The following is a 57,671-nucleotide window of genomic DNA, read 5'->3' as shown; positions in this document are numbered from 1 at the left end:
ATCAGGAACATGAAGGTCGCCACCATGGCGAAGGCAAGGAAAGTCAGCATGGGGATAACTCCGGGTCGGCGCGGGGGATTCAGCAGCGGCTGTGGATAAGCACGCGCGGTGCGGACGGAGTCGGGGCGGGTAGGGACAGGAAGCGGGGCATGGGCAATCACCGATTGTTGTTTTTGTACGCTGCGCGAACGCAGGTCCGGCCGGGAGGACCGAGGCGGCGATGCTAGGGGGTCAAGCTTTCAGCAGGCTTTCGTGGACGATGACCGCTGATCGGAGCGATTTCTGTCGGAGCGTGCCCTGCCCGCGACAGCCTGGCAGCGAATCTTCCCCGCGCTGATTCAGCGGCGCTGGAAAGCTTTGGCCGGCGGCTGCCAATCCATCAGCTCGTTCTCCCGCGCCTCGGCGTTGGCCTTGAGCCAGGCGCTCATGCTCTCGCCAATCGCCTTGCCGTAGAGCCTGTGGGAGTAGATCACCCCCGTGCCCACGCCGTTCTCCAGCCGGAGGCGGGTGAAGACCGCTTCGATGAAGCTCGGTTGCGGGAACACGGCGGCAATGAAATAGACCGCGGGCTGACTGCCCCGGGCGGGGCTGGCGTCGACCTTGAGGATCATCGCGCCCTGCTGCTTGTAGTTGTCCAGCACAGCGTTGGCCACGGCCGCCATCTGCTCGGCATTCGTGGCCGCCGTGTAGCGGTGCAGGGTGAGCATGTCCTGCCATTTCGCCAGGTCCGTCTGGCCTTGCGGTGTGAACTCGTGCTGATCCTCCCGCGACCAGCGATGGAAATAGTCAGTGCCGGCGAAGGTGAAGTCCTTCGCCGCATCCGTCGCCCAGCACAGAGGAGCGACCAGAGCCAGCAGAGTCAGCCAGTTGCGCACGGAGTTGCCTCGTTACGAGAGAGAAGCCGAGATCAGCTCAGCCCGATCACACCAGGATCGCCTGCAGCCATTGTGGATCACTGTATTGGCGATAGGCAGCGTCAGCGGATCAGCCGAGTGACTGGATCAGACCCATCACCACCAGCAGACTCGCGCCGGCCAGCAATGTCTGCAGGGTAATGATCCCGGCCATCAGCCCGCTTTCGCCACCCAGTTGGCGAGTCAGCACATAGGCGGTCGGGGCTGTGGGCAAGGCGAAGAACAGCACCAGCAGCGCGCTTTCCAGCGGCGGCAGGGCCAGCAGTCGGGCGATGGCGAAGGCCAGCAGCGGCATGGCCAGCAGGCGGATCGCGCAGTTCCAGCCTAGCGCCGAGACTTCCGCGCGCAGTTCCTGCGGCTGCAGCGCGGCGCCGACGCAGAGCAGGCCCAGCGGCAGGCTGGCCACGGCGAGCAGGTTGAACAGCCGGTCGGTGCCGCCAGGCAGGCCGATACCCGTGACATTGAGCAGAGCGCCGGCCACGCAGGCGAGGATCAGCGGGTTCTTCACGATCGGTAGCAGCAGCGAGCGCAGGCTGATGCCGCGCTCGGCGGTCAGCGCCCACACCGACATCACGTTCACCGTCGGCACCATCAGCGCCAGCATCAGCGCGGCCAGGGTCAGCCCCGGCTTGCCGTACAGGCTGCCGACAGCGGCAAGTCCCAGGTAGGTGTTGAAGCGCAAAACGCCCTGGGCTATGGCGCCGAAACGTGCGGCGTTCCAGCCGCGCAGGCGCTTGACGACCAGCAGGGCGACCCAGGCGATGCCCAGGCCCAGCACCACCGCCAGCGCCTGGCGGGCGAGGCCGGGGTCGTTCAGCGGTGCACTGGCCAGGCTGCTGGCGAGCAGCGCGGGGAACAGGATGAAGTAGTTGAGCCGCTCCGCTGCCGGCCAGAAGGCGTCGCCGGGGAAACCTTTGCGGCGCAGCACGAAGCCGCCGACGATCAGCGCGAACAACGGCCAGAGGGCCTGGAACAGAGCGGTCACGGCAACCCCGCGATGGTGGTGGGAGCGGGCATCTTGCCGAGGGCGTGCGGGAAAGGGCAAGGCGTGTGGATAAGTTTCTCACCTTGCCCGGAGCGGTTTTCCACAGTCATCAGCGCTGTGGAAAACCTTGTCCACAGGCTCAGCGGCGGAAGCCGCCTCCACCGAAATGGCCCCCGCCGAAATGCCCGCCACCGAAGCCGCCACCGCCCCACTGCCGCTGGGTCTGGTTGAAGCGCTGCTGGCCGATCTGCCGCGACTGGTATTGCTGGTCCAGCTGGCTGCGGACGTTGGCCTGGTTCTGCTGCACCGGTTGCCAGCCGTTGCTGGTGTGCTGCTGCCAGCCGCTGTCGGTGTGCTGGTAGACGTTGCCGTCGTGGCCGGCGTAGACGTCGCCGTTCTTCCAGGCCACGGCGTTGCCGGTGCGCCGGTTGTAGCTGATGCCCTGGTTCTGCTTGTCGTAGCTGCCGCGTCCGTCGTCCACGTCGCCGGAGACGCCCCGCTCGGCGATGGTGGTGCGGCCGGTCTGGGCGTTGTGGGTAGCGACCTGGCGTCCTGCGACGAAGTCACCGCTGTCGGTATGCGCCGCCACACCGCTGCGGCCGGCGCCGGAGATGCCGGTGGATGCGTTGGAGAAGGAGCCGCGCCGGCCTGCTGCGGCGTCATCGCTGTACGGGTTGAAGGCAGCCCCGCGGGCGCCTTCGTAGTGCGTCCCGGTGCGCGGGTTGTAGCCCACCGCCGAGCTGCCCTGCCACTGGGTGCCGGTCCAGCCGTTGTAGCCATAGGCGTGGGTGACCGTGCCCTGGCCCCAGCGGCCGTAGAAGTTCGCCTGGTTCACGTTGGCGTAGCTCCAGCCGCCGTGCGGATAGGGGCCCCAGTACGGGCCCCAGTAGGGTTCCGGAGAGCCCCAGTAGGCGCCCGCCGCGTAACCGAAGGCGAAGCCGGTCAGCGCGCCCACGGCAAAGCCTGCGCCGTAGCCGTAGGTCGGCGGATAGCCGTAGTAGACGGTCTGGCTGACGTAGGCCGGGTAGGTGTAGCCGGTGCCGTAGACCACCGTGCCGTCGCTGTTCACCACCACGCCCAGGTAGCCGGGGGTGTAGCCCACCACCACGGTCTGCGGGGTGACCGAGTAGATGTGCACGTAGGTCACGTAGTACACCGGCGAGCTGGGCGGGATGCCGTAGATCGCCGCCGGCACCTCGGTTGCCACCTGCCAGGGCCCCGTGGGACTGGGGGCAACGAACCAGACGCCGTTGGTGACGGCGAAGAACTGGTTGGCGGCGACCTCGATCACCGGCGTCGGCGTGTTCACCGCGTACTGCAGGCTGGTCCCGCTGATGGGCTGGAAGCTGGGCGCGCCGTCGTAGCTGACCTTCATGGTCGCCTTGCTGCGCGAGACCGAGGCCGTCTGCGGGATGCTCGCAGCGATGGCCGCTTCCTTCGCCTGCGGGGTGCCGGGCACCGATACCAGTACGTTGGCCTTCGGGTCCCTGGGCGAGATTTTCGCGAAGTCGGCGGGCAGGTCCTTGCCCTCGACGAACTGCCACGGCCCCTGCTCGCCGGGGCCGCTGAACCAGCGGCCGGAGAGCAGCACGTACCAGGTGTTGTGGGTCGGATCGACGAACACCGCGTGGTCGGCATTCTTCATCGTCAGCAGGCTGACGCCGTCCACCGGCTGCATCTGTGCGGTACCGTCGCTGACGATCAGCTCGGTGGGGCGGGTCGCCACCAGGATCGCCGGCGCCTTGCCCGGCACCTTGCCGTCCTTGGGCAGCAGGGCGTCCACCGGGCCGGCTTTCTCCGCCACCTGCTGCGCATTGAGCAGCGCCTTGGGTGGCTGGCTCAGCACCAGCCAGCTGCCATCCAGTGCCTGGGCCGTGTACCAGTTGCCGGCGGCATTGAGGTAGTGGTTGCCCTGGGCGTCGCGCAGGACCAGTACGCGGCTGTTGAGTACGCGCTGGAAGTCGCTGCTCGGCAGTGCCTGCCAGTTCGGCTGGCCATCGATCATCACCAGCACCGTCGGGGTCGCGGCGAAGACGATCTGCGGCGCGTCGTTCTTCACCTGCACATGGCGCAGCTGGTCGAGCTGCTGGTTCACCGCGTAGCTGGCCTGCAGCTCATCGAGGGAGACGGTCAGGCCGTCCCTGGGCAGGCGCGCCACCAGCGCGTCGCGCACCTTGCCGGCGCTGTCCGGGGCGGTGGGTACTTCCACCTTGTCGATGCGCAGGTCGGTGAGCTGCACCAGCCCCGTGGCCTTGTCGATGGCGGCGGCCGCGGAGAACTGCGCCACGCCGTAGGTCGGTGCGCCGTTGGCGGGGCCGATGGCGATGGCCGCGCGGCCACTCATGCGGGTGCCGTCCCAGCCCTCGATCTGCGGCTGGAAGATCTGCACGTGCTGCTCGCCCAGGGCGAAATCCCGCGGCCATTTCAGCTCGGTGACGGCGGGGGCCTGGGGATCGGCGGCGACGGAAAGAGCGGGGTGCAGCGACAGCCCGATGGCGAGCGCCAGGGCCGACAGAACGGGACGTAAAGCCATGTTGGAAACCTTCCTTGAGGAGAGCTGCGTTCAACCTTAGTGCAGCGCGAAACAACCCGCGCGTGTCGGAGTTCTCCCCTGCGCCATGCTGGTGCAATTTCGCCGGCAAGGCAGCTTTTTCTTATGGCGCAACGACATATTTAATAATTTTCCGAGCCTCCCGCTTCGGCGACCATCGGTCTGTCAGACATGTCGCGAGACAAAGCCTTCAGACGCTGAGCCATAGAGCTCGATGCCGCGCATGTCCCGGTTTTACCGGCCTTCTGGCCACTGCCGCAGTAAATCAACAAAAAAGCCAAACGGCTGTGGGAGTGCTTCATGATCAAGTCCTTGCTCGTGCGTTCCATCGCGTGTTCCGCCCTGGCTCTCGCCGCCGTTTCTGGCGCGCAGGCCGGCACCCTGTCCATCGGCCACACCACCTGGGTCGGCTACGGCACCCTGTACCTCGCCCGCGACCTGGGCTACTTCAAGGAACAGGGCCTGGACCTGCAGCTGACCACCATCGAGGAAGCCTCGATGTACATGGCGGCCCAGGCTTCCGGCCAACTGTCCGGCTCCGCCTCCACCATCGACGAAATTCTCAAGTACCGGCCCAAGTTCTGCTTCAAGGCCGTGGCCGCACTGGACGACAGCCATGGCGGCGACGGCGTGCTGGTGGGCAAGGACGTCACCTCGCTGGCCCAGCTCAAGGGCCAGGAGGTGGCGGTCAACGAAGGCTCCGTCTCGCAATTCTGGCTGGCCTACCTGCTCAAGCACGCCGGCATGAACATGAGTGACATCAAGGTGCAGAACATGACCGCCGATGACGCCGCCAGCGCCTTCATCGCCGGCCGCGTGCCCGCCGCCGTGACCTGGGAGCCGCATCTCTCGCTGGTGCGCGAGAAGCAGCAGGGCAAGGTGCTGGTGGACAGCTCCACCACTCCCGGCGTGATCGTCGACGTGGTCGCCCTCAACTGCGACGTCATCGAGAAGCAGCCCGAGGACGTGAAGGCCCTGGTGAAAGGCCTTTACAAGGCCGTGCAATACACCAAGGAGCACCCGGACGAGGCCTACGCGATCATGGCCAAGGGCGTCGGCGGCTACCTCTCCGATCCCAAGGCCCTGGCCGATGCCGCCAAGGGCGTGCGCTTCTACGACAAGGCGATGAGCGAGCAGCTCATTGGCACCCCCGGCAAGCCCGGTGACATCAAGGGTTTGATCCGTCTCGCCAACGAGACCTGGAGCGGCCTGCAGGGCAAGCGCCTGGAAGTCAGCTACGACGACCTGGTCGACCCGCGTTTCGTCTCCGAGTAACCGTCTCACTCTCTGTCCCCGCGGGCGGCCCGGCGCCGCTCGCCTGGAGGAATCCGCGATGCCTCGTCGTTCGCAATCCTGGCTCAGCCGTTGCCTGACGCCCAAGGTCGACCTGCCATTGAAGCTGGTCTGGTCCGCCGGCACGCTGTGCTGGCTGCTCGTGTTCGGCCTGTGGGCCGGGCTTTCCTACGGTGGCGTGGTGCCGGCGATGTTCCTGCCGACCCCGGACGCGGTACTCGCGGCCGGCGTACGCCTGGCCAGCGACGGCACCCTTGCCACCCACGTGATGGCCAGCGTCAAGGTGGTGATGATCGGCTTCATCATCTCCTCGCTGGTGGCGGTGCCGCTGGGGCTGCTGATGGGCAGCTTCCGCATCGTCCAGGCCTTCCTCGAACCGCTGGTGAACTTCATCCGCTACCTGCCGGTGACCTCCTTCGTACCGCTGTTCATCCTGTGGATCGGCATCGGCCTGGAGCAGCGCGTCACCGTGATCATCTTCGGCGTGTTCTTCCAGCAGCTGGTGATGATCGCCGACGTCTCCCGCGGCGTCGCCAAGGACCTGGTGAACGCCTCCTACACCCTGGGCTGCAACCGCCGCGACGTGGTCCTCCATGTGCTCGGCCCGGCCTCGCTGCCCGGCGTGCTCGACACCCTGCGCGTGACCATGGGCTGGGCCTGGACCTACCTGGTGGTCGCCGAACTGGTCGCCGCCTCCAGCGGCCTGGGCTACATCAGCCTCAAGGCCATGCGCGGCTTCCAGGTCGACGTGATCTTCCTGGCAATTGCCATCATCGGCCTGCTGGGCCTGATCACCGACCAACTCTTCCGATTCATCCGACTGAAGGTGGCGTCATGGGCGCAGTAGCGATCAAGCAGGAAGAACAGGCCGTGACCGGTCAGCAACCTGCCAATCCGGCCCGCCTTCGGGTCGAAAACGTCAGCCTGCGCTACCGCACGCCGGACGGCGGCACCTTCAGCGCGCTGGAAAACGTCTCCTTCGAGGTGCCGGACCAGCAGTTCGCGGTGATAGTCGGGCCATCGGGCTGCGGCAAGTCGAGCCTGCTCTACCTCACCGCCGGCCTGTCCGAGCCCACCGAGGGCGATATCTACGTCGGCGGCCAACTGGTCGACGGCCCCGGCGCCGACCGCGGCATGGTGTTCCAGAGCTACACCCTGTTCCCCTGGCTCACCGTGCGCCAGAACGTCGAGTTCGGCCTCAAGCGCCGCGGCATGCCGGCGGCCGAGCGCCGCGAGATCGTCGACTACTACCTCGACGAAGTCGGCCTGCGCCGCTTCGAGAACAACTACCCCAAGCAGCTTTCCGGCGGAATGATGCAGCGCGTGGCGATTGCCCGCGCGCTGGCCAACGACCCGCAGATCCTGCTGATGGACGAGCCCTTCGGCGCGCTCGACAGCCAGACCCGCATGCAGATGCAGCAACTGCTGCTGCGCGTGTGGGACCACAGCAAGAAGACCGTGGTGTTCGTCACCCATGACATCGACGAGGCCATCCTGCTGGGCGACCGCGTCTACGTCATGGGCGCCCGCCCCGGCCGCATCAAGCAGGTCCTCGACGTGCCCATCGAGCGACCGCGCTCGCTGGACATGGTCATGGACCGCCAGTTCATCGAGATGAAGCGCGAAATCCTCGGGCTGCTGCACGACGACCTGGAAGAAGCGCACTGACCTGCCGCCGGCTGGCGCCTCCTGCAGGGTGCCGGCCGATGCGGTGATCCGCTGCAGCACCGTTCGGCCCCCTCTTCCTCCGGGAGAGGGTTGGGGTGAGGGGTTCTGCGATTCACGCAAGACTCACGGGGAGCCCCCATGTCCTTCACCCAAGATTCCACCTACGACTACCTCATCGTCGGCGCCGGCTCCGCCGGCTGCGTGCTGGCCAACCGCCTGAGCGCCGACCCATCGGTGAGCGTCTGCCTGCTGGAAGCCGGCGGCAGCGACGCCAGCCCGCGCGTGCAGACCCCGGCCGGCACCATCACCCTGTACAAGAGCAAGGTGTTCAGCTGGAACTTCTATTCCGCGCCGCAGAAGCGCCTGAACAACCGATCACTGCACTGCCCGCGCGGCAAGGCGCTGGGCGGCTCCAGCTCGATGAACAGCATGATCTACATCCGCGGCCACGCTTCCGACTACGACCGCTGGGAGGCCGAAGGCTGCCCCGGCTGGGGCTGGAAGGATGTGCTGCCGTTCTTCAAGAAATCCGAGCGCAACCTGCTCGGCCAGGACCCGGCGCTGCACGGCACCCTGGGCGAACTGGTGGTGGACAAGCCGCGCGACCCCAACCCGCTGTCGCACCTGTTCATCAAGGCCGCCGCGCACCTGGGCCTGCGCCGCAACGATGACTTCAACGGCCGCGAGTTCGAAGGCGTTGGCATCTACAACGTGACCCAGAAGGACGCCAAGCGCCTGAGCAGCTACCGCGCCTTCGTCGCGCCGCTGCAACGCCCGAACCTCACCGTGCTGACCGAGCGCCAGGTGGGCCGCCTGCTGCTCGAAGGCGAGCGCGTCACCGGCATCGAACTGCGCAGCGGCGAACGTCTGCAGGCGCGTCGCGAGGTAATCCTCACCGCCGGCGCCCTCGGCTCGCCGCAGATCCTGCTGGCCTCCGGCATCGGCCCGGCGGCCGAGCTGAAAGCCGCCGGCATCCCGGTGAAACACGACCTGCCGGGCGTGGGCAAGAACCTCCAGGACCACCTCGACGGCCTGGTCACCGTGCGCTCGCCGAGCCCGCTGAGCCTGGGCTTCTCCCTCGGCTCGCTGCCGCAGATCCTGCTTTCGCCGTTCAAGTACCTGCTGGCGAAGAAGGGCTGGCTGACCACCAACTACGTCGAGGCCGGCGGATTCGCCCGTACCCCTCTGGCGGATGGTCTGGCCGACGTGCAGTTCCACTTCGTGCCCGGCTACCGCAGCCATCGGGGCCGCCTGTTCGAATGGGGCCATGGCTACGCCGTGCACACCTGCGTGCTGCGGCCGAAAAGCATTGGCGAGTTGCGCGTGAAGCCCGGTGGCGACATCGAGATCGACTACAACTTCCTCGCCAACGAGGAAGACGGCCGCGTGCTGGTGGAAGGCGTGAAGCTGGCGCGCAAGATCCTCGCCCAGCCGGAGTTCGACAGCATCCGTGGCGCCGAGATGCTCCCCGGCCCGCAGGTGCAGACCGATGAGCAACTGATGGAACACCTGCGCGAATACGCCGCCACCGTGTTCCACCCGGTGGGCACCTGCAAGATGGGCGAAGACCCGCAGGCGGTGGTCGACCTGCGCCTGCGCGTTCACGGCCTGAAGGGCCTGCGCGTGGTGGACGCGTCGATCATGCCGACACTCATCAGCGGCAACACCAACGCACCCTGCATCATGCTCGGCGAGCGCGCGGCGGCGATGATCCTGGAAGAGAGCAGCGCGACGTCGGCCGCTCCCGCCCAGGCAGTCCCGGCCTGATAGCGCAGTGGTAGGGGGAATAACCTGGAACAGGTTATCCGCCGTTTTCTGCGCCCTACGACGGCATCCCCATTGGCTCTGCCGTCACCGGGAAGCTCATTCGTAGGATGGGTGGAGCTTGCGATACCCATCGTCGAGTTTGCCGGTGATCGATGGGTATCGCTTCGCTCCACGCCATCCTACGCGGTGCCCCGGTCAATCTTGTGGATAACGGAGCTAGAGCCCCAGATCGCTGAGCGACGGATGATCGTCCGGCCGGCGGCCCTGCGGCCAGCGGAACAGGCGCTCGTCCTCGCTGATCGGCAGGTCGTTGATACTGGCGTGACGCTCGAACATCAGGCCGTGCTCGTCGAAGGCCCAGTTCTCGTTGCCGTAGGAACGGAACCAGTTGCCCGAGTCGTCGTGCCACTCGTAGGCGAAGCGCACGGCGATGCGGTTGTCGGTGAAGGCCCAGAGTTCCTTGATCAGCCGATACTGCTGTTCGCGCACCCACTTGGCAGTGAGGAACTGGACGATCTGCTCGCGGCCCTGGACGAAGGTCGCGCGGTTGCGCCAGCGGCTGTCCGGCGTGTAAGCCAGCGACACGCGATGCGGATCGCGGCTGTTCCAGCCGTCCTCGGCGAGGCGGACTTTCTGGATGGCGGTTTCGCGGGTGAAGGGCGGCAGAGGGGGACGGGCTTCGCTCATGGTGGTCTCCAAAGGCAGTGAGGGTTTGAACCTGATCTGCATACTCCGCCCGGCCCCGAATGGGGTAAATGACGGTAATCCCACAGATATTGCCAACTTGCTTTTCGTAGCAGCGGAACTCCAGAAACGTAGGGCGCATAACCCGGAACGGGTTATCTGCCATGGCGGATAACGCCGTAGGCGTTATGCGCCCTACAGGTTTCAGGCTTTGGCAGCGACCTTGCGCAACCCCACCCGGTCCTGGCTCGGGCACACCCCGAACTTCGCCCGGTAGCTGCGCGACAGGTACGAGGGCGTCTCGAAGCCGCAGGCCACGCCGATCTCCAGCACGCTCATGTCGGTCTGGCGCAGCAGCTGGCGTGCCTTGTCCAGGCGCAGGCCGAGGTAGAAGTTCGATGGCGTGTCGTTGAGGTGCAGGCGGAACAGGCGCTCGAGCTGGCGCCGGGTCACCTGGATGCGTTCGGCCAGCTCCAGCGTCGACAGCGGCGGCTCGGTGTGACGCTCCATCTCGCCGATCACCTGCACCAGCTTGCGGTTGTTCACCCCGTAGCGGCTGGCGACCTGCAGGCGCTGGTGGTCCTGGCGGGTGCGGATGCGCCCGACCACGAACTGCTCCGAGACCTGCACCGCCAGCTCCGGCCCGTGGGCCTGGGCGATCAGGTCGAGCATCAGGTCGATGGATGCGGTGCCGCCGGCTGAGGTGATGCGCGGCCCGTCGATCTCGAACAGCTCCTGGGTCGCCTGCACCTGTGGATAAGTCTCCCGGAAGGCGTCCAGCGCCTCCCAGTGCACCGTGCAGCGCTGGCGCTGCAGCAGCCCGGCCTCGGCCAGCACGAAGCTGCCGGTGTCGATGCCGCCCAGGGTCACGCCGTCGCGGTCCAGGCGCTTGAGCCAGTGCAGCAGCGCCGGGGTGCAGGCGCGCAGCGGCTCGAAGCCGGCCACCACCAGCAGGGTGTCGCCCGCGCGCAGCGCTTCCAGGCCACTGTCGGCGTTCATCGACATGCCGTTGCTGGCCAGCACCGGCCCACCGTCCAGGCTCATCAGGTGCCAGCGATACAGCTCGCCGCGAAAACGGTTGGCCACCCGCAGCGGCTCCACGGCGGAGACGAAACCCATCACCGAAAAACCGGGCAACAGCAGGAACCAGAAGTCTTGGGACATGGCGGGTACCGTGCAATTGGGGGCAGCGTAGTGGCCGCTGAGCCCATGCTTATGAACCAAGGACGTCGCCCTGGCAATCGGGGAGGTCGCTGCTGTGCAAGAGCTGGTCGCCGCAGTGCGATCCACCACCCCTGCAGCTGCGTAACTTGATCACCACAGCCCCCCGTGAGGGGCCGCATGACACACAACAACGATAACCAATGCCGCAAAGGCCTTGAGGGAGAAGTCATGAAGCTATCGATCCAAGCGCTCGGCTGTGCCGCGCTCATGCTCGCCGCCAGCACCAGCTGGGCCGCAGAGCCCGCCCAGTGCCAGAACGTGCGCATGGGCACGGTGAACTGGACCGACGTGGTGGCCAGCAGCGCCGTGGCCGAGGCCGTGCTCGACGGCCTGGGCTACAAGGTCAAGCAGACCAGTGCCTCGCAGCAGATCATCCTGGCCGGCATGGCCGACAAGCAGCTCGACGTCTTCCTCGGCTACTGGCAACCGACCATGCAGCCGGTGGCCAAACCCTACCTCGACAAGCAGCAGATCGACGTGATCACCCCGCCGACCCTGCCCGACGCGCAGTCCACCTACGCCGTGCCCAGCTATGTCTACGACGGCGGACTGAAGACCTTCGCCGACATCGCCAAGTTCAAGGACAAGCTGAGCAACAAGATCTACCTGATCGAGCCCGGCAGCGGCTCCAACCGCATCACCGCGAAGATGATCGCCGACGACAAGTTCGGCCTGAAGGGCTTCCAGATCGTCGAGTCCAGCGAGGCCGGCATGCTCACCGCGGTCAAGCGCGCCATCAAGCGCAAGCAGTGGGTGGTGTTCTTCGGCTGGAAGCCGCACCCGATGAACCTGCAGATCGACATGAAATACCTCACCGGCAGCGACGACGTATTCGGCCCCGACGAAGGCTCCGCCACCGTCTCGATCATGACTGCGGGCGGCTACCAGGCGCAGTGCGGCAACGTCGCCAAGCTGCTGCACAACCTCAAGTTCAGCAGCGAGCAGGTGAGCCAGGTGATGGTGCCGATCCTCGACCGCAGCCAGCCGGTGGACGCCGCCAAGGCCTGGCTGAAGCAGAACCCCGAGCCGCTCAAGGCCTGGCTCGACGGCGTGACCACCTATGACGGCAAGGACGGCCTCGCCGCCGTCCAGGCCTCGCTGAAATAGCGCCCGGACAAACACCTCCCACCAGCAACTCCCTGCGCGCCGCCCGGCGCGCAGTGGGTTCGTTCGACCCGAAGAAGGACAGCCACCGTGAACCATGAAGTGATAGTCACCTGCGCGGTGACCGGCGCCGGCGATACCGTCGGCAAGCACCCGGCCATTCCCGTCACCCCCAAGGAAATCGCCGCCGCCGCCATCGAGGCCGCCAAGGCCGGCGCCACCGTCGCCCACTGCCACGTCCGCGACCCGCAGACCGGCAAGCCCAGCCGCGACGTGAACCTCTACCGCGAAGTGGTCGAACGCATCCGCGAGAGTGACACCGACATCATCATCAACCTCACCGCCGGCATGGGCGGCGACCTGCAGATCGGCCAGGGCGAGCAGCCGCTGGAGTTCGGCGCCGGCACCGACCTGGTCGGCCCGCTGGAGCGCCTCAAGCACGTCGAGGAGCTGCTGCCGGAAATCTGCACCCTGGACTGCGGCACCCTGAACTTCGGCGACGGCGACTTCATCTACGTCTCCACCCCGGCCCAGCTGCGCGCCGGCGCCAAGCGCATCACCGAACTGGGGGTGAAGGCCGAGCTGGAAATCTTCGACACCGGCCACCTCTGGTTCGCCAGGCAGATGCTCAAGGAAGGCCTGCTGGAAGACCCGTTGATCCAGATCTGCCTCGGTATCCCGTGGGGCGCACCGGCCGACACCACCACCATGAAGGCCATGGCCGACAACATCCCCGACGGCCTGACCTGGGCCGGCTTCGGCATCGGCCGCTCGCAGATGCCGATGGTCGCCCAGGCCATGCTGCTGGGCGGCAACGTGCGGGTCGGCCTGGAGGACAACATCTGGCTGGACCGCGGCGTGCACGCCAGCAACGGCCAACTGGTCGAGCGCGCCATCGAGATCATCGAGCGCCTCGGCGGCCGCGCCCTGAGCCCGGCCGAGGGGCGCAGGAAGATGAACCTCAAACCCCGTTGATTGCGAACCGTAGGGCGAGTAACCCGGAACGGGTTATCCGCCGCCGAACTGGATCGGCGGATAACGCTGCGCGTTATGCGCCCTACGAAGAACCCGACGCCCCGCCCACTTTCCGGAGCCACCCATGTCCTTCATCACCCAAATCAAGACCTTCGCCGCCCTCGGCAGCGGCGTCATCGGCAGCGGCTGGGTCGCCCGCGCCCTGGCCCATGGCCTCGACGTCATCGCCTGGGACCCGGCTCCCGGCGCCGAAGCCGTGCTGCGTGCGCGAATCGCCAACGCCTGGCCGGCCCTGGAAAAGGCCGGCCTCGCCCCCGGCGCCTCGCCCGATCGCCTGCGCTTCGTCGCCACCATCGAAGAATGCGTGCGCGATGCCGACTTCATCCAGGAAAGCGCCCCCGAACGCCTCGACCTGAAATGCGAGCTGCACGCCAAGATCAGCGCCGCCGCCAAGCCCAATGCCCTGATCGGCTCCAGCACCTCGGGCCTGCTGCCCAGCGAGTTCTATGCCGACGCCACGCACCCCGAGCGCTGCGTGGTCGGCCACCCGTTCAACCCGGTCTACCTGCTGCCGCTGGTGGAAGTGGTGGGCGGCGCGAAGACCGCGCCGGAAGCGGTGCAGGCCGCCATCCAGGTCTACCAGTCCCTCGGCATGCGCCCGCTGCACGTGCGCAAGGAAGTCCCCGGCTTCATCGCCGACCGCCTGCTCGAAGCCCTCTGGCGCGAAGCGCTGCACCTGGTCAACGACGGCGTTGCCAGCACTGGCGAGATCGACGACGCCATCCGCTTCGGCGCCGGCCTGCGCTGGTCCTTCATGGGCACCTTCCTCACCTACACCCTGGCCGGCGGCAACGCCGGGATGCGCCACTTCATGGCCCAGTTCGGCCCGGCGCTGCAGCTGCCCTGGACCTACCTGCCCGCCCCGGAGCTGACCGACACCCTGATCGACCGCGTGGTCGAAGGCACCGCCGAGCAGCAGGGCAGCCGCAGCATCGCCGAACTGGAGCGCTACCGCGACGACTGCCTGCTGGCGGTGCTCGGCGCCATCAAGGAGACCAAGACCAAACACGGCTTCGCCTTCGCCGACTAACCTCTCATTTCACCGCCCGCTCCGGACGGCCCCCTCTCTCTTCAGGGGGGGGCGCCTAGTTAGAGGGGTGGGGAGAGGGGACCTGAATAGAGAGCCGAAAATGCACGCCCTGAAAACCTACGAAACCCCCATCCTCGCCGAGTGGACCGACTACAACGGCCACCTGCGCGACGCCTTCTACCTGCTGCTGTTCAGCTACGCCACCGACGCCCTGATGGACCACCTCGGCCTCGACGCCGACCACCGCGCGGCGACCAACGATTCACTGTTCACCCTCGAGGTGCACCTCAACTACCTGCACGAGGTGAAGGAGGGTGAGAGGGTCGAAGTGCGCACCCAGCTGATCGCCCACGACCGCAAGCGCCTGCAGGTTTTCCACAGCCTGCACCGCGCTGGAGAAGACCTCGCCCTGGCCGCCAGCGAACAGATGCTGCTGCACGTGAACCTCGAAGGTGGCGCGCGCTCGGCGCCCTTCGAAGGCGTCGTGCTCGAGCGCGTGCTGGCGCTGGCCGAGGCCCATCGCCCATTGCCGCGCCCGGATTACGTGGGCCGCGTCATCGGCCTGCCGGGCTGATTCGCCGTGAGCCGGCGCTATCCGCTGTCCGATGCCATGCAGGCCTTCGTCGCCGAGACGGAGGCCCACCCACTGGAAGGCCCCACGCTCGCCGCCCAGCGGGAAAACTACGAGCGCATGGCCGCCGCCTTTGCGCCACCGGTTCCGCCGGGCCTGCTGGTCCGCGACGTACAGCCTGACGGCCTGGTCGAGCTGCGCCTCTACCGGCCCGAAGGCGCGCCACCGGCGAATGGCTGGCCGACAATTTTCTACATCCACGGCGGCGGCTGGGTGCTGGGCAACGCCCGCACCCACGACATGATCTGCATTCCCCTGGCCGCCGAACTGGGCGCGCTGGTGGTCGCCATCAGCTACCGGCTGGCGCCCGAGCACCCTTATCCCGCGGCCCTCAACGACTGCCTCGACACCTGGCGGCGGATTCACCGGGACGGCCTCGGCGAGCCTGTGGATAAAACCCGTATCGCGGTCGCCGGCGACAGCGGCGGCGCCAACCTCGCCGCCGCGCTGTGCCTGGCCCTGCGCGGTAGTGGTGAAGCGCTGCCGCTGGCCCAGGCGCTGATCTACCCCGCGCTGGGCAACCTCGACACACCCTCGCGCACCACCTGCGCCGACGCACCGCTGATGACCAGTGCGGCGGTGGACGACTACCTCGCCGCCTACCTCTCGCGCCCCGCCGACCGGCGCGATCCGCTGGCGCTGCCACTGCTCGCCGAAAACCTCGGCGGCCTGCCACCGGCCTTCGTCGCCGTCGCCCAGTTCGACCCGCTGCGCGACGACGGCGCGCTGTACCGCGACCGCCTGCGTGAGGCCGGCGTGGCGGTGGATTACTTCCCCGGTGCCGGACTCGTCCACGGCTGCCTGCGCGCCCGGCGCGTGGCGGAAGTGGATGCCCTGCGCGGCGCCCTGATCGCGGCCCTGCGCCGAAGCCTGAGCTGACAAGGAGAAGAGCATGGAAACGACGCTGGAACGTCCCACCATCGCCGACTGGCGCACTTATCCACAGACCGCTGCGCTGACCTCGTTGCGCCCGCAGACCAACCGCCTCGACCTGGTATGGGACGACGGCCGCGTCAGTCCCTTCCATCACCAGTGGCTGCGCGACAACTGCCCGTGCGGCGAATGCGTCTACGCGGTCACCCGTGAGCAGGTGCTGGAGATCATCGACGTGCCCGCCGATCTTGCGCCCGAACGGGCCGCCATCGAACTGGGCTATCTGTGTGTGCACTGGAGCGATGGCCACCGCAGTCAGTACGACCCGGGCTGGCTGCGCGCCCACGCCTACGACGATGAGTCCCGCGCCGAACGCCTCGCTGCGCACCAGACCACCCGCGTCTGGCGCCGCGACTTCGAGGTGCCGGAATTCCAGCACGACCAGTTGATGGATGACGACTCGGCACTGCTGGAATGGATGCTCGCCCTGCGCGACCTCGGCCTCAGCCGCGTGGATGGCGTGCCCACCGCGCCCGGCTCCCTGCACCGCATCGCCCAGCGCATCGCCTTCATCCGCGAGACCAATTTCGGTGTGCTGTTCGATGTGAAGTCCAAGGCCGCGGCCGCCGACAGCAACGCCTACACCGCATTCAACCTGCCGCTGCACACCGACCTGCCGACCCGCGAACTGCAACCGGGGCTGCAATTCCTGCATTGCCTGGTGAACAACGCCGACGGCGGCGACAGCGTCTTCGTCGACGGCTTCGCCATCGCCCAGGCACTGCGCGACGAAGCGCCGGAAGACTTCCGCACGCTCTGCGAGATGCCCATCGAATTCCGCAACAAGGACCGCCGCAGCGACTACCGCTGCCTGGCGCCGGTGATCGCCCTGGACGCGCGGGGCGAGATCAGCGAGATCCGCATCGCCAACTTCCTGCGCGGCCCCTTCGACGCCCCGGCCGAGCGCATGGATGCGCTGTATCACGCCTGGCGGGCCTTCCTCACGCTCACCCGTGACCCGCGCTTCCGTCTGCAACAGAAGCTGCGCGCCGGGCAGATGTGGTGCTTCGACAACCGCCGCACCCTGCACGCCCGCACCGCCTTCGACCCGGCCAGCGGCGAACGGCACCTGCAGGGCTGCTACATCGACCGCGGCGAACTGCTGTCACGCATCCTGGTGCTGCAGCGCGAGCGGTGAAGCGGCGCAAGCCGGACAAAAAAATCCCCTGCGGCGCCCGACGCGCGGCAGGGGACAAATCGAGCCGGTTCGGGCTCTCAGTGTGCGAGGCCCCGCAGCTGGCGCCGGTGCCGGCTGCGGGGTATGGAAGCCAGTCTGCGCGTCGCGTCGCCGCCTCGGTTAGCCGAAAACGACCTGCGCTTGCCCGCCGCGGACATTCCGTCGGACAGATGCTTGCCGCGCCCCGCCGGGCTTACCAGAATCGATGCAGACCCCTGCCGCTCCCAAGGAGACCCGCGATGATGCACGCCGACCTGATCGACCAGGACGATTTCCGCGAACGCCTGCAAGCGCTGGGTTTCGCCGTGCCGCCGGGCATCACCGCCGAGCAGGCCTGCGAATACGCCGTGCGCGGCCTGACCCCGGAGCGCTCGCTGGCGCTGCGCCGCCTGGTGGAGGAAATGCTCGCGGGGAATGCGACCCTGCTGCCCGCCGTGCGCGAGGCGATCTCCCGGCAATTGCTGCCGGCGCTGGTACCCAAAGTGTGACAATCAGGCGCACAGGCAAGCTTCGTTTGTGCGCGGCATCTCCCAGAAAATGGGAAATGGCTTACAGTTCGTCGGGGTAATGGCCTAAGGGCATCATGTATCAAATATGATCCAATTCGTCTTTTTTGATGAGCTGGCCGCCTGGCCAGAAGACAGGGATCGTAAGGATGCATGCTCTCTACCGTGGCTGGATGCCCGTCCTGGCATTCTGCTGTGCCTCGGCAAGCTTTGCCGCGCCACTCCCCTCACCGGGTGACAACGACCTTCAGCGCCAGCGCCAGAAACAATTGCTGCGCGAACAGCAGAAGCGCCTGGAAGAGCTCAAGCAGCTCCCCGGCAAGGCACCGACCGAGGCGCCGCCGACCACCGCGCCGGACACCCGTTGCTTCACTGTCCGCAGCATCAGCCTCGAAGGCGCCGAGCACCTCGACGCGCGTTCGCGCGAAGCGCTGCTGGCGCCGTACCAGGGTCAATGCCTGGGCGTGAACCAGCTCAACGAGCTGCTCAAGGGCATCACCGACCACTACCTCTCGCGCGGCTTCGTCACCACCCGCGCCTACCTGCCGCAGCAGGACCTCTCCAGTGGCGAGCTGAAGATCATCGTGGTCGAGGGCCGCCTCGAGGGCTTCGACCAGTCCGAGCTGGCCAGCGAACGCGAGCTGGCCATGACCTTCCCCGGCACCACCGGCGAAGTCCTCAACCTGCGTGACCTGGAACAGCTGGTCGACCAGATCAACCGCCTGCCCTCGCGCCAGGCGCAGATGGAACTGGTGCCGGGCAAGGAAGTGGGCGGCAGCCGCGTGCAGCTCAAGGGTGAGCGCAGCAAACCCTGGCGCGTCTCCGCCAGCCGCGACAACAACGGCGACGCGACCTCCGGCGAACAGCAGGCCGGCGTCGGCCTCGACTGGGACAGCCCGCTGGGCCTGGCCGACCAGTTCGGCCTGCGCTACGGCGAGGACGTGGTCAGCGACCACTGGAAGCACTCCGACAACCAGAGCCTGTGGTACAGCGTTCCCTACGGCTGGTGGACCTTCAACTACAGCTACAGCCGCAACTACTACCGCACCCGCAACGAAGACGCCGGCTTCGCCTTCAAGTACGACGGCGACAACGAGACCCACCAGCTGGGCGCCGAGCGCGTGCTGCACCGCGACGACGTGAGCAAGACCGGGGTGAACTTCGGCCTCAGCCACCAGCGCACGCGCAACTACATCGACGACACCCTGCTCGACGTCTCCAGCACCCACCTCAGCGAATTCAACCTGGGCTTCAACCATGGCCGGCGCATCGGCAGCGCCTTCGTCAACGCCGACATCGGCTGGCAGCGCGGCATCGGTGCCTTCGGCGCGCAGGATGACGAGCATGGCGCCCCGCACGGCAGCCCCACTGCCCGCTACAACAAATACAGCCTGACCCTGAGCTACCTGCAGCCGTTCACGCTGTGGGAGCAAGCCTTCAGCTTCGAAAGCCTCGCCACCGGCCAGCACAGCGAAGACGTGCTCTACAGCCCGCAGCGCATCAGCCTGGGCGGCCTCAGCTCGATCCGCGGCTTCAAGGACCAGACCCTCTCCGGCGACTCCGGCTACTACTGGCGCAACCAGCTGCGCTGGCGCCGCGCCGTGACCTGGGAGCCGCTGCTGCCCTGGGTGCAGGAGTACGGCGTGGCCTACGCCTACGACTTCGGCGCCATCGAGCACGGCCAATACAACCCGGGCCTCTCCGGACGCATGAGCGGCCACGGCCTGGAGTTCAGTGCGCGCGGGCAGTACGCCGCCGCCTCCGTGACCCTGGCGCGCTCCCTGGAGCGCCCGGACATCATCGAGCGACGCGAGCACCCGGTGTATTTCCGCGTCGACCTCTTCTTCTGAACCGATTCGCTCTTTAGCTAGTAGCTGGCATCTGCCGGCACTTGGGAGATTCCCACATGGACGTACGCCACCCGTTGTACCAGGCCATTGCCAGCGTGCTTGCCGGCATCCTGATCCTCAACCCCATCGTCGCGGCAGCGGCCGAGCTGGCGGTGGACGCGGCAGCCGGTGGCAATACGCACCTGGGCGCGGCGGGCAATGGCGTGCCCGTGGTGAACATCGCCACGCCCAACGGCGCGGGGCTCTCCCACAACAAGTTCAGCGACTACAACGTCGGGCAGAACGGCCTGATCCTCAACAACGCCACCGGCAAGACCCAGTCCACCCAGCTGGGCGGGATCATCGTCGGCAACCCGAACCTCAAGGGCGGCGCGGCCAACAAGATCCTCAACGAAGTCACCGGGGCCAACCCCTCGCAACTGCGCGGCTATACCGAAGTGGCCGGGCAGGCCGCCCACGTCATCGTCGCCAACCCCCACGGAATCACGTGCAACGGTTGCGGTTTCATCAATACCCCGCGCGCCACCCTGACCACCGGCAAGCCGCTGATGGATGGCGAGCGCCTGCGTGGCTACGACGTCGACGGCGGCGAGATCAGCGTCGAAGGCGCCGGCCTGAATGCCAGCAACCTCGACCAGTTCGAGCTGATCACCCGCAGCGCCAAGCTCAACGCCGACCTCTACGCGCAGCAACTCGCCGTGGTGACCGGCCGCAACCAGGTGGACGCCGAGACCCTCGCCGCCACCGCCAAGGCCGACGACGGCAGCGCCAAGCCGCAACTGGCCATCGACAGCTCCGCGCTGGGCGGCATGTACGCCGGCGCCATCCGCCTGGTGGGCACCGAGCAGGGCGTGGGCGTAAAACTCGCCGGCAACATGGCCGCCAGCGGCGGCGACATTCAGATCGACGCCAACGGCCAGCTGACCCTGGCCCGCACCAGCGCCGCCGGCAACCTGCGCGCCAAGGCCAGCGACATTGCCGTCACCGGCCCGGCCTACGCCAGCGGCGTCGCCGAGCTGAACGCCAGCGGCCAGTTGAGCAACAGCCAGAGCCTCGCGGCCGGCCAGCGTGTCGCGCTCACCGCCGCACAGGTCAGCAACAGCGGCGTCGTCGAAGCCGGCGTCAACCCGGATAACAGCCGCAACGCCCAGGGCGACGTGGCGATCACCGCGCAGACCCTGCGCAACAGCGGCAGCGTGGTTGCCAGCCGCAACCTGGACGCCAACGCCAGCGGCACCCTGGACAACCAGGGCGGCGCGTTCAAGGGCGCCACCACCCGCGTCAGCGCTGCCAGCCTGGACAACCGCCAGGGCCGCCTGCTCGCCAGCGATCAACTGACGCTCAACGCCGCGCGCCTGGACAACCGCAACGGCCAGGCCGTCGCCAACCGCCTGCAAGTCAGCGGCGGCGCGCTGGACAACCGCCTCGGCCTGTTCTCCGCCGAGCAATCGCTGGACTTCACCCTCGACAGCCTCGACAACAGCGGCAAGGGCACTCTGGTCAGCAACGGCACTCTGCAGGCCCGCGTCCAGCACAAGCTCGACAACCAGGCCGATGGCCTGCTCTCGGCCAAGGGCGCGCTCGGTGTGCAGGCCGGCAACCTCGACAACCGTGGCGGGCTGGTGGTCGGCGATGCCGGTGTGACCCTTTCCGGGGCCAGCCTGAACAACAGCGCACTGGGCGTGATCAGCAGCCTGGGCGACCTGAAGCTCGACGTCGGCCAGCTGGACAACAGCCAGGGCGGCGCCCTCGACAGCGGCGCGGCACTGCGCCTGACGGCCAGCCAGGTGAACAACGCCCAGGGCAGCGTGAATGCCAAGGGCGACCTGCAGGCCAAGGCCGACAGCTTCAGCCAGCAGGGCGGCGAACTGCTCGCCCAGGGCGCGCTGAACCTCGACGCCGGGCTGCTCGACAACCGCAACGGCGGCCTCATCGCCGCCAACAACGGCGTCAGCGTCAAAGGCACCGACCTGCTCAACCAGGGCGGCGAAATCTCCAGCCGCGCCAAGGTCGCTGTGCAGGCTGCCAGTCTGGACAACGGCGCCGGCAAGGTCATCGGCGACGCCGGCCTCGACCTGCAGGTGCAGCGCATCGCCAACCGCGCCGGCACCCTGGCCGGCCGCGACGGCCTGAGCATCACCGGGCAGAGCCTGGACAACAGCCAGGGCGGCCGGGTGAACAGCCAGAACAGCCTCTGGCTGCAACTGGCCGGCGCGCTCGACAACAGTGGTAACGGCGCCCTGCTCAGCCAGGGCAGCCTGACCCTCAACGCCGGCAGCCTCGACAACCGTGGGGGCGCGGTCTCCAGTGCCGGCCTGCTGTTCTCTCGCCTGGCCGGTGCGCTCGACAACCGCGGCGGCAAGCTGCTCAGCGACGGCAGCATCGACCTCGCCGGCGCCGACCTGAACAACGCCGGCGGCATCCTCAGCGCTGCCGGCGATATCCGCCTGCAAGGCGCAAAGCTCGACAACAGCCAGCAGGGCCGCATCGTCACCGACGCCGCCATCCACCTCGCCACCGCCCAGCTGGACAACAGCCAGGGCGGCAGCCTCTCCGCGCGCGGCGTCATCGACGGCCGCATCGCTGGCCTCGACCAGCACGGCGGCGGCCAGCTGATCGGCCAGGGCGGCGTCGACCTCGACCTCCAGGGCGGCGCCCTGAACAACGCCGGCGGCCTGCTCGGCAGCCCCGGCCAGTTGGCGCTGCGCAACGTCGCCAGCCTCGACAACCGGGGCGGCGAAATCTCCAGCGACCGCGCCTTTGTCCTCACCACCGGGGCCTTGCTCAACCAGGGCGGCAAGATTCTCTCCGGCGACCGCCTGACCCTCACCAGCGGCGCACTGAACAACAGCAACGCCGGGGTGCTCTCCGGCAGCAACGGCCTCAGCGTCAACGCCGCCAGCCTCGACAACAGCCAGGGCGGCACCCTCGCCAGCCGCAGTGACATGCTCGTTCGCAGCCAGGGCGCGCTGGACAACCACGGCGACGGCGCACTGGTCGCCAGCGGCAAGCTCGATGTTGGCAGCGCCAGCCTGAACAACCAGGGCGGCCTGCTGTCCGCCACCGGCGATCTGCTGCTGGCCACCGGCACCACCGACAACCGCGACGGCCGCCTGCTCGCCCAGGGCCGTCTCGACGCCAGCACCGCCGACCTCGACAACCGCGATGGCGTAATCAGCGGTGCGCAGGGCCTCGACCTCGGCGCCGGCAACGTCCTCAACGGCGCCAGCGCTGCCGGCAAACCCGGTGGCCTGATCACCAGCCAGGGCGCGCTGACCCTGCGCGGCGGCAAGCTCGAATCCACCGGTGGCGGGGAAATCTCCGCCAAGGGCGACCTGCACCTGATCGTCGCCCAGCTGATCCAGCGCCAGGCCGCGCTGATCGGCGAAGGCAAGGTCACCCTCGACCTGGGCAACGGCGCCCTGCGCGGCGACTTCGACAACCGTGGCGGCCTGCTCAGCGCCACCGGCGCCCTGCAGATCAACGGCCTGCGCAACCTCGACAACCGTGGCGGGGAAATCTCCGCCAGCCAGGGCTTCGCGCTCACGGCCAGCGGCCAGCTCGACAACGGCGACAGCGGCCGGATCATCAGCGCCGGCCAGCTCGAACTGAACGCCGGCGCCCTGCGCAACGTAAGCCAAGGCCTGCTCTCCGGCTGGCAAGGCCTGGTGGTCAACGCCGCCAGCCTGGACAACAGCAGCAGCGGCACGCTCTCCAGCCGCGATGGCGCGCTGACGCTGACGGTCAGCGGCGCGCTTGATAACCACGGCGCCGGCGCGCTGGTCAGCAAGGGCAACCTCGGCCTTGGCGCCGGCAGCCTGAACAACGCCGGCGGCATCGTTTCCACCCAGGGCGGGCTCGGCCTGACCGTGGGTGGCGACGTGGACAACAGCAACGGCGGCCTGCTCAGCGCCCAGGGCAGCCTGACCGGTAGTGCCAAGGCTGTGGATAACCGCGCCGGGCAGATCAGCGCCGCCCGTGTCGACTACGACGCCAGCAGCCTGAACAACAGCGGCGGCAGCCTGGTCAGCCAGGGCGCGCTGCGCCTGGGCCTGCTCGGCGCCCTGCTGAACAACGGCGCCGGCTCGAAAATCGCCAGCGGCGGCCCGCTCAACCTGAGCGTCGGCAGCCTGGAAAACCGTGGCGGCCAGCTCGCCAGCCAGGGCCTGCTCAAGGTCCTCGCCGGGCGCTTCGACAACAGCGCTGGCGGCACCGTGGCCGCGCAGGACGACCTGACCCTGCAACTCACCGCCGAACTGCTCAACGGCCAGGATGGCCTGGTCTTCAGCAAGGCCGGCCAGCTCAACCTCAGCGCCGCCAGCATCGCCAACGGCGGCGGCACCCTGCAGGGCCAGGGTGATACCACCCTCAAGGCCACCGGCGCCCTCGGCAACCAGAACGGCCGCATCATCAGCCAGACCGGCCAGCTCGACCTGGGCAGCGCCAGCCTCGAAAACAGCGGCGGCGGCGTCATCAATGCCGCCAACGGCAACCTCAAGCTGGTCACCGGCACCTTCAGCAACAACGCCGGCACCACCCAGGCCAAGGGCCTCGACATCACCGCCACGGGCGGCATCGACAACCGCGCCGGCCACCTCTCGGCGGTCAGCGGCGACAACCGCATCAGCACCACCGACCTGAACAACCAGGGCGGCGGCCTCTACGCCGGCAGCCTGCTCTACCTGCGCGGCAACCAGTTGCTCAACGACGGTGCAGCACTTGGCCAAGGCGGCAAGATCGGCGCCGGCAACCTCGACGCCAGCCTCGGCGGCGCGCTGAATAACCAGTTCGGCCTGATCGAAAGCAGCGGCAACCTGACCCTCGGCGCGGCCAGCATCAACAACGTGGTGGGCGCCATTCGCGCTCTCGGCCAGACGCCCGTCAGCCTGCTGCGCGCAGCCAGCCCCAGCCAGATGAAGATCGTCAGCGGCGGCCTGCTCAACAACAACCTCGGCCGCATCGAAGGCGCCACCCAGGACCTGATCCTGCAGACCGGCGCCCTGCAGAACGGCGGCGGCAACGTGCTGCACGTCGGCACCGGCACCTTTGGCGTCGACCTCGCCCAGGCCGGCCAGGCCGGCGGCAACTTCACCTCCAACGGCAGCCTCACCTACCAGGCCGCCAGCTGGACCAACAACGCCATCATCCAGGCGCGCAACCTGAACCTGGACATCGGCCAGCTCGACCAGGGGCAGTACGGCCAGCTGCTGGCCGCGCAGAGCCTCATCGGCCGCGGCGGCAACTGGGCCAACGCCGGCCTGATCGCCAGCGATGGCAGCCTCGACATCCAGCTGGGCGGCACCTACAGCGGTGCGGGGCGCACCACCAGCGTCGGCAGCTTCAACCTCGGCGCCGACGTGATCGACCTGACCGGCAGCCTTGCCGGCGGCCAGGGCGTCACCCTGAACGCCAATACCCTGAACAACCGTGGCCGCATCACCGCCGGTGGCAACCTCAGCGCCAGCGCCGGCACCCTCAACAACTACGGCACCCTCGGCGGCGCCGGCGACGTGCGCCTCAGCGCCTGGAACCTGCGCAACGACGGCGAGCCAAACGGCGCGCTGATCTTCAGCGGCGGCGATATGCAGCTGCGCGCGCAGAACTTCACCAACCGCTACGCCAACGTCTACAGCCTAGGCAGCCTCGACTTCGCCGCCGACGACAACGGCGGCCGCGCCGCCAGCCTGGACAACCTCTCCGCCACCCTCGAAAGCCAGGGCGACATGCGCTTGAATGTCGGCGCGCTGAACAACGAGCGTGTGGTGCTGGTGGTCAACAACTCCGGCAAGTACACCGCGCAGATCATCGAAGTCAGCTGCTACAAGTACTTCAACGACGGCAACGCCGACTGCAGCGGCGGCAAGGAAAACCAGGTCTGGGAAGTCACCGAGCGCGACAAGCTCGAAGTGCTCCAGGCCAGCGCCGCGTCTTCCATCAGCGCCGGCGGCAACTTGAACCTGCTGGGCGACTCGATCAACAACGCCAGCAGCGTCATCAGCGCCGGGCAGAACCTCTACGCCAATGTCGCCAGCCTGAGCAACGAAGGTGTCGTCACCGGCGAGACCGAAACCCTGCGCGTGCTGCGCTCCGAACGTACCCGCGACCACGCCAGCCGCAGCAACGAAGCCAAGGCCTTCACCGACCAGTACTGGGTCGACAGCCCCAACTACGTCAACGACCCGGCCGCCATGGCTACCGCCTTGAGCCACTTCATCGCCCGTACCGAAAAGGAATACCCGCAGTACGGCTCGACCACCCAGCTCAACAGCGGCGACCAGAGCTACGCCGGCATCATCCAGGCCGCCGGCAACGTCAGCATCACCGCCACCAGCGAGATCAACAACAGCGTCATCCGCAACAACTACACCTTCGTCAATCCGGGTCAGAAGACCGGCGACACCGCCATCGGCGCCAGCCCGGTCGCCACCGTGGTGCCGATCAACTCGCAATTGCCGCCCGACCTTGCCCAGCAGCAGGTCAACCCCATCACCCTGCCGGGCTTCAGCCTGCCCACCGGCAGCAACGGCCTGTTCCGCCTGAGCGGCGAGCAGGGCAGCGGCGGCGCGGCCGGTAGCGTGCAGGGCGGCGGTGAGCTCGCCTTCAACGGCCAGAACCTCGGCACCGGCCAGCGCGAACAGGCGCTGGGCGGCGCTGTCGGCGGGGCCGACAACGTCGCCCTGGGTGGCGGCGCGTCTACCGCCAATGCCACCTCCGGCAACGGATTCGACATCCCCCGCGTGCAGGGCCTGCCCAGCAGCGCTACCCCGAGCAACAGCCACAAGTACCTGATCGAGACCAACCCCGAACTGACCAGCCTGAAGAGCTTCCTCAGCTCCGACTACCTGCTCGGCCAGCTCGGCTACGACCCGGACAAGTCGCAGAAGCGCCTCGGCGACGGCCTCTACGAACAGCGTCTGATCCAGCAGGCGGTGGCCGCCCGCACCGGCCAGCGCTTCATCGACGGCATGGCCAGCGACGAAGCCCTGTTCCGCTACCTGATGGACAACGCCATCGCCTACAAGGACAGCCTGCAGCTCTCCGTCGGCGTCGGCCTCTCCGCCGAACAGGTCGCGGCCCTGACCCACGACATCGTCTGGCTCGAAGAAGCCGAGGTGAATGGAGAGAAGGTCCTCGTCCCGGTGCTCTACCTCGCCCAGGCGGAAAACCGCCTCGGCCCCACCGGCGCGCTGATCCAGGGCCAGGACGTCAGCCTCATCAGCGGCGGCGAGCTCAACAACGCCGGCACCCTGCGCGCCAGCAACAACCTCAGCGCCAGTGCCAGCAACCTGAGCAACAGCGGGCTGATCCAGGCCGGCAACCGCCTCGACCTGCTCGCCGACGACAGCATCCGCAACGCCGCCGGCGGCATCATCGCCGGGCGCGATGTCAGCCTCACCGCACTGACCGGCGATGTGATCAACGAACGCAGCGTCACCCGCATCGACAGCGCGCAGAGCGCCAACCGCACCTGGACCACCAGCTTCGCCGACAGCGCCGCCCGCATCGAGGCCGCCAACAGCCTCGACATCAGCGCCGGCCGTGACGTCAGCAACCTCGGTGGCGTGCTGCAGAGCCGTGGCGACCTGTTCATCGGCGCCGACCGCGACGTCAACATCGCCTCGGTGGAAGTCACCAACGGCCAGCTCAACGGCCGCCGCTACTACAGCGAAAACACCACCCAGCTGGGCGCTGAAGCCAGCGCCGGGCGCGACCTCGACATCAGCGCCGGGCGCGACCTCAACGCCGTCGCCAGCCGCCTCGACGCAGCACGCGACGCGGCCCTGAGCGCCGGCCGCGACGTCACCCTCGCCTCGGCGGCGGATGAGAGCCATAGCTATAGCAACACGCGCAAGATCAGCAGCCAGAAGGACCACGTCGAACAGCAGGGTACCGAGCTGACCGCCGGCGGCGACGTCAGCATTGCCGCCGGGCAGGACCTGGCGCTCAAGGCCAGCAGCGTCAGCGCCTCGGGCGAGGCTTACCTCTATGCCTCTCGCGATGTCAGCCTGGTCTCCGAGCAGGACAGCGACTACAGCTACTACCGCAAGACCAAGACCAGCAGCTCCGGGCTTTCCAGCAGCACCAAGACCCGCGTCGACAGCAGCAGTAGCACCACCCAGGCCGGCTCCCTGGTCAGTGCCGACAAGATCGCCATCCGCGCCGGCCAGGACATCGCCGTGCAAGGCAGCGACGTCGCCTCCACCAACGGCACCAGCCTGTTGGCCGGGCGCAACGTGCTCATCGATGGCGCTACCGAAAGCTTCGAGACCAGCCACGCCGAGTCGAAGAAGAAATCCGGCCTCATGAGCAGCGGCGGGATCGGTGTGACCCTCGGCTCCAGCAGCCTGAAGACCACCCAGGACGACCACACCGAACAGACCCGCGGCAGCACCATCGGCAGCGTGCTCGGCAACGTCGATATCCAGGCCGGCAAGGACCTCACCATCCGTGGCTCCGACCTCGTCGCCGGCAAGGACATCAACCTCATCGGGCAGAACGTCAGCATCCTCGAGGCGCAGAACCGCAACCGCAGCGAGGAAACCCGCGAGCAGAAGAAAAGCGGCCTGACCCTGGCCCTGTCCGGCAGTGTCGGCAGCGCGGTCAATACCGCCTACCAGTCGTCCAAGGAAGCACGCCATGAAGACGACAGCCGTCTCGCTGCGCTCAAGGGCATCCAGGCTGGCCTGACTGGTTACCAGGCCTGGCAGGCGGCGGAGCAGGGTGGCATGACCACCGACAATGCCGGCAACTTCGTCGGCATCGCCATCTCCCTCGGTTCGCAGCAATCCAAATCGAAAACCGTTCAAGAGCAGAGCATCGGCCAGGGCAGCACCCTGACCGCCGGCAACAACCTCAACATCCTCGCCACCGGCGCGGGCAAGGTCGGTGAAGACGGCGACATCCGCATCCAGGGCAGCCAGCTCAAGGCCGGCCAGGACGTCATGCTGGCCGCCAACCGTGACCTCATTCTCGAGGCCGCCTCCAACACCCAGAAACTCGACGGCAAGAACAGCAGCAGCGGCGGCAACGTCGGCGTCAGCATCGGCTTCGGCAGCGGAGGCGGTGGGCTGAGTGTCTTCGCCAACGGCAACAAGGGCACCGGCTTCGAACACGGCAACGGCACCACCTGGACCGAAACCACCGTCGATGCCGGCCGCCAGGTCACCCTCGTCAGCGGCCGCGATACCAGCCTCATCGGTGCCCAGGTCAGTGGCGAGCAGATCACCGCCAAGGTCGGCCGCGACCTCACCCTGCGCAGCCTGCAGGACACTGACGAGTACAAGTCCGAGCAGAAGAATGTCAGCGGCGGCGTCAGTGTCGCCATCATCGGCTCCGGCGGCAGCGCCAGCCTCTCGGTCGACAAGAGCAAGATCCACTCCAACTACGACAGCGTGCAGGAGCAGACCGGGCTCTACGCCGGCAAGGGTGGCTACGACATTGACGTGGGCAAACACACCCAGCTCGACGGTGCCGTCATCTCCAGCACCGCCAACGCCGACAAGAACCGCCTGAGCACCGACACCCTCGGTTGGCGCGACATCCGCAACGAGGCCGACTTCAAGACCCAGCAGCAGGGTGCCACCGCCAGTAGCGGCGGGAATGAAGGCGGCAACTTCCTGGGCAATGCGCCCAACGGCATGGTCACCGCCTACACCCATAGCGACAGCGACAGCGGTACCACCCGTTCGGCCATCAGCGCCGGCACGATCGACATCCGCAATGGCGAAGCCCAGCAGCAGGATGTCGCCAGCCTGAGCCGCGATGTCGAGCACGCCAACGGAAGCATCAGCCCCATCTTCGACAAGGAGAAGGAACAGCGCCGCCTGCAGGAAGTGCAGCTGATCGCGCAGATCGGCAGCCAGTCGATGGACATCATCCGCACCAATGGGGAGATCAAGGCGACCAAGGCAGGGCAGGAAGAACTGGACGAGAAGGGCACACCGCGTCCGGGCGCTAATGCAACTGCCAAAGAGATCCAGGACTACAACGATGCCTTGGCCAATACCAAGGCCTACCAGGATGTGATGCGTGAGTACGGCACGGGCAGCAACTACCAGAAGGCCGCCCAGGCCGTCACGGCAGCACTGCAATACCTGGCCGGTGGTGATATCGGCGGGGCCGTGGCGGGAGCCTCAGCGCCCTATGTGGCAACGCTGATCAAGCAGCAAACCGGCAACAACGACACTGCCCGCATCATGGCCCAGGCGGTGCTTGGCGCCATTGTGGCGAACGCCCAAGGCAACTCCGGCGTGGCCGGTGCAGCGGGTGCTGCGACGGGTGAGCTGATTGCAACCACGGTATACCCCAACAAGAAACCCGAAGACCTGACGGAGAGTGAACGGCAGATCGTCTCGGCCCTCTCCACCCTCGCAGCGGGGATGGCGGGTGGACTGGCGACAGGGGATAGCGCTGGGGTTGTGGCGGCGGCCGGGGCGGGTAAGACGGCGGTTGAGAATAACTACCTTTATCTCGGTGAAATGAAGGAGCGTGAGCGCCGCTTAGCTGCTGCTGAGACAGAAGAAGAGCGTAAGCAGATTCGAGATGAATATCGCGATCTTTCTCGGGAGCGAGATCAGGAAATCTCTTCCCTATGCACTAGCGATCCGACTCGTTGTGCAGCGATCAAGCAACAACTGGCTGACGAATCACAAGCTGCGTGGGACTACAACCGGGAAGTCAGGAAGGAAAAAGCGGCCAACGCCCTCTTAATGTGGGGAGATATCCAAGGTAATGAAGAAGCTCGCTTTGCGCTTGGCCGAGAACTCATAATTCAAGGCGGAGACAGCACTGACGCATTTCTAAATGACTTCTCCGAGGCGATAGCGCAATCTGCTGCTGGTGCCGGTGGCCGTGGGGGAATGAGCGCGGTCATAGGTGGTTTGGCTGTCAAGCAAGGGATGACAGCTTCCGCTGCAGGGGCAGCGGCAACTGACGCAAGCTCGGTCTTCAGCCAGCAGAGAAGCTTCTGGTCGAAGGAGCCCGTTCAGTTCAATGGCAATAAGGTTTATCAACGAGATGATTTGTTTGATCCGAGTCTTATGAGTAGCTGGCGTGATGGCGGGAAGGTTGTAAGCGGAACAAATATTGAACGTATGGCTAGTGGTCGAGCGCCAATAGGCGTAGACGGAAAGTCAGTAAATTTACACCATACTACACAAACTCAGACTGGACCTATTGCTGAAATGACGCAAACTTTCCATCAACAAAATAGCTCTGTTATTCATATTAATCCCAATACTATCCCGTCCGGGATCGATCGTGCTGCATTCGATAAATGGAAAGCTCAATATTGGGAGCAGAGAGCTGCTGGCTATGGTGGTGTCCAATGAGTAAAATCGGCTTTCGTGAAGTTGAAGAGTTGGTGGATTTGCATCGAGGAATAGTTAATTTCGGTGATGAAGGTAGCTCGGTGGGTGATGATTGGGTGGAGAAGGCAGAGCAGGTGCTGGGCGCGGTCTTTGCCGATTCGTATAAATGGTTTTTAAAGAGATATGCTGGTGGGGAAGTTGGCGGTGAAGAAATCTATAGCCTTTACGGAATGGATTTCGATACAGTAAATGGTGGGGATATTGTTTTTCAGCACTTGGTGGGGCTGAAAAACAATACAGTGGATAATTCAAGGTTAGTTATAAGTGAGACGGATTTGGGAGAGGTGTTCTTTTTTGATTTGAACTCCTATGAGGGAGGGGAGTATTCGATAAAAGTCAGAATTCCTTCCGGTGAGTTTCTAAACTATGCAGGTAACTTCTATGAGTTTCTCTGCAAGAGGATATTAGCTCATATTTGATGTTTTTATCCTGTTGTCTGTCCCGTCCAAGTGTCCAAACGAAAAGGGGGCAGATTTATTTTTCTAATCTAAAACTGTCTGGCGAGTCGGGATTAGAGTAAAGAAAATAAATCTGTCCCCTTTTTCCTTGTGAGCCCAGTGCCTGGTATTTTGGGGGCGATTATTGGTAACTCTTTTTCTGAAGCAGCTAATAGCGTGGCGTTGAATAATGCTAATAGGAAAGACTAAAATGCGGCGTCTACTGCTTCTGGTTTTTTTGTTCGCCATCATTTTTTTTACAATGCTTTTGGGGCTTTCGTTTATATGTTTTGTGAATACGGTTGAGTACGATGGTGGAGTTAGGTTTAGTTATTCTTATTCTGCCTTTGTTTATGCTGTAAAAGCTAGCTTGGGGGGGGCTTTGCCGACTTCATTAGGGTTGTGGTTGTATATTTTTTTTTTGGGTAAAAAATAAAGAATAGGAGCGAACAGGGCGGCATATTTTTACTCTCAAACGAAAAGGGGATAGATTTATTTTTCTACTCTAAAACTGGCTGGCGAGCCAGGGCTCGAATACAGAAAATAAATCTGCCCACCTTTCTGAATAAAAAATGAATAGTGCAAAGATTCTTCAGTTGGCTTTTATGCTTGTTAAGTGGGTGCTTGTATGTAGTGGGGCACTTTTCCTAGCGTCGACAGTTTCAATAGGATTTGTCATGCATTTAAGGGGGCAGGATTTCGACCTGTGGAATGTGATGGAGTCTGCTGCCGAGAGTGCTTTGAGAGGGGGAGGGATAATGACCTTCTTTCTAGGAGTTGTTTTTGCAGTAAATTACTTTAAGTCTGGAAGGGGTTGAGAAAAAAGAAAAGTAACAAAAGGGGGCGGAGTGGGGTGTTCGCTGGTTAAATTTCGCGTGGCAGGAGTTTCAAATGAAGCCTGATGGATTGCTTAATGAATACATGTCGTCGTTGGTTTCTGGTATTCGATTTGTTCTTCTTATGATCGTTTCCGGCCTGATTGCCGGTAAGCTGGAAAGATTCTTTGATTTCAAGAATCCCATTGCATTTTTTTTGATATTATTTCCTGTTTATTTTGCTCTTGAAGGGCTTCTGAGTCCATTTAAACGCCGTAGCAAGAAAAAGGCAAAAGAGATACAGCGCGGCGGATATGATTAAGTGCTGGTTGAGGGTTAAGAGGCGAAAGGTTTTTTCTAATCAAAACGAAACCTAAGTCAGCGCTAGAGAAAAGGGAGAGCCTTTCCTATTTTTCTCTTCTCATTTTGATTGGAGGTTTACTGAGTGATGCTTACAAAGAATCTGTGCTTGCTAGCTATTGGTTCAGCGCTACTGACAGGCTGTATGACGCTGTCCGGTTATTATCAGTTGACGGCCTACGATACAAATGGCGAAGTAGTGATGGGAGATAGGAAGAATATTGCTGAAGGTTCAGGGATATATACTGTCCGAAATGCCTTGTGCGGAATTCCTTCTGTGGCGACCGTTGTTGTTCGAGATAACAACACGGGCGATGAATTGAAAGGCGAAAGTCCTTATCGGTGCCGTTGAAGGGCAAGCGGTGACAGTTTTTATTCCCATGATATGTGACGCACAGCGGCGGTGTTGGAACAACCTGATAACCAGGAAGAAGGAAATTTATTCATGTTGTTGTCGATCAAGGTCTTGAACGGGAAAGCATTGGCAATCCTTGCTGTTGCTCTGCTGGTAACACTGGTTCAGGGCTGCAGCTATGAAAAGATGAATGTAAGAAATGACGCGGAGGCTGCAAAATATGACCCTGCCTCCACAGCACGCGTCCGCTTCTTCTCTTCGCCAGAATACTACTCATCCTATCAGCCTGGAGCGGCTTGTGAGGATTTCCATCCCGGCAAGGCCACCGACAAGAAAACCTATCTGCGAGTGTATGAAAACAAGGAGTCTTACATATTGTGGCGGGACACCGATCTGCGTGGCATGAAGGCGGAAGACTATAGAAATAAGGTCATTGGAATGCCGACTTCCAAGACCACAGAAGCACTCAAAAGCGATCGACTGGGGTACGACGAAGTCGTGATCCCGGTGGGAAAGCCCTCGGTCTTGTCGATCAACTATTCGATGCATAGCCAGGAAGGTAGTGCGTCATGCTATCCATCGCCGGTATCCCTCAACCCCGAGGCCGGGAAGGACTATGAGGTGAAATTTGTGTTCGAGAAGCCACAGTTTCTGGTGACGACCTGCAAATTGACCGTCAGTGAGTTAAGTGGTGTTGGTTCGCCGCAAGATGTTCGGGAAGTCAAAACTGACCTTTGTGTAAAAAATGAACATTACGACTACGAAACGGTGCGCAAATAATCCGGGAGAAAGCGGAGCTCGTGCAGTTCAAGCCGCGTCTGCTGGTCTGCTGAGGTTAGCTCCAGCGCGGTGAGTGCTTCATCGCTCTGCGCCTGGTCCAGTGCCTCGTGACCTAGACTGGCCCTTTTCTCCAGAGGAGAGCCGTCATGACTACAGCCACTCCCTTCCTCATGTTCCAGGGCGGCGTCGCGCAGGCGGCGCTTGATTTGTATCTCGCTACTTTTCCCAACTCCCGCGTGGTGCACGTGGAGCGCTATGGCGCCGGTGAGCCGGGGCCGGAGGGGACGATCAAGGTGGCGCGGTTCGAGGTGTGCGGGCAGGCATTCCTGTGTTCGGACAGCCCGGTGAAGCATGACTTCGATTTCACGCCGTCCAGTTCGATCTTCGTGGAGTTCGAGTCGGGGGAGGTGCTGGAGCGCATCTTCGCGGTGCTGGCGGAGGGTGGGCGCGTGTATATGCCGTTGGGCGACTACGGCTTCAGCCCGCGCTTTGGCTGGGTGAGCGACAGGTTCGGGGTGTCGTGGCAGCTGAGTCTGGTGCGCTGAGGGGCAACCTGCAGGAGCGCCCCATGGGCGCGGTCGCGGGCATGGCCCGCTCCTGCAACGGCTCCGTGGCTCGATAGCCTGGGTGGGGCGAATAACGCCTGAGGCGTTATCCGCCGTCCTGGCGGATAACCCGTTCCGGGTTATGCGCCCTACGCGTCTGTCGGCGGGTTCCTGAGACGGCATTCACCGGGTTAGGCAATTCCCTGAAGGGCGCGGGTTTCTGCTCCGGTCAACGCGGGAGTTTCCCTACACTGCGCCGGCGTTGCGGTCCTACAAGCCCTCTGCGTAGCGTTCCTGGCACCACGTTTCGGCGTGGTCAGGTGTGGAAACCTGCTCGGAACTTGTGAACGCCATAGCAGAGATAATTCCGTCCATAACTGGGCGGGATCAGCTCTGGCTGTCTATGGCGGACCGTGTGAGGCGGACTTCGGTCCGGCCGGTCTTCGTTCGCAAGTTCTCCGGTTTTCCACCCTTGCACGGTCCGCCTCCCATTTCGGATGTTTCGGGCGGCGGCTTCCTGTCTTGAGCAAGGAGCTACTGCATGATGACGTCGATGTCCTTCCCGGCCGAACATGGCCTGAATACCCAATCCTTCGTGCGCTACAACCGCCAGTTGCGCGGCGTGCTGCTGGATCAGCAGCCGTGGTTCGTGCTGCGCGACCTGACCAAGCTGACCGCGAGCAAGCGCGGGGCGGAGCTGGTGCGCAAGCTGGAGCCGGACCAGTCGCGCCGGGAGCGCCTGGCCGGCGCGGCGGAGGATGAGTGGCTGGTGAGCGAGAGCGGGGTGTATGCGCTGCTGTTGCTGCACCTGTACCACCCGGAGAACCGCAGCCTTCGGCAGTGGCTTAGCAACGAGGTGGTGCCGGCGCTGCGTGCGGCGCAGCAGGACAACGCGCTGTTGCCGCGCCACAAGTTCCGGGAGGTGCAGGGGCAGCACATTGCCTTGCTGGATTGGCAGGGGCGGTTGTGGGTGCGGTTTACCGATGCGGCGCGGTTGATGGAGCTGGGCGGGCGGGGCTAGGGCTGACCGCTCCAGCAACAGCACCCTCTCCGGCGGGCGAGGGTGTGTCTCGGGCTCAGGTATCAGGGCGGGTCGGCGGCCACTTCCAGTGGGGTGAGCGGGAAGGTGTTGCCGGCCGGTTCTCCCAGCAAGGCCATGTAGTGTCGGCCCTGATCTTCCACCGTGACCTTTCGGCCCGCCTCCAGCGGGAGTGTCGGGCAGAGCACGCGGAGTGGGTTCGTGTCGGGTAGCAGCAGGGCGTGGTGGGGTGCACTTTCCTGGAATTTGCTGCGCAGGCTGAGGCGGCAGGGGCGTGGTTGTGCGGACAGCCACGCGCCACGTAGTTCATAGCGGTCGCCGCCGAGCAGGCGGAGGCTTTCCACCTGGGCCAGTTGCCAGGCGCCGCCGGGAGTCAGGAGGAGGCCCAGCAGTTCGCCAACGGCCGGTGGCGGCGAGTCTTCCCAGTGCCCACTGAAGTGTTGCCCGCTCGTGTGGGGCTGGTCCAGCGGTAGGGTGGGCGGAAGGCTGGGGACGGGCGTGGGGGGGCTGAACTCGATGTCGCCCTGGTGCGCGACCAGCTCGTCCAGCCCGCCGCGGCCGCTGGAATGGTGGGACCAGACGTCGCTCTGGTGTTGCTGGCGCTGGAAGTGGCGGGCATCGAGGCTGCTGTCCTCGGTGACGCCGAGGTGGGCGAGCAGGGCCGGGATGCCTCGGCAGACCTGCCAGGGACCCGGGGCCGCGTCTGCCGTGCCCCAGCAGGCGAGCAGATGGGCGTTGAGATCGAAACCCGCGTCGCCGTTGCTGGCCGCAACGAAGCGCTTGAGCATGTCCAGCAGTTCGTCGAGCTTCAGGGCGAGGCCGCTGCTGCTGCTCGCGGCATCCGGATCGCGGAAGGGACGGTCGCTCTCGCGATCAAGCCGCCAGGCGTTGCCCGGCTGTTCCGGCTGGATGTGGACGATGGAGGCGAAGACCTGGGTGGATTCGATCAGCGCCGGCAAGCTCTCTGCGGGGATTTCCAGCGGCCGGGAGCCGGCGATGAGCAGGCAATGCAGGTAGCCCCCCGCGATGGTCTGGCTGCGCGGTTCGAAGGCTTCGCCGTCGCTGATGGGCAGGTGCTGGACTTCCAGCCGCAGGGCGCGCCCGTACAGCTGGTGCAGCAGGTGCCACAGGCCGGGGGGTGCCGGGTGCTGGTTCTGCAGGCAGTTGCAGTGGACTTCCTGGAGGCTGCGCACCATGCGTTGCATCAGCAGGGCGGCGGTCTTGCGCTCGGCGCGGCGGGTCCGCAGCAGGTGCCAGTAGCCACTGAGCAGCCGGCGGTGAAGGGCGAGGATGAGCTTCTGCGCCTTGTCGGCCCGGGCCTGGGCGAGCGCGTCGGTCTGTTCGCCGAGTAGGTCGGCGAGCTGGCGGCTGACGTCGAAGATTTCCGGGCGCAGGCGTTCGAGTTGGCGCAGCAGCTGGATGCCGGTCAGCGTCGAGCGGTTCAGTTCGATGGCCGTGCGATACAGCTCCCGCGTACGCCGCGCCAGGTATTCGAGGGCGGTATCCATGTGTCTCGTGGCTCCAAAGCTTGCCGGCTGGGGCCGACCGTTCGGAGACTGCGAGATTCTCGGCGCTTTGCGATTCAGACGAATCTGAATGATGGGGAGTCATGCGTCACAGGAATGAAAAAGGGGAGGCCGGTGGCCTCCCCTTCGTGTTGCTCCAGGGTGTCGTCAGAGCACGCGCACGCTGGCGAAGGTGGATTCGCCCTGGGCCTGGCTGAGCGCGGAGATGGCCGAGGAGTTGGGCATGAGGGCGAGGTCCTGCGGGATGGGCATGACCATGACCGGCTGGCCGATGGGCTGGCCCTGGCGCTCGTCGCGCGGCGGGATGCCGAAGTATTCGCGGTAGCACTTGGAGAAGTGCGGGGTGGAGACGAAGCCGCACACCGAGGCGACTTCGATGATCGACATCGAGGTCTGCTTGAGCAGCTGGCGCGCGCGGATCAGGCGCAGCTTGAGGTAGTAGCGCGACGGCGAGCAGTGCAGATACTTCTGGAACAGGCGTTCGAGCTGGCGGCGCGAGACGTTGACGTAGACGGCCAGTTCGTCGAGGTCGATGGGCTCCTCGAGGTTGGCTTCCATCAGCGCGACGATTTCCTGCAGCTTGGGCTGGTTGGTGCCGAGCATGTGCTTGAGCGGTACGCGCTGGTGGTCCTGTTCGTTGCGGATGCGCTCGTAGATGAACATTTCGGAGATCGCCGCCGAGAGTTCGCGGCCGTGCTCGCGGCCGATCAGGTGCAGCATCATGTCCATCGGCGCGGTGCCGCCGGAGGAGGTGAAGCGGTTGCGGTCGATGGAGAACAGCCGGGTGCTCATGGCCACGCGGGGGAAGGCTTCCTGCATGGCGGCCAGGCATTCCCAGTGCACCGAGCAGTCGTAGCCGTCGAGCAGGCCGGCGCGGGCCAGGGCCCAGCTGCCGGTGCACACGGCGCCGAGCTTGCGACCCAGGCGCGCCTGGGCCTGGAGGAAGGTGGTGTGTTCGCGGGTGACGCTGCGCTGGATGCCGACGCCGCCGACCACGATCAGCGTGTCCATCTGCGGGGCGCTGTCGCAGGCTGCGTCGGGGGTGATCTGCAGGCCGTCGCTGGCCCAGACCTGGCGGCCGTCGAGGCTCAGGGTGTGCCAGCGGTAGAGTTCGCGTCCGGAGAGCTGGTTGGCCATGCGCAGCGGTTCCACCGCCGAGGCCAGGGAGATCAGGGTGAAGTTGTCCAGCAGCAGGAAGCCGATGGACTGCGGAGCTCGGTTTTGCGGGGGAACTCCGGGGTTGAACGCGTTCATTCAGTCACCTCACGCTAGTCACAGTCGCCTCACGGGAGGCGTTTCTTATGCTTGTTGTTCTGTTCGGGAGTCGGCCTCGGGGTTGGCCCGGGCGGTTCCTCTTTTCTCGCTGCCTATGACAAGGCAAATGCCGTGCCTAGGTTGAATGGGCGTTCAACTAAAAAAGAAAACGGCATGGGAATGCCGTTTTTGCAGGTCCGGAATGCGACGCCTCGAAGGTCGCAAATACGCATGGATCGTGGCCTGGGGTTTTTGGTAGCACTCACCGGTCACGGCGCCGGTAGTGCTGTGCCCGGAACGGTAACGCCCGCTGTCTGGTCGGGACGGGCGTACCGCTTGCGCCATCAGGGGGCGCGCCGGCTCTGGCGTGGTCGATTGAGGGTCAGCACTCGATGATGCTGACGGCCAATCCGCCGCGCGAGGTTTCCTTGTACTTGTCGTGCATGTCGGCGCCGGTGTTGCGCATGGTGCGGATCACCTGGTCGAGGCTGATGAAGTGCTGGCCGTCGCCGCGCAGGGCCATCTGCGCGGCGTTGATGGCCTTCACCGCGGCGATGGCGTTGCGTTCGATGCAGGGCACCTGGACGAGGCCGCCGACCGGGTCGCAGGTGAGGCCCAGGTTGTGTTCCAGGCCGATCTCGGCGGCGTTCTCCACCTGTTCGGGGGAGGCGCCGAGCACTTCGGCAAGGCCCGCCGCGGCCATGGCGCAGGCGGAGCCGACTTCGCCCTGGCAGCCGACTTCGGCGCCGGAGATGGAGGCGTTCTTCTTGCACAGGATGCCGACGGCGGCGGCGGCCAGCAGGTAGTTGGTGACGTCGTCGTCGCTGGCGTCGGGGTTGAAGCGCATGTAGTAGTGCAGCACCGCCGGGATGATGCCGGCCGCGCCGTTGGTGGGCGCGGTGACCATGCGCCCGCCGGCGGCGTTTTCCTCGTTCACGGCGAGGGCGAAGAGGTTGACCCATTCCATGGCGGAGAGGGTCGAGCCGATGACGTTGGGCTTGCCGATTTCCTGCAGGTTGCGGTGCAGGCGCGCGGCGCGGCGCTGCACGTTGAGGCCGCCGGGGAGGATGCCTTCGTGGCGCAGGCCGTTTTCCACGCAGTCGCGCATGGCCTGCCAGATGCTCCTGAGGCCTTCGCGGATGTCGGTTTCGCTGCGCCACATGCGCTCGTTGGCCATCATCAGCTCGGACACGCGCAGGTTGTGGCGGCGGCAGAGCATGAGCAGTTCGGCGGCGCTGGCGAAGTCGTAGGGCAGCACGGTGTTGTCGGTGTCGAGGCTGCCGGAGGCGGCCTGTTCCTCGTCGACCACGAAGCCGCCGCCGATGGAGTAGTAGGTGTCGCTGTGCAGCACGTGGTCGCCTTCGATGGCGGTCAGGCGCATGGCGTTGGGGTGGTAGGGCAGGTTTTCTTCGAGCAGGCGCATGTCGCGGACCCAGTCGAAGGGGATCGCCCGGCTGCCGGCCAGCAGCAGTTCGCCGCTGCTGCGCAGCTGCGCCATGCGCGGTTCGATCTGGCTGGGGTCGACGCGGTCCGGCCATTCGCCCATCAGGCCCATGATGACGGCGCGGTCGGTGCCGTGGCCGACGCCGGTGGCGGACAGCGAGCCGTACAGGCGCACCTCCACGCGGCTGGTGCGTTCGAGCATCTGCCGTTCGCGCAGGGCGCCGACGAACAGCGCGGCGGCGCGCATGGGGCCGACCGTGTGCGAACTGGAAGGGCCGATACCGATCTTGAACAGGTCGAACACACTGATTGCCATGCCGGACTCCGGGCGAGCTGCACGTCCATGAGAGAGGGGGGATAGGCACGTCCCTGTGCCCGCGATGCCCGGCCATCATCGACCCAAGTCCGGCGCCGGCTGCGTCCATCGGCGACGCGGCCGTATCCAATAACGCCGCCTGCGCACCCCGTCGGTGCGGGGCGCGAAGCCACCTGTTCCGGGGCCGACGAAAGCTTGCCTCTTTACGACGCGAGCGCCATGAACCACGACCGGTCGATAGGCGTGGGCGGCTTCGCTGTTCCATGATCCGCCACCGACGAACGGCCGCGTTCGCCCGTATCCACCCCCATTCTCCGCAGTCAGAGGCTGGTCTCATGAAGAGTCTTGTGTCGTCGCTGTTGGCGTTATCCGTGGTACTTCCGGGCGTCGTGCGCGCCGCCGAACCCGAATCCTGCGCCGTGGTGCGCTTCGCCGATGTCGGCTGGACCGACATCACCGTGACCACCGCGGTGACCCGCCTGGTGCTCAGCCACCAGGGCTATCGCACGCAGGTGGTGCGGCTGTCGGTGCCGGACACCTACAAGGCGATGTCGGAGAAGAAGATCGACGTGTTCCTCGGCAACTGGATGCCGAGCATGGCGAACGACATCAAGCCTTTCGCCGACAAGGGCCAGGTGGAAACCGTGGGCGCCAACCTCGAAGGCGCCAAGTACACCCTCGCGGTGCCGCGCTATGCCTATGAGGCGGGCCTGAAGACTTTTGCCGATATCGCAAAATTCAAGGAGCAGCTGGGCGGGCGCATCTACGGTATCGAGCCGGGCAACGACGGCAACCAGCTGATCCAGAAGATGATCAAGGAGAAAGCCTTCGGTCTGGGCGATTTCAAGCTGGTGGAGTCCAGCGAGGCCGACATGCTGGCCTACGTCAAGCGAGCCGGGGCCTTGAAGCAACCCATCGTGTTCCTGGGCTGGGAGCCGCACCCGATGAATACCCGAATCCAAATGAACTATCTGGAGGGAGGGGATTCCTACTTCGGTCCCAACTATGGCGGTGCGACGGTCTTCACCAACGTCAGAGCAGGCTATCTTCAGGAGTGCCCCAATGTCGCGCGGCTGCTGAAGAACCTGAAATTCGACCTGGCGATGGAGAACCAGCTGATGGATGCGGTGCTCAACGAGCGACGCAATCCCCGCCAGGCCGCCAAGAGTTGGCTGAAGGCCAACCCGCAGGTACTCGACGGCTGGCTGCAGGGTGTCGCTCCGAGCGCATCGGGTGCGGCGCCAGGGGGCCAGAAAACCGCCGCCATGGAATGATCCGGGCCTCTGCAAGTCGCTGGAACCGGGCCTTTCCACTGGATGCGACATGGCTGGTGCTGAATACGACTTCGCCTGCACTGGATGCGACCCACCCGGTAGGCGACGAAATTTTCCTGCTCCATGATCGTTTACGAAATGACAACAAAAGGACCTGTACCTGAGGTCCCACCAATAATTTTCAGACCGCCGCGCCCCATGCGCGCAGCGCCGTCGCCCCACCCCGCAGAGGAGTACGCTCATGAAAGGTTGCAAGTCTTTGCTGCTGGCTGCTGTGTCCGTTTGCGCACCGCTGGCGGTTCAGGCCGCTGAACCTGAGTCGTGCGGCACGGTTCGATTCTCCGACGTCGGCTGGACCGATATCACCGTGACCACCGCTACTACCCGTCAGGTGCTCGAGTCGCTTGGCTACACCACCAAGGTGACCATGTTGTCCGTGCCGGTGACCTACAAGTCGCTGGCGAACAAGGATCTCGACGTCTTCCTCGGCAACTGGATGCCGAGCATGGCCAACGACATCAAGCCCTACGCCGACAATGGCTCGGTGGAGACGGTGAAAGCCAACCTCGAGGGCGCCAAGTACACCCTGGCCGTGACCCAGGCCGCTTACGACGGCGGGCTGAAATCCTTCGCGGATATCAGCAAGTACGCCGACAAGCTGGGCAACAAGATCTACGGCATCGAGCCGGGCAACGACGGCAACCGCCTGGTCCAGGGCATGCTGGACAAGAACCAGTTCGACCTGGGCAAGTTCAAGCTGGTGGAGTCCAGCGAGGCGGGCATGCTCTCGCAGGTCGGGCGCGCCGACCGCCGCAACCAGTGGATCGTGTTCCTGGGCTGGGAACCGCATCCGATGAACACCCGCTTCAAGATGAAGTACCTCGAAGGCGGGGACGATGTGTTCGGCCCCAACTACGGCGGCGCGACCATCTACACCAACGTCCGCAAGGGCTACGTCCAGGAATGTTCCAACGTCGGCAAGCTGCTGACCAACCTGACCTTCACCCTGGAAATGGAAAACAAACTCATGGACGCCGTGCTCAACGGGGGCAAGAAGCCCGAAGAGGCGGCAAAAGCCTGGTTGAAGGACCATCCGGAACTGCTCGACGCCTGGCTCGCCGGCGTGACCACCCGTGACGGCAAACCGGCCTTGGCGGCAGCCAAGGTGGCATTCGCTAAGTAAGTGCCGAAAGCATTGCCGTTGGCCGATTCCTCAAGCTTCTGATGGGCCCGCATTATGTTTCTGACTGACCACAAGTTACCGCTGGGCGAGCATATCGCCGCCTTCGTCGACTGGCTCACGCAACATGGCGCGTCGGTGTTCGACAAGATTTCCGACACCCTCGAGTTCCTCATCCACGGCGTCACCAACAGCCTGCTCTGGTTCAACCCGCTGGCGCTGATCGCGCTGCTGGTCTTCCTGGTGTTCTACATCCAGCGCAGCTGGGGGCTTGCCGTATTTGCCCTGGCCTCGCTGCTGCTGATCCTCAACCTGGGGTACTGGCAGGAAACCATGGAGACCCTGGCGCAGGTGATCTTCGCCACGGTGGTGTGTATTGCCGTCGGGGTGCCGCTGGGCATCCTGGCGGCGCACAAGCCCTGGTTCTACACCGGGCTGAGGCCGCTGCTGGATTTGATGCAGACGGTGCCCACCTTCGTCTACCTGATCCCCACCCTGACCCTGTTCGGCCTGGGTGTGGTTCCGGGTCTGATCTCCACGGTGATCTTCGCCATCGCCGCGCCCATCCGCCTCACCTGCCTGGGTATCCAGGATGTGCCGGCGGAGCTGTTGGACGCCGGCAAGGCCTTCGGCTGCTCGCGCTGGCAACTGCTGACGCGCATCGAGCTGCCGCACGCCATGCCAAGCATCGGCGCGGGGATCACCCAATGCATCATGTTGTCGCTGTCGATGGTGGTTATCGCCGCGCTGGTGGGTGCTGATGGCCTCGGCAAGCCGGTGGTCAACGCGCTCAACACGGCGGACATTTCCCTCGGCTTCGAGGCCGGTCTGGCCATCGTCCTGCTCGCCATCCTGCTCGACCGGGTGTGCAAGCAACGTTCGCTGCGGGGGAGGTAAGTACTATGTCGGCGATTCGATTCGAACATGTGGATGTGATTTTCGGCACCCACACCAAGGAAGCGCTCAAGCTGCTGGATCAGGGCCTGGGCCGCGAGGAAATCCTCAAGCGCACCGGCCAGGTGCTGGGTGTCGAGGATGCCTGCCTGGATGTCGAACGCGGCGAAATCTGCGTGATGATGGGCCTGTCGGGCTCGGGCAAGTCCAGCCTGCTGCGTTGCATCAACGGCCTCAACCGGGTCAGCCGCGGCAAGCTGCTGATCGAGCACGAGGGCCAGCAGGTGGATATCGCCAACTGCTCGCCGGCGGTGCTCAAGACCATGCGCACCAAGCGTATCGCCATGGTGTTCCAGAAGTTCGCACTGATGCCCTGGCTGACCGTGGCCGAGAACATCGGCTTCGGCCTGGAGATGCAGGGCCGCCCGGCCAACGAGCGGAAGAAGGTGATCGACGAGAAGCTCGAACTGGTCGGCCTGTCGCAATGGCGCGACAAGCGCCCGGATTCGCTCTCCGGCGGCATGCAGCAGCGCGTCGGCCTGGCCCGCGCGCTGGCGATGGATGGCGACATCCTGCTGATGGACGAACCCTTCTCCGCGCTGGACCCGCTGATCCGCCAGCAGCTGCAGGATGAACTGCTGGTGCTGCAACGCCAGCTGCACAAGACCATCGTCTTCGTCAGCCACGACCTGGACGAGGCGCTGAAGATCGGTACGCGCATTGCGATCATGAAGGACGGCCGCATCATCCAGCACGGCAAGCCCGAGGAAATCGTGCTCAGCCCGGCGGACGACTATGTGCGCACCTTCGTCGCCCACACCAACCCGCTCAACGTGCTGTGCGGCTCCAGCCTGATGCGTGGCCTGGACCAGTGCCGCCGCCAGGCCGACGAGGTGTGCTTCGACCAGGGCCGCGACTGCTGGCTGGGCCTGACCGAGTCGAACCAGATCAAGACCGCTCGCCAGGGCAGCAACATCATCGACCTGCAGCAATGGCGCCCGGGTGACCCGGTGGAGAAGCTCAAGCACGAGCCGACCCTGGTGGACGTCAACATCCGCATGCGCGACGCGCTGCAGATCCGCTACCAGACCGGCCACAAGCTGGTGCTGCAGGAGCAGAGCCGCGTGGTTGGCGTGCTCGGCGACAGCGAGCTGTACCACGCGCTGCTGGGCAAGAACCTGGGCTGATTGCCCGCCTGAACAAAAACGCCGGCTCCCTGGGAAGGGGGCCGGCGTTTTTGTTGGGGCTCTTTTGTAGGAGCGAGGAGGACGCCTGCAGATTTGGCATGGTGCCACGGCTGGCCCTCACCCTAGCCCTCTCCCAGGGGGAGAGGGGACCGCCCTCTGCGCTTGGAAAGCTTTGAGTTCGCCGGCTGCATTCGTCACAACCCCGTCACTCCGAACGGCTCCCTCTCCCTCCGGGAGAGGGCTGGGGTGAGGGGAGCCCCTGCGCCGATGTTGCAAGGAAACGTAGGAGCGGACTCCGTCCGCGATCGCTCAACCCTGGGCACAGATCAGCGCTTGAGCTCCGCCAAACCCTTGAGCAGCGCCTCGTGGAAGCGCTTCGGGTCCTGGATCTGCGGGGCGTGGCCCATGTCGTCGAATTCCACCAGGGTGGCGTTGGGGATGGCCTTGGCGGTGGCCTTGCCCAGTTCGGCGTAGTTGCCCAGCTTGGCTTTCAGCTCGGCGGGGGCGAGGTCCTTGCCGATGGCGGTGTTGTCCCTGGTGCCGATCAGCAGCAGGGTCGGCATCTTCAGCTGGCCGAACTCGTAGACCACCGGCTGGGTGAAGATCATGTCGTAGAGCAGCGCCGAGTTCCACGCCACGCGCTCGTGGCCGGCGCCGTTGAACAGGCCGGCGAGCATGTTCACCCACTTGTCGTACTCGGGTTTCCACTGGCCGGCGTAGTAGGTTGCCTGCTCGTACTGGCGGATGCCTTCGGCGCTGGTCTTCAGCTCGCGCTCGTACCACTGGTCCGGGGTGCGGTAGGGCACGCCCAGGGCTTTCCAGTCTTCCAGGCCGATGGGGTTGACCATGGCCAGCTGCTCGACCTGCTGCGGATACATCAGCGCGTAGCGGGTGGCGAGCATGCCGCCGGTGGAGTGGCCGAGCAGGGTGATCTTGCCGACCTTCAGGTGCTCGAGCAGGGCGTGGGTGTTGGTCGCCAGTTGCTGGAAGCTGTACTGGTAGCGCTCGGGCTTGGTGGACTTGCAGAAGCCGATCTGGTCCGGTGCCACCACGCGGTAGCCGGCGTCGCTCAAGGCGGCGATGGTGGTTTCCCAGGTTCCGGCGCAGAAGTTCTTGCCGTGCAGCAGCACCACGGTGCGGCCGTTGGGCTGCTTCTTGGGCTTCACGTCGATGTAGGCCATGTGCATGTGGTGGCCCTGGGACGCGAAGCTGTAGTGACCGACCGGGTAGGAGTAGTTGAAGCGCTCCAGTTCCGGGCCGTAGGTGGGTTTGGATTCGGCGGCGTGCAGCGGCAGGGCGGCGGCCAACAGCAAGGCGGGTAGCCAGCGGCGGGGCATCGGGAAGCTCTCCTGGTGGTGGGGCACGGGTCAGACAGCGGGAAAGGCCATAGGTTGGCAGATTTCCGGGCGCGCCGCCGCATCGGTTGGTATCGAAATCCGTACGGTCGTGAGCTTGGCGGTAGCAGTGGGTGTCAGGCCGCGCTCACGCCGCCGGTGAGCCAGTCGATGAACAGCGAGAACAGCTCGGCCTGGGAGTTGATCGCCAGCTTGGTGTAGAGGTGCTTGCGGTGCATGCGCACGGTTTCCGGCGAGATATCCAGCACCCGCGCGCTGGATTTCACCGAGTGGCCGCGCAGCAGCAGGTGGGCGATTTCCCGTTCGCGCTCGGTGAGCAGGTCGGCGCCGAAGTTCATGAAGGCCGTGCGGATGTGCCGGTTCAGCGGCGCCTGGTCGTCCGGCGCACTGACTTTCACGCCGCGCCCGGCCAGCAGCAGGTCCAGCCCGCCATTGCGCTCGAACTGGCGGAACAGCTCGCGCACCAGCGGCAGGGCGGTGGCCAGCAGGTCCAGCTGGGTTTCGCTGAAGCGTGCGCCGCTCTCGCCCTGGTACAGGCACAGCGAAACCTTGCGCGTCTCGCCCAGGTCGATGATGAAGTGACAGTCCTCGGTGCAGCCGAACTTGAGGTAGTAGGTCTTGTAGTACTCGCTGGCGAAGAAGTCGTCCGGGGCGATGTCGGCCAGCGGGTAGAAGCCTTCGGTGAGGCCGTCTTCCATGGCCAGGCAGAAGGGGTCGAGCAGGTAGCCGCGGGCGTAGTAGCGGTCGACCAGGGCCTCGTGGTGGTCCGGGTGGACGCCGCGCTGGTACAGCGGTTGCGGCGGCTGGCCGCGCTGTTCCAGGCCGAGCATCACCGACTCCACCGGCACCAGGCAGCCCAGGGCGTCGGCCAGGCGTTCGACGAAGACGACTTCGCCGACGCTGGCCAGGGCGCGCGCCAGCCCCGCATGCCAGGCATGCAGGGCCGGTGCGTCGGAGGTTTCGCTCAGCGCCTGGGATTCGCTCATGTCCGGCAGTCTAAAGGGCTGCCGGGGTGTAGGCAAAATCCTCGGATCGATCATCAGTGCCCCGCGTAATCACCGCTGCGCTTGAGGTCTTCGGCGGCTTCGAGGATCGACTCGCGCAGGATGTCGACGATCTCGTCGACCTGCTCGCGGGTGATGGTCAGCGGCGGCGACATCACGTTCAGGTGCACGATCGGCCGCACCAGCAGGCCCTTGGCCTGGGCGCGCAGGTGGATCTTCTCGCCGATGTTCAGCTCCTCGGGGAAGAGCACCTTGCTGCGCTTGTCGGCGACGAACTCGACGCAGGCCATCAGCTTCTGGCAACGCACGCTGCCCACCAGCGGCAGCTCGGCCAGTTCCTGCAGACGCTGCTCCAGGTAGCCGCCGACGTCCTTCACATGCTCCAGCAGATTCTCGCGCTCGATGATCTCGATGTTCTTCAGTGCCGAGACGCAGCTCACCGGGTGTCCGCTGTAGGTGAAGCCGTGGGCGAAGCAGCGGCCCTTGTCGGCCTCGCCGATCACCTTCCAGATGCGGTCGGAGAAGATGCACGCGCCCAGCGGCAGGTAGCCGGAGGTCAGGCCCTTGGCGGTGGTGATGATGTCCGGCTGCATGCCGAACACGTCCTCGGAGGCGAAGAAGGCGCCGAGGCGGCCGAAGGAAGTCACCACCTCGTCGGCGACGTAGAGCACATCGTACTTCTGGCAGACCTGCCACATGCGCTGGTGGTAGCCCTTGGGCGGGATGATCACGCCGCCCGAGCCCATGATCGGCTCGGCGAAGAAGGCGGCGACCTTGTCCTGGCCCAGCTCGAGGATCTTGTCTTCGAATTCCTTCACCAGGAATTCGAGGAAGTCGCCCTCGGTCATCCCTTCCGGCGCGCGGTAGGGGTTGGGGCAGGAGATGTGGTGGATGACGTCCTTGAGGAAGTCGAATTCGGCCGGGTGGTCGGCGACCTTGCCGCCCAGCGACATGGTGAGGAAGGTCGAGCCGTGGTAGGCGTTGACGCGGCTGATGATGTGCTTCTTCTCATGCTTGCCGCGGCAGTTCTGGTAGTACTGGATCAGGCGGTAGGCGGTGTCCACGGCGGTGGAGCCGCCAGTGGTGAGGAACACGTGGTCGAGGTCGCCCGGCGCCAGTTCGGCGAGTTTCTCGCAGAGCTGGATGGCGGTGACGTTGGCCATGTCGCAGAAGGGGTTGGAGTAGGCCAGCTTGCGTACCTGCTCGGCGATGGCATCGGCCATTTCCGCGCGGCCCAGGCCAATATTCGTGCACCACATGCCGCCCACGGCGTCCAGGTAGCGATTGCCCTTGGTGTCGTAGATGTAGGCGCCCTCGCCGGCGGCGATGTTCAGCGCACCGTTGACCCGGTGATCGTCGAACACGTGGTAGCCGTGCATGTAGTGGGCTTTGTCGGCGGCGACCAGCTGCTCGTCGTTGAACTGGGCGAAGAAGGCTGGGGTTGGGGTGGTCATCTGCTTTACCTCGGTATTCCGGTTATTCGTCCTGGGGAGAGCCTTCTCCCCGTGCCCCGGCGCTCAGGCCGGGGCGTGTGGTTGGCGATCCATCAGGTCCCGGTCTTCACCGCGTTCCAGGTACGGGTGATCAGGCGGGTCGCCTTGGGGGTCTGCACTTTCTGGGTGAACAGGCGGGCGCGGGTCTCGGCGTCGGGGTAGATCGCCGGGTCGTTGCGCACTTCGGCGGCCAGCAGCGGGGTGGCGGCGGCGTTGCTGGAGGCGTAGCGGATGTAGTCGGCGACACCGGCGGCCACCTTGGGCTGCAGCATGTATTCGATGAACTTGTGGGCGTTTGCCACGTGTGGCGCGTCGGCCGGGATGTAGAAGTCGTCGAACCAGATCAGCGAGCCTTCCTTGGGCACGAAGTAGCCCAGCTTGACCTTGGCGCCGGCTTCGTCGGCGCGGGCCTGGGCGGTGGCGTAGTCGCCGGACCAGGTCATCGCCATGCACTGGTCGCCGTTGGCCAGGCCGTTCAGGTAGCTGGTGGAGTCGAACTTGCGGATGTACGGGCGGATCGATTGCAGCAGGTCCTGGGCGGCCTTGAGGTCCTCGGGCAGCGCGCTGTTGGGGTCACGCTTGAGGTAGGCCAGGGCCAGCGGGATCACGTCGGTGGGGGAGTCGATGATGGTCACCCCGCAATCGGCGAATTTCGACACGATCTTCGGATCGAACAGCATCGCCAGCGAGCCGATGGGGGCGTCGGGCATGCGCTGCTTGATCTTGTCGATGTTGTAGGTGATGCCGTTGCTGCCCCAGGTGTAGGGCGCCGAGTACTGCACGCCCGGATCGTAGTGGTCCAGGTGCTTGAGCACGTCCGCGTCGAGGTTGTTCCAGCTGGGCAGCTTGGACTTGTCCAGCGGCTGGAAGACGCCCGCCTTGAGCAGCGGCGGCACCAGGGCGGCGTTGAGCACCACCAGGTCGTAGCCCGAGCGGCCGGGCAGCAGTTTGCCCTGCACGGTCTCGTAGGAATCGAAGGTGTCGTAGACCACCTTGATCCCGGTTTCCTTCTCGAAATCGGCGATGGTGTGTTCGCCGATGTAGTCGGTCCAGTTATACAGCCGCAGCGTCTTCGCGCCTTCGGCATCCTCCCCGTGACCCAGTGCCGGCAAGGTCGCCAGCGCCGCGCTGAGTACTGCTGCGAGCGTTTTCTGCATGTCAGTCCCACCTTTGATTTTGTTATGGATTGGAGATATCGCGGATGAAGCCACTCTCGACCAGGGCCGGTTCCCCGGCCATTCCCCGAACGGGTAGGTAAGGGTCTGTTGGCGTTTCGACGCGAGCCGCGTTGCCGCGAAAAATCACGCCAGGCTAGACGCGGGACGCCGGCAATGGTCATTCCCTTGCCTAGTCCCGCAACGACGCATGGCGTGATTTTTCGCGCAACCCGAAGGGACGACTAACGGCTCGCATCGACCTTTGTGAGCGCGCATCGTCGCGGCCGTGGCAAAACGTCAACAGCGCCCTGGCGCTGGCGTCCAATCGAACAATCGTTCAGATTGGCCACCTGAAACCTTAGGAGCCAGGCATGAACGAGGAAGTCCGCTTTACCCGACTGGAGCCGGAGCAGCGCAAGGCGCTGCTGATCGAGGCCACCCTCGCGTGCCTGAAACGCCATGGCTTCCAGGGAGCATCCATACGCAAGATCTGCGCCGAGGCCGGGGTCTCGGTGGGGCTGATCAACCACCACTATTCGGGCAAGGACGAGTTGGTGGCCGAGGCCTACCTGACCGTTACCGGGCGGGTCATGCAGCTGCTGCGCGAGGCCATTGCCGAGGCGGCGCCGGATGCCCGCGCACGGCTGTCGGCGTTCTTTCGCGCGTCGTTTTCCGCCGAGCTGCTCGACCCGCAACTGCTGGATGCCTGGCTGGCGTTCTGGGGCGCGGTGAAGACGGCCGAGGAAATCAACAAGGCGCACGATCATTCCTACGGCGAGTACCGCGCGCTGCTGACGCAGGCGCTGAACGAACTGGCAAAGGAGCAGGAGTGGGCTGATTTCGACGCGGAACTGGCCGCGATTGCCCTCAGCGCCTTGCTCGACGGGTTGTGGCTGGAGTCCGGTCTGAACCCCAATACCTTCACCCCGGAACAGGGCGTGCAGATCTGCGAAGCCTGGGTGGATGGCCTCCAGTACGGTGGCCGGCAGCGCTTCTGTCGGGCGTCGGGAGTCTGTTGATCGATTGTTCAGCGGGCGGTAACCTGCCGCCATCTGCAGGACAGTTCCTACAGCTCTACCTCCACGCATAACAAGAACGGCCCCGTCACGAGCGGCGGCCTCAGCAGGGTATTGCGATGACTTCCCGTGTACTGATCGTCGACGACGATCCGGTGATTCGCGAGCTCCTCCAGGCCTACCTCGGCGAGGAAGGCTATGACGTGCTTTGCGCCGGCGCCGCCGAACAGGCTGAGGCGTACCTGGCCGAAGCCGAGCAGGCCGGCCAGCCCATCGACCTGGTGATGCTCGACATCCGCCTGCCGGGCAAGGACGGCCTGACCCTGACCCGCGAGCTGCGCGTGCGTTCGGAGGTCGGCATCATCCTGATCACCGGGCGCAACGATGACATCGACCGCATCGTTGGCCTGGAATGCGGCGCCGATGACTACGTGATCAAGCCGCTGAACCCCCGCGAGCTGGTGTCCCGCGCAAAGAACCTGATCCGCCGCGTGCGCCACACCCGCCAGCCCGCCGCCATTTCGGTGTCCGCCAGCCGGCAGAACCACAAGCGCTTCGCCCACTGGACACTGGACCCGGACCGCCGCCGCCTGATGGACCGCGACGGCAGCGAAACCCCGCTGACCCACGGCGAGTTCCAGCTGCTCTGCGTGTTCCTGCGCAACACCGGTCACACCCTGAGCCGCGACCAGCTGATGGACCAGATCCGCAACCGCGAATGGCTGCCCAACGACCGCTCCATCGACGTGCTGGTAGGTCGCCTGCGCCGCAAGCTGCGCGACGACCCGGCCGAGCCCGAACTGATCATCACCATCCACGGCGCCGGCTACCTGTTCACTGCCACGCCTGCCGACGCCTGAGCCTTACTCCGTGTTTCGAGCGCGCACCGTACGGCTCCCTCTCCCTTCGGAGCGGGGCGCGCAGCCAGGGCTGGGGAGAGGGCAATCCCCGCTCCAATTCCTCCTGTATTTCCTGGCTTTGCTCTTCTGCACCCCCGCTCACGCCGCCCAACCCCTCCGCTACTGCGACTACCCCGTCTACCCACCCATTTCCTGGACTGATGGCCATGAAGTTCGCGGGCTGGCGCCGCAGACCGTGCGCAGTGTGCTTGGCGAGTTGGGCTACGAGGTGAAGACCGTGGTGCTGGGCAACTGGAAACGCTGCCTGCTGGACGCCGCCGAAGGCCGCGTCGACGTGGTGCTCGCCTACCAGACGCCGCAACGCGACGACGGCCTGCTGTTCTCCCGCGTGCCGGTGCTGCGCGAGGAGGTGGCGATCTTCTACAACCGCCGCAAACCGGTACGATTCGACCAGCTCGGCGACCTCGCCAGTTACCGTGGCGGGCTGCTGTTCGGCGAAAGCTACGGGCCGGAGTTCGACCGTTTCGTCGCCGAGCACGGCAATGTCGAATGGGTCTCCGACAGCCGGCAGAACTTCGGCAAGCTGATCCGCCAGCGCATCGACTTCATCGCCCACGAGCGGCGCACCGGCACGCTGTTCGTCGAGCAGTTGGCCGGCGGCCAGGACATTGCCGCGCTGCCCCGGCCGCTGACCGTGGATTACCTGCGCATCGCCGTCTCCCGCCATTCGCCGCTGGCGGCGCGGATGGACGAGATCGACGCGCTGCTGAAGCAGCGCGTGGACGACGGCAGCGTCGCCCGCTGGCTGCAGCAGAGCGAGCACGACTACCGCGCCATGCTCGCCGGCGACGGGGTGCCGCGATGAAGCTGCCCGGCGGCCTGGCCCGGCGCCTGCTGCTGCGGGTGCTGCTGTTCAGCCTGTGCTTCACCGTACTGGCCAGCGCGGTGCAGCTGTACTTCGAATACCGCCGCGAGATGCGCGACATCGACACCCGGCTGGAGCTGATCCGCGTCGGCTATCTGGCCAGCTTCGAGCGCAGCCTTTGGGACCTCAACCAGGAGCAGCTCAACGTGCAGCTGCACGGCCTGGCGGACTTCCCGGACATCGCCCAGGTGCGCCTGCGCAGCGCCGACTTCAACCTGGTGCAGGACGCCGACGACCAGCGCGGGCCGTTCCGCATCGAGCACTACGCGCTGGCCTTCCAGCCGCCGGATGGCGAGCGCCGCGCCCTGGGCGAGCTGGAAATCAGCATCGACCTCGGCGCCGTCTACCTGCGCCTGCTCCACGGCGGGCTGACCAGCCTGCTGTGGATGGGCGTGTTCCTCTGCGGCCTGGCGGTGGCGCTGAGCTGGCTGTTCCACAGCCTGGTCACCCGCCACCTGCGCGCCATGGCCGACTTCGTCCGTGGGCTCACCGGCGGCGACCTGGGCACCGAGCTTGCGCTGGCCAAGAAACGCTCAGGTGAAGAGGACGAGATCGACACCGTCGCCGATGCCCTCGATGGTTTGCGTCGTGCCCTGCGTGCCGAACTGCGCCGGCGCGAGGCCGACCGCGAGGCGCTGCAGAGCAAGCGCGACGAGCTGCAGCGCCGGGTCGAGCGGCGCACCGCCAGCCTGCGTCGCGCCAAGGAGGAGGCCGAGGCCGCCAACCGCGCCAAGAGTCGCTTCCTCGCCACCATGAGCCACGAGATCCGCACGCCGCTCAACGGCATCCTCGGCATGGCCGAGCTGCTGCGCGCCGCGCCTTTGGGCGAGCAGGACCGGCGCCGCCTGCAGGCGCTGTCCACCGCTGGCGAAGGGCTGCTGGCGATCCTCAACGAGGTGCTGCACTTCGCCAAGCTGGAGGACGGCGCCAGCCAGCCCGAGCCGGTGGACTTCTCCCTGCGCCGCCTGCTCGATGACGTGGTGACGCTGCTGGAGCCGCGCGCAGAGGACAACGGCAGCTGCCTGCGCCTGCGCATCGAACCCCAGGTGCAGGACGGTTGTCGCGGCGCCGAGCAGTTCCTGCGTCAGGTGCTGAGCAACCTGCTGGCCAACGCGGTGAAGTTCACCGAAGAGGGCGAGGTGCTGCTGGAGGTGGCCGTGCTCGAAGGCGGAGACGCCGGGCAGCGCCTGCGCTTCAGCGTGACCGACGACGGCATCGGCATCTCCGCCGAGCAGCAGGAGAAAATCTTCCAGCGTTTCACCCAGGCCAGCGACGAGGTGGCGCGGCGCTACGGCGGCACCGGGCTGGGGTTGGCGATCAGCAAGCGGCTGGTGGAAGCCATGGGCGGCGAGATCGGCGTGGAGAGCCTGGAAGGCGAGGGCAGCACCTTCTGGTTCGAGATCATGCTGGCGCCGGGCGTGGTGCCGCGCTCCGACGTGACCATCGAGCAGGCGCCGGTCCTGGACGTGCTGGTGGTGGAAGACGTCGCTCTCAACCGCGAAGTCGCCCAGGCTTTGCTGGAGCGTGATGGCCACCGCGTGCTGCTCGCCGATGACGCCGAGCCCGCGCTGGCGCTCACCGCCGCGCGGCGCTTCGACCTGATCCTGCTGGACATGCACCTGCCGGGGATGACCGGCCTCGACCTGTGCCGGGCGATCCGCGCGCAGTCCGGTGGGCTCAACGCGACCACGCCGATCCATGCTTTCACCGCCAGCGTGCAGCCGGGCATGGTCCGCCGCTATTTCGAAGCCGGCATGCAGGGTGTGCTGGGCAAGCCGCTGCGCCTGGAAGACCTGCGCCGCGCGTTGTCCGGGGTAGCCTGGGAGCTGCTGCCCGCGGCTGAGGATAACGGCCCGCTGGACCGCCAGGTTCTGGATACCCACCGGCGCCTGCTGGGCGAGCACAAGCTGAACGAACTGCTCGCCAGCCTGTGGAAGCTGCTCGATGAGCAATGGCCGCTGCTGCTGGATGCCTTGCGCCAGGACGATGCGGTGGAGGCTGCCAGCCTCGCGCACCGGTTGGCGGGGAGTTGCCGGTCCATGGGGTTGCGTGGCTTGGGGGATTGTCTGGGCGAGCTGGAAGGCGCGGCGCTGGCGGGGTCGCTTTCTGGCGATTGGGTGGTGCGCTTGGAGCAGGAGAGGGCGGTTGCCGCTGAACTCCTGAAGAGCTGGCCGACGTAGGGCGCATAACCTGGTACAGGTTATCCGCCGTTGGCTGCGGCGGATAACGCTGGCGCGTTATGCGCCCTGCGGAACTCAAGAGCGTTCAGGTTCAGCTCTGGCGTGGCAGGCCGGCCCTCACCCCAACCCTCTCCCAGGAGGAGAGGGGGCCGTTCGGTGTAGGGGGATGTCACGAATTCTGCCGGCGAGCGCCGTTATTTAAGCTCGCTCGGACAGTCCCCTCTCCCTTCGGAGCGGGGCGCGCAGCCAGGGTTAGGGTGAGGGAGATCCTGGGCACCGAAGTCGCCGGGAGTGCCAACCCTGTAGGAACGCTCATGAGGCCCCGCCCACGCGCCCTGCACAAAATCCTTACATCTTTCTACAACTTCGATCCAGGCGAACAACCCCGTCTTACATCGCCTTCCAATAATCCGGTGGCATCCGTGCCCGAGCCACGGCCTCTGATTGATTGGAGATAACAATAATGATCCAACGTAGAGTTCCGCTCAGCCGCGCCCGCCGTTCCCTGGAGGTGCGCCATGTCTGAGACCCATCACGCCGGTAGCGGCGAGAAGATCCAGCTCACCCGCGCGCTGAAGAGCCGCCATATCTTCATGCTGTCCCTGGGCGGCGTCATCGGCACCGGCCTGTTCATGGGCTCGGGCGTCACCATCAGTTCCGGCGGCCCGATGGGCGCCATCCTCGCCTACCTGGTCGCGGGCCTGCTGATGTACCTGGTGATGGTCTGCCTGGGCGAGCTGTCGGTGCAGATGCCCGTCTCCGGCTCCTTCCAGGCCCACGCCACACGCTTCATCGGCCCGGCCACCGGGTTCATGATCGGCTGGGTCTACTGGATGAGCTGGGCCTCCACCGTCGGCCTGGAATTCACCGCCGCCGGCATGCTGATGACCCGCTGGTTCCCCGAGGTGCCGATCTGGCTCTGGTCGGGCTTCTTCGTGGTCGTGCTGTTCTCCCTCAACGCCCTGGCCACCCGCGCCTTCGGCGAGGCCGAATACTGGTTCTCCGGGATCAAGGTCGCAGCCATCCTCGGCTTCATCGTGGTCGGCCTGCTGGTGATCTTCGGCGCCATCCCGCTGAACGATGGCGCGGCCGCGCCGGGGCTGTCCAACCTGGTCAGCGATGGCCTGTTCCCCAACGGCCTGTCCGCCGTGTTCGCGGTGATGATGACGGTGGTCTACGCCTTCCAGGGCTGCGAGATCATGGGCGTCGCCGCTGGCGAGACCGACCAGCCGGAGAAGAGCATCCCGCGCGCCGTGCGCAACGTGGTGTTCCGCGTGCTGATCTTCTATGTGCTGGCGATTGCCGTGCTCTCCTGCATCGTCCCCTGGAAGCAGGCCGGGCTGATGGAAAGCCCCTTCGTGCAGGTGTTCGACATGGTCGGCATCCCCTACGCCGCCGACATCATGAACTTCGTGATCCTCACCGCGATCCTGTCGGTGGGTAACTCCGGCCTGTACGCCTCCACGCGCATCCTCTGGGCCATGTCGAAGACCGGCATGGCGCCGCGCAAGCTGTCCAGGCTCAGTGCCCGTGGCGTGCCGCTCTATGCGCTGCTGATCAGCCTGGCGTTTGCGCTGCTCTCGCTGCTCACCAGCGTGGTCGCCGCCGATACCCTGTTCATGGTGCTGATGGCGGTGAGCGGCATGGCCGGCACCGTCACCTGGATCGTCATCGCCTACGCCCAGTACCGCTTCCGCCGCGAGCACATGGCCAAGGGCGGCACCGTGGCCGACCTGAAGTACGCCGCTCCGCTGTTCCCGCTGATCCCGCTGGCGTGCATCGCGATCTGCTGCTCGCTGTTCGTGTTCCTCGCCATGGACCCGACCCAGCGTCCGTCGCTGTACTGGGGCTTCGGCTTCATGGCGGCCTGCTACCTCGCTTACTTCCTGCTCAAGCGCAAGCGCGGGCAGGTGCTGAGCGACGAGGTGGTACCAAGCCTCGGCTGAGGCTTCGCCCGTTCGGCTGAAGCCCCGCGGCGCGGGGCTTTTGGCTTTTCGTAGGGCGGATAACGCGCCAGCGTTATCCGCCGCAGGGCCGGCGGATAACCTGTCCCAGGTTATGCGCCCTACGAGCTGCGGGGCTTTTGCTTTGGCTTTGCGGTTCATCGCAGGAGCGAGCTTGCTCGCGAACCCGTCCAGCTCCAGAGCCGCCGTCTGATCGTTTCGCGAGCAAGGGCTAGGCGCCCCCCTCGGTCCTACAGGTACTCCACCAGCCCCATCTCTTGCTGAACGATTGTTCGAAGTTGTAACAAACCCGCCGCGACTTCCCTGCAAAACCCCTCAGCCCCCGCGCCGCGCGGCCTTCCCGTCGATTGGCGGAGCGTTACAAGCCACCCATTCGGGTGGATTGCCGTCTTACTGAACACTTGTTTAGTATTGGCTCCAACGCTTCATCCGCCTCAGCAAACGACTACAAGAACGAGGGCAGCATGACTCAGCCATCCCCGCTCAGCCGGGTCCAGGACGGTATCGCCTGGATCACCCTGAACCGCCCCGAGCAGCGCAACGCGCTCGACGTCCCCACGCTCAAGAACCTGCTGGCCCTGCTCGACGCCTATGAAGTCGACGAGGCCGTGCGCGTCATCGTGCTCAGTGGCGAAGGCCGCAGCTTCTGCGCCGGCGCCGACCTCGCCGAATGGGCCGAGGCCGAAGCCCGTGGCGAACTGGAAACCTACGGCTGGACCGAAACCGCGCACGCCCTGATGCGCCGCCTGCACGGCCTGGACAAGCCGACCATCGCCGCCGTCAACGGCACCGCCGTCGGCGCCGGGATGGACCTGACCCTGTGCTGCGACTTCCGCATCGCCGGCGCCTCCGCGCGCTTCAAGGCCGGCTACACCGGCATGGCCTACTGCCCGGACGCCGGCGCCAGCTGGCACCTGCCGCGCCTGATCGGCAGCGAAGCGGCCAAGTGCCTGCTGTTCCTCGACGAACTGTGGAACGCCGAGCGCGCGTTGCAGGCCGGCCTGGTCGGCGAAGTGGTCGCCGACGATCAGCTGCAGGCCCAGGTCGGCGACTTCGCCGCGCGCCTGGCTGCCGGCCCGACCTTCGCCTTCGCCCAGACCAAGCGCCTGATGCGCGACGGTGCCGCCCGCACCCTGGCCCAGCAACTGGAGGCCGAACAGGCCGCCGGGTTGCTCTGCGGCCGCAGTGAAGATGCCGCCGAGGCGCTGCGCGCCGTGGCCGAGAAACGCTCCCCCCAATTCAAAGGCCGCTGACGGCTGCAGGTGATGTGATGGACTTCCAACTGACCCAGGAACAGGAAATGCTCGTCGAGGCGGTCAAGGCTTTCGTCGAGAAAGAGCTGCTGCCCTACGAGGAAGAAGTGGACCGCGCCGACGCGGTGTCCCCGGAACTGGCCGCGAAGATTCGCGGCAAGGCCCTGGCTGCCGGCTTCTACGCCTTCAACATGCCCGAGGAAGTCGGCGGTGGCGGCCTGGATTACCTGTCCCAGGCGCTGGTCGAGCGCGAGCTGTCCAAGGTGTCCTGGGCGCTGCACGTGTTCGTCGCGCGGCCCTCGAAGATCCTCATGGCGTGCAAGGGCGAGCAGATCCAG

43 protein-coding genes (2 of these 43 running past the window's edge) are annotated in these 57,671 nt (G+C 65.5%); 29 read left to right on the top strand and 14 right to left on the bottom strand.

Features of this window, described 5'->3' with window-relative positions:
- The 5 genes from IB261_RS30280 to IB261_RS30260 form a co-directional block, all read right to left on the bottom strand.
- Positions 1 to 50, bottom strand: partial view of a CitMHS family transporter gene (locus IB261_RS30280; RefSeq protein ID WP_081519016.1) — the 5' portion only. Its footprint begins 1,255 nt before the window's first position; 50 of the gene's 1,305 nt are visible here — the first part of the coding sequence; it begins with the start codon at positions 48 to 50; its stop codon lies beyond the left edge, outside the window.
- 288 nt (positions 51 to 338) lie between these two features.
- Positions 339 to 875 (bottom strand): hypothetical protein, encoded by a 537-nt coding sequence (locus IB261_RS30275; protein WP_218035500.1) that lies wholly within the window; start codon positions 873 to 875, stop codon positions 339 to 341.
- Positions 876 to 984: 109 nt separating this feature from the next.
- Positions 985 to 1,959, bottom strand: a complete 975-nt coding sequence (locus IB261_RS30270; RefSeq protein WP_192210497.1) for an AEC family transporter — start codon at positions 1,957 to 1,959, stop codon at positions 985 to 987.
- Positions 1,960 to 2,038: 79 nt separating this feature from the next.
- Positions 2,039 to 4,432 (bottom strand): carbohydrate-binding family V/XII, encoded by a 2,394-nt coding sequence (locus IB261_RS30265; RefSeq protein WP_192383508.1) that lies wholly within the window; start codon positions 4,430 to 4,432, stop codon positions 2,039 to 2,041.
- Between the two features lie 140 nt (positions 4,433 to 4,572).
- Positions 4,573 to 4,752, bottom strand: a complete 180-nt coding sequence (locus IB261_RS30260; protein WP_139791602.1) for a hypothetical protein — start codon at positions 4,750 to 4,752, stop codon at positions 4,573 to 4,575.
- Between IB261_RS30260 and IB261_RS30255 the strand changes: the two genes are divergently transcribed.
- From IB261_RS30255 to IB261_RS30240, 4 genes are all read left to right on the top strand, one after another.
- Positions 4,751 to 5,725, top strand: a complete 975-nt coding sequence (locus IB261_RS30255; protein WP_138213492.1) for an ABC transporter substrate-binding protein — start codon at positions 4,751 to 4,753, stop codon at positions 5,723 to 5,725. The two genes, IB261_RS30260 and IB261_RS30255, sit on opposite strands and share 2 nt — an antisense overlap.
- A 58-nt stretch (positions 5,726 to 5,783) precedes the next feature.
- Positions 5,784 to 6,590: an ABC transporter permease gene (locus IB261_RS30250; RefSeq protein WP_024764976.1), complete on the top strand. Its 807-nt coding sequence runs from the start codon at positions 5,784 to 5,786 to the stop codon at positions 6,588 to 6,590.
- Entirely contained in the window at positions 6,578 to 7,411 is an 834-nt protein-coding gene (locus tag IB261_RS30245) for an ABC transporter ATP-binding protein (protein WP_192383509.1), read from the top strand. Before IB261_RS30250 ends, IB261_RS30245 begins: the two co-directional genes overlap by 13 nt.
- 138 nt (positions 7,412 to 7,549) lie before the next feature.
- Entirely contained in the window at positions 7,550 to 9,178 is a 1,629-nt protein-coding gene (locus IB261_RS30240; protein WP_192383510.1) for a GMC family oxidoreductase, read from the top strand.
- A gap of 216 nt (positions 9,179 to 9,394) precedes the next feature.
- Here the strand turns inward: IB261_RS30240 and IB261_RS30235 are convergent, their stop codons facing one another.
- Positions 9,395 to 9,865 (bottom strand): nuclear transport factor 2 family protein, encoded by a 471-nt coding sequence (locus tag IB261_RS30235; RefSeq protein WP_192225669.1) that lies wholly within the window; start codon positions 9,863 to 9,865, stop codon positions 9,395 to 9,397.
- Positions 9,866 to 10,066: 201 nt separating this feature from the next.
- Positions 10,067 to 11,026: a GlxA family transcriptional regulator gene (locus IB261_RS30230; protein ID WP_081519023.1), complete on the bottom strand. Its 960-nt coding sequence runs from the start codon at positions 11,024 to 11,026 to the stop codon at positions 10,067 to 10,069.
- Between the two features lie 228 nt (positions 11,027 to 11,254).
- Here IB261_RS30230 and IB261_RS30225 point away from each other — a divergent pair, with 228 nt between their 5' ends.
- The 14 genes from IB261_RS30225 (at position 11,255) to IB261_RS30160 (ending at position 35,034) form a co-directional block, all read left to right on the top strand.
- Positions 11,255 to 12,193, top strand: coding sequence for a choline ABC transporter substrate-binding protein (locus IB261_RS30225; RefSeq protein ID WP_081519024.1), 939 nt, complete (start codon positions 11,255 to 11,257; stop codon positions 12,191 to 12,193).
- A gap of 87 nt (positions 12,194 to 12,280) precedes the next feature.
- On the top strand, positions 12,281 to 13,165 hold the full coding sequence (gene cdhC, locus IB261_RS30220; protein ID WP_151188814.1) for a 3-dehydrocarnitine:acetyl-CoA trimethylamine transferase CdhC: 885 nt from the start codon (positions 12,281 to 12,283) through the stop codon (positions 13,163 to 13,165).
- 124 nt (positions 13,166 to 13,289) lie between these two features.
- Positions 13,290 to 14,255 (top strand): L-carnitine dehydrogenase, encoded by a 966-nt coding sequence (locus tag IB261_RS30215; RefSeq protein ID WP_192383511.1) that lies wholly within the window; start codon positions 13,290 to 13,292, stop codon positions 14,253 to 14,255.
- Positions 14,256 to 14,355: 100 nt separating this feature from the next.
- Positions 14,356 to 14,829, top strand: coding sequence for a thioesterase family protein (locus IB261_RS30210; RefSeq protein ID WP_192383512.1), 474 nt, complete (start codon positions 14,356 to 14,358; stop codon positions 14,827 to 14,829).
- Positions 14,830 to 14,835: 6 nt separating this feature from the next.
- The gene (locus IB261_RS30205) at positions 14,836 to 15,765 is read left to right on the top strand and encodes an alpha/beta hydrolase (RefSeq protein WP_192383513.1); all 930 of its coding nucleotides are present in this window, start codon (positions 14,836 to 14,838) and stop codon (positions 15,763 to 15,765) included.
- A 13-nt stretch (positions 15,766 to 15,778) separates the two neighbouring features.
- Positions 15,779 to 16,957, top strand: coding sequence for a gamma-butyrobetaine dioxygenase (locus tag IB261_RS30200; RefSeq protein WP_192383514.1), 1,179 nt, complete (start codon positions 15,779 to 15,781; stop codon positions 16,955 to 16,957).
- A 278-nt stretch (positions 16,958 to 17,235) separates the two neighbouring features.
- Positions 17,236 to 17,484 carry a hypothetical protein gene (locus IB261_RS30195; protein ID WP_081519030.1) on the top strand — a complete coding sequence of 83 codons (249 nt, stop codon included), beginning with the start codon at positions 17,236 to 17,238 and terminating at the stop codon, positions 17,482 to 17,484.
- 167 nt (positions 17,485 to 17,651) lie between these two features.
- Positions 17,652 to 19,352, top strand: coding sequence for a ShlB/FhaC/HecB family hemolysin secretion/activation protein (locus IB261_RS30190; protein ID WP_225606158.1), 1,701 nt, complete (start codon positions 17,652 to 17,654; stop codon positions 19,350 to 19,352).
- A 56-nt stretch (positions 19,353 to 19,408) separates the two neighbouring features.
- Positions 19,409 to 30,682, top strand: coding sequence for a hemagglutinin repeat-containing protein (locus IB261_RS30185; RefSeq protein ID WP_192383515.1), 11,274 nt, complete (start codon positions 19,409 to 19,411; stop codon positions 30,680 to 30,682).
- Positions 30,679 to 31,140, top strand: coding sequence for an SMI1/KNR4 family protein (locus tag IB261_RS30180; protein ID WP_192383516.1), 462 nt, complete (start codon positions 30,679 to 30,681; stop codon positions 31,138 to 31,140). Before IB261_RS30185 ends, IB261_RS30180 begins: the two co-directional genes overlap by 4 nt.
- Before the next feature lie 909 nt (positions 31,141 to 32,049).
- Positions 32,050 to 32,295, top strand: coding sequence for a hypothetical protein (locus tag IB261_RS30175; protein ID WP_192383517.1), 246 nt, complete (start codon positions 32,050 to 32,052; stop codon positions 32,293 to 32,295).
- A 483-nt stretch (positions 32,296 to 32,778) separates the two neighbouring features.
- Positions 32,779 to 33,468 carry a hypothetical protein gene (locus IB261_RS30170; protein WP_192383518.1) on the top strand — a complete coding sequence of 230 codons (690 nt, stop codon included), beginning with the start codon at positions 32,779 to 32,781 and terminating at the stop codon, positions 33,466 to 33,468.
- Positions 33,469 to 33,614: 146 nt separating this feature from the next.
- Positions 33,615 to 34,013: a VOC family protein gene (locus IB261_RS30165; protein ID WP_151188804.1), complete on the top strand. Its 399-nt coding sequence runs from the start codon at positions 33,615 to 33,617 to the stop codon at positions 34,011 to 34,013.
- A 541-nt stretch (positions 34,014 to 34,554) separates the two neighbouring features.
- Positions 34,555 to 35,034 carry a BRO-N domain-containing protein gene (locus tag IB261_RS30160; protein WP_225606159.1) on the top strand — a complete coding sequence of 160 codons (480 nt, stop codon included), beginning with the start codon at positions 34,555 to 34,557 and terminating at the stop codon, positions 35,032 to 35,034.
- 62 nt (positions 35,035 to 35,096) lie between these two features.
- On the opposite strand, the gene IB261_RS30155 is transcribed toward IB261_RS30160, so the two are convergent.
- From IB261_RS30155 to IB261_RS30145, 3 genes are all read right to left on the bottom strand, one after another.
- A complete protein-coding gene (locus IB261_RS30155) occupies positions 35,097 to 36,560 on the bottom strand; it encodes a cyclic-di-GMP receptor FimW-related protein (protein WP_192383519.1) in 1,464 nt (487 codons plus the stop codon).
- Between the two features lie 165 nt (positions 36,561 to 36,725).
- Positions 36,726 to 37,832: a choline metabolism transcriptional regulator GbdR gene (gene gbdR / locus IB261_RS30150; protein ID WP_024766695.1), complete on the bottom strand. Its 1,107-nt coding sequence runs from the start codon at positions 37,830 to 37,832 to the stop codon at positions 36,726 to 36,728.
- A 382-nt stretch (positions 37,833 to 38,214) separates the two neighbouring features.
- Positions 38,215 to 39,591 carry an L-serine ammonia-lyase gene (locus tag IB261_RS30145; RefSeq protein ID WP_192383520.1) on the bottom strand — a complete coding sequence of 459 codons (1,377 nt, stop codon included), beginning with the start codon at positions 39,589 to 39,591 and terminating at the stop codon, positions 38,215 to 38,217.
- A 335-nt stretch (positions 39,592 to 39,926) separates the two neighbouring features.
- On the opposite strand from IB261_RS30145, the gene IB261_RS30140 reads away from it, so the two are divergent.
- The 4 genes from IB261_RS30140 (at position 39,927) to choV (ending at position 44,126) form a co-directional block, all read left to right on the top strand.
- Positions 39,927 to 40,865, top strand: coding sequence for a choline ABC transporter substrate-binding protein (locus IB261_RS30140; protein WP_081519042.1), 939 nt, complete (start codon positions 39,927 to 39,929; stop codon positions 40,863 to 40,865).
- Positions 40,866 to 41,106: 241 nt separating this feature from the next.
- Positions 41,107 to 42,048, top strand: coding sequence for a choline ABC transporter substrate-binding protein (locus IB261_RS30135; protein WP_045213872.1), 942 nt, complete (start codon positions 41,107 to 41,109; stop codon positions 42,046 to 42,048).
- 54 nt (positions 42,049 to 42,102) lie between these two features.
- The gene (choW, locus tag IB261_RS30130; RefSeq protein WP_081519043.1) at positions 42,103 to 42,942 is read left to right on the top strand and encodes a choline ABC transporter permease subunit; all 840 of its coding nucleotides are present in this window, start codon (positions 42,103 to 42,105) and stop codon (positions 42,940 to 42,942) included.
- Between the two features lie 5 nt (positions 42,943 to 42,947).
- Positions 42,948 to 44,126, top strand: a complete 1,179-nt coding sequence (gene choV, locus IB261_RS30125) for a choline ABC transporter ATP-binding protein (protein ID WP_192210512.1) — start codon at positions 42,948 to 42,950, stop codon at positions 44,124 to 44,126.
- 326 nt (positions 44,127 to 44,452) lie between these two features.
- On the opposite strand, the gene IB261_RS30120 is transcribed toward choV, so the two are convergent.
- The 4 genes from IB261_RS30120 to IB261_RS30105 form a co-directional block, all read right to left on the bottom strand.
- Positions 44,453 to 45,463: an alpha/beta fold hydrolase gene (locus IB261_RS30120; protein ID WP_192383521.1), complete on the bottom strand. Its 1,011-nt coding sequence runs from the start codon at positions 45,461 to 45,463 to the stop codon at positions 44,453 to 44,455.
- Positions 45,464 to 45,597: 134 nt separating this feature from the next.
- Positions 45,598 to 46,467: a helix-turn-helix transcriptional regulator gene (locus tag IB261_RS30115; RefSeq protein ID WP_192383522.1), complete on the bottom strand. Its 870-nt coding sequence runs from the start codon at positions 46,465 to 46,467 to the stop codon at positions 45,598 to 45,600.
- Positions 46,468 to 46,520: 53 nt separating this feature from the next.
- Positions 46,521 to 47,939: an aminotransferase gene (locus IB261_RS30110; RefSeq protein ID WP_192225683.1), complete on the bottom strand. Its 1,419-nt coding sequence runs from the start codon at positions 47,937 to 47,939 to the stop codon at positions 46,521 to 46,523.
- 92 nt (positions 47,940 to 48,031) lie between these two features.
- Positions 48,032 to 49,135 carry a polyamine ABC transporter substrate-binding protein gene (locus tag IB261_RS30105; RefSeq protein WP_081519047.1) on the bottom strand — a complete coding sequence of 368 codons (1,104 nt, stop codon included), beginning with the start codon at positions 49,133 to 49,135 and terminating at the stop codon, positions 48,032 to 48,034.
- A gap of 371 nt (positions 49,136 to 49,506) precedes the next feature.
- Here IB261_RS30105 and IB261_RS30100 point away from each other — a divergent pair, with 371 nt between their 5' ends.
- The 7 genes from IB261_RS30100 to IB261_RS30070 all read left to right on the top strand — a co-directional run.
- Positions 49,507 to 50,154: a TetR family transcriptional regulator C-terminal domain-containing protein gene (locus tag IB261_RS30100; RefSeq protein WP_081519048.1), complete on the top strand. Its 648-nt coding sequence runs from the start codon at positions 49,507 to 49,509 to the stop codon at positions 50,152 to 50,154.
- A 110-nt stretch (positions 50,155 to 50,264) separates the two neighbouring features.
- The gene (locus IB261_RS30095; protein ID WP_192383574.1) at positions 50,265 to 51,011 is read left to right on the top strand and encodes a response regulator; all 747 of its coding nucleotides are present in this window, start codon (positions 50,265 to 50,267) and stop codon (positions 51,009 to 51,011) included.
- A 103-nt stretch (positions 51,012 to 51,114) separates the two neighbouring features.
- The gene (locus IB261_RS30090) at positions 51,115 to 51,876 is read left to right on the top strand and encodes a substrate-binding periplasmic protein (protein WP_192383575.1); all 762 of its coding nucleotides are present in this window, start codon (positions 51,115 to 51,117) and stop codon (positions 51,874 to 51,876) included.
- On the top strand, positions 51,873 to 54,116 hold the full coding sequence (locus IB261_RS30085) for an ATP-binding protein (RefSeq protein ID WP_192383523.1): 2,244 nt from the start codon (positions 51,873 to 51,875) through the stop codon (positions 54,114 to 54,116). Before IB261_RS30090 ends, IB261_RS30085 begins: the two co-directional genes overlap by 4 nt.
- Before the next feature lie 518 nt (positions 54,117 to 54,634).
- A complete protein-coding gene (locus IB261_RS30080; RefSeq protein WP_192383524.1) occupies positions 54,635 to 56,062 on the top strand; it encodes an amino acid permease in 1,428 nt (475 codons plus the stop codon).
- A 482-nt stretch (positions 56,063 to 56,544) separates the two neighbouring features.
- Positions 56,545 to 57,333 carry an enoyl-CoA hydratase/isomerase family protein gene (locus IB261_RS30075; protein WP_192383525.1) on the top strand — a complete coding sequence of 263 codons (789 nt, stop codon included), beginning with the start codon at positions 56,545 to 56,547 and terminating at the stop codon, positions 57,331 to 57,333.
- Between the two features lie 17 nt (positions 57,334 to 57,350).
- A protein-coding gene (locus tag IB261_RS30070; RefSeq protein ID WP_138213566.1) for an acyl-CoA dehydrogenase family protein crosses the window boundary here: on the top strand, positions 57,351 to 57,671 show its 5' end (the start). Its footprint extends 840 nt past the window's final position; 321 of the gene's 1,161 nt are visible here — the first part of the coding sequence; it begins with the start codon at positions 57,351 to 57,353; its stop codon lies beyond the right edge, outside the window.

The sequence above is a fragment of the Pseudomonas sp. PDM20 genome (assembly GCF_014852575.3).
Classification (GTDB): Bacteria; Pseudomonadota; Gammaproteobacteria; order Pseudomonadales; family Pseudomonadaceae; genus Pseudomonas.
The sequence above is the reverse complement of the archived record's forward strand: the minus strand, read 5'-3'. Positions and strand labels throughout refer to the sequence as shown.

Bases quoted from the DNA above. Each gene is read 5' to 3' on its own strand.
- IB261_RS30255 (WP_138213492.1), top strand. From the start codon at position 4,751: ATGATCAAGTCCTTGCTCGTGCGTTCCATCGCGTGTTCCGCCCTGGCT.
- IB261_RS30185 (WP_192383515.1), top strand. From the start codon at position 19,409: ATGGACGTACGCCACCCGTTGTACCAGGCCATTGCCAGCGTGCTTGCC.
- IB261_RS30135 (WP_045213872.1), top strand. From the start codon at position 41,107: ATGAAAGGTTGCAAGTCTTTGCTGCTGGCTGCTGTGTCCGTTTGCGCA.
- IB261_RS30085 (WP_192383523.1), top strand. From the start codon at position 51,873: ATGAAGCTGCCCGGCGGCCTGGCCCGGCGCCTGCTGCTGCGGGTGCTG.
- IB261_RS30120 (WP_192383521.1), bottom strand. From the start codon at position 45,463: ATGCCCCGCCGCTGGCTACCCGCCTTGCTGTTGGCCGCCGCCCTGCCG.
- choV (WP_192210512.1), top strand. From the start codon at position 42,948: ATGTCGGCGATTCGATTCGAACATGTGGATGTGATTTTCGGCACCCAC.
- IB261_RS30230 (WP_081519023.1), bottom strand. From the start codon at position 11,026: ATGTCCCAAGACTTCTGGTTCCTGCTGTTGCCCGGTTTTTCGGTGATG.
- IB261_RS30240 (WP_192383510.1), top strand. From the start codon at position 7,550: ATGTCCTTCACCCAAGATTCCACCTACGACTACCTCATCGTCGGCGCC.
- IB261_RS30115 (WP_192383522.1), bottom strand. From the start codon at position 46,467: ATGAGCGAATCCCAGGCGCTGAGCGAAACCTCCGACGCACCGGCCCTG.
- IB261_RS30140 (WP_081519042.1), top strand. From the start codon at position 39,927: ATGAAGAGTCTTGTGTCGTCGCTGTTGGCGTTATCCGTGGTACTTCCG.
- IB261_RS30235 (WP_192225669.1), bottom strand. From the start codon at position 9,865: ATGAGCGAAGCCCGTCCCCCTCTGCCGCCCTTCACCCGCGAAACCGCC.
- IB261_RS30110 (WP_192225683.1), bottom strand. From the start codon at position 47,939: ATGACCACCCCAACCCCAGCCTTCTTCGCCCAGTTCAACGACGAGCAG.
- IB261_RS30105 (WP_081519047.1), bottom strand. From the start codon at position 49,135: ATGCAGAAAACGCTCGCAGCAGTACTCAGCGCGGCGCTGGCGACCTTG.
- choW (WP_081519043.1), top strand. From the start codon at position 42,103: ATGTTTCTGACTGACCACAAGTTACCGCTGGGCGAGCATATCGCCGCC.
- IB261_RS30145 (WP_192383520.1), bottom strand. From the start codon at position 39,591: ATGGCAATCAGTGTGTTCGACCTGTTCAAGATCGGTATCGGCCCTTCC.
- IB261_RS30080 (WP_192383524.1), top strand. From the start codon at position 54,635: ATGTCTGAGACCCATCACGCCGGTAGCGGCGAGAAGATCCAGCTCACC.
- IB261_RS30210 (WP_192383512.1), top strand. From the start codon at position 14,356: ATGCACGCCCTGAAAACCTACGAAACCCCCATCCTCGCCGAGTGGACC.
- IB261_RS30175 (WP_192383517.1), top strand. From the start codon at position 32,050: ATGAAGCCTGATGGATTGCTTAATGAATACATGTCGTCGTTGGTTTCT.
- IB261_RS30190 (WP_225606158.1), top strand. From the start codon at position 17,652: ATGCATGCTCTCTACCGTGGCTGGATGCCCGTCCTGGCATTCTGCTGT.
- IB261_RS30075 (WP_192383525.1), top strand. From the start codon at position 56,545: ATGACTCAGCCATCCCCGCTCAGCCGGGTCCAGGACGGTATCGCCTGG.
- IB261_RS30250 (WP_024764976.1), top strand. From the start codon at position 5,784: ATGCCTCGTCGTTCGCAATCCTGGCTCAGCCGTTGCCTGACGCCCAAG.
- IB261_RS30160 (WP_225606159.1), top strand. From the start codon at position 34,555: ATGATGACGTCGATGTCCTTCCCGGCCGAACATGGCCTGAATACCCAA.
- IB261_RS30260 (WP_139791602.1), bottom strand. From the start codon at position 4,752: ATGAAGCACTCCCACAGCCGTTTGGCTTTTTTGTTGATTTACTGCGGC.
- IB261_RS30265 (WP_192383508.1), bottom strand. From the start codon at position 4,432: ATGGCTTTACGTCCCGTTCTGTCGGCCCTGGCGCTCGCCATCGGGCTG.
- IB261_RS30180 (WP_192383516.1), top strand. From the start codon at position 30,679: ATGAGTAAAATCGGCTTTCGTGAAGTTGAAGAGTTGGTGGATTTGCAT.
- IB261_RS30215 (WP_192383511.1), top strand. From the start codon at position 13,290: ATGTCCTTCATCACCCAAATCAAGACCTTCGCCGCCCTCGGCAGCGGC.
- IB261_RS30245 (WP_192383509.1), top strand. From the start codon at position 6,578: ATGGGCGCAGTAGCGATCAAGCAGGAAGAACAGGCCGTGACCGGTCAG.
- IB261_RS30200 (WP_192383514.1), top strand. From the start codon at position 15,779: ATGGAAACGACGCTGGAACGTCCCACCATCGCCGACTGGCGCACTTAT.
- IB261_RS30100 (WP_081519048.1), top strand. From the start codon at position 49,507: ATGAACGAGGAAGTCCGCTTTACCCGACTGGAGCCGGAGCAGCGCAAG.
- IB261_RS30155 (WP_192383519.1), bottom strand. From the start codon at position 36,560: ATGGATACCGCCCTCGAATACCTGGCGCGGCGTACGCGGGAGCTGTAT.
- IB261_RS30225 (WP_081519024.1), top strand. From the start codon at position 11,255: ATGAAGCTATCGATCCAAGCGCTCGGCTGTGCCGCGCTCATGCTCGCC.
- IB261_RS30170 (WP_192383518.1), top strand. From the start codon at position 32,779: ATGTTGTTGTCGATCAAGGTCTTGAACGGGAAAGCATTGGCAATCCTT.
- IB261_RS30195 (WP_081519030.1), top strand. From the start codon at position 17,236: ATGATGCACGCCGACCTGATCGACCAGGACGATTTCCGCGAACGCCTG.
- IB261_RS30165 (WP_151188804.1), top strand. From the start codon at position 33,615: ATGACTACAGCCACTCCCTTCCTCATGTTCCAGGGCGGCGTCGCGCAG.
- gbdR (WP_024766695.1), bottom strand. From the start codon at position 37,832: ATGAACGCGTTCAACCCCGGAGTTCCCCCGCAAAACCGAGCTCCGCAG.